We start from the raw sequence: 55,809 nt of genomic DNA on the forward strand, positions 1-55,809 counted from the left end.
CCTGGTGCAGGGCGGTGCGGCGACCGCGCAGGCCTTGCTGGCCTGTCCGTTCGACCATGTGTTCTTCACCGGCTCGGCGGCGGTGGGCCGACAGGTGATGGCCGCGGCGGCGCGGCAGCTGACGCCGGTGACGCTGGAACTGGGGGGCAAGTCGCCGGTGATCGTCGACCGCAGCGCCGACCTGCGTCTTGCCGCCGAGGTGATCGTCTGGGCCAAGCTGGTCAATGCCGGACAGACCTGCATCGCGCCGGATACCTTGTTCGTGCATCGTGACGTCAGCGCGCGCCTGCTCGCGCACTGCCGCGCCCTGCTGGCGCAGCGCTACGGTGCCGACGCGCAGGCGGTCGCCGCCAGCCCGCACCTAGCGCGCATGATCCACCCGGCGCATGCCGCGCGGGTGGCCGCGCTGATCGACGAAGCACGCGCCGGCGGCGCGCAGTTGCTGGCCGGTGGCGAGCACGACGCGGAGAGCTGCTACGTGGCGCCGACGCTGCTGGCGCAGGTGCCGGCGCAGGCGCGGATCGCGCAGGAAGAGATCTTCGGTCCGGTACTGCCGGTGGTCGAGTTCGCGCGCCTCGACGAGGTGCTCGACCGGCTCGACGCCGCGCCCAAGCCGCTGGCGCTGTACCTGTGGAGCCAAGACCGTGCCGGCGTCGCCCAGGTGCTGGCGCGCACCAGTTCCGGCAGCGCGGTGGTCAACCACTGCCTGCAGCAGTTCGTGCACAGCGGTTTGCCGTTCGGCGGGGTGGGCGCCTCGGGATTCGGCAGCGCGCACGGCGTGCACGGCTTCCGCACCTTCTCGCACGAACGCGCGCTGCTGCGCGGCGGCCGACTGCCGATCGTCAAGGCGTTCTTTCCTCCGTACACCACGTTGCAGCGGCGCTTGGCGGCCGGCCTCAGCGGTTGGCTGGCACGGCGCTGAGCGACGTTGCCGGTGTGCCAGCGGCGGGCGCGGTAAGATGCGATGTCGGCGCGTGCCGCGACGTCGCGGCGCAGCCCGCGCACCCATTGCCGCGGCGATGCGTGCCGTCAGGCTGGCGACGTGCCGCCACCGCGGCGCCTGCTGCTTTACCACCATCGAGATCCCATGCCCGCCGACACGCCGCGTCCCTCCGCACCGCACCGCCCGCGCCTGACCGGGAACAAGGTGCCGGCCCAGCATCGCGCCACCGAGACCTACGAACAGATCCTCTCGGTCACCGCGCAACTGCTCGGCGACGTCGGCGTGGAGCGGCTGTCCACCAACCTGGTGTGCGCGCGTGCCGGGCTGACGCCGCCGGCGCTGTACCGCTATTTCCCCAACAAGTACGCGCTGCTGTCGGAACTGGGCCGGCGGCTGATGGAGCGGCAGAACCAGCTCATCCCCAAGTGGATCACCCTGCAGGCGATGAGCGGCACGCGCGAGGAGTTGCAGCGTGCGCTGGCCGGACTGGTGCTGGATACCTACCGCGTCACCAAGGCGACCGAGGGCGGTGTCTGGGTGCTGCGCGCATTGCGCGCGGTGCCGGCGCTGCAGCAGGTGCGCCTGGAGTCGCATGCGCAGGTGACCAAGGGCCAGGTGCGCTTCCTCAGCGAGGCCTTCCCCGACGCCGACCCGCGCCAGTTGCGCCTGGTCAGCCGCATCGTGGTCGACCTGATCTATGCCACGGTGGAACTGTTGTTCGACACCCGTCTGAGCGCGCGCGCGGTGGCCGATACGGTGGCGGCGATGATCGCCAGCCATATCGAGCAGTTGCGCGATGCGGCCTAGCGAGAATATCCCCGCACTCGAGAACGGGCGCGCAGACCATTGTGCTTCTTATCGCCGGAGCGGCCGGCGCTAGCCGCGACACGCTGAGGTGTCGCGGCTGAAGGCGCTCCTACGATAGGAGTGGATCCACTTCGGTATCCCCGTAAGTTCCGATCCCGCGGATGTCTCACCAGGAAGCGACGACGCTGCCCTTCTTGACCACTTCCACCTTGTCGCTCGTACTGTTGTAGCGCAGATACACGCTGCCGTACTTCTCGAGGATGATGCGCTGATTGGCATTCATTCTCAGGCTGTTGTCGCCAAGGTCGATGCCCATGTTGTAGTTGGACTGGTCGAAGTTGATGCCGATGTTGCCGAGCGCGCCGCTGTCGAAATGGATGCCGTTCTGCCAGCCACGCGTGCCCGGCTGGATCTGGATGGCATGCGTGCCGGCGGTGCTGGAACCCGGGGTGTTGAGCAGATTGAGGCCGATCGTCGACCCGCCGTTGGTGTAGGAGGTCAATTCGCCGTTGAACAGGATGCTGGTGCCGTGCGTTGCGACGTTTTGCCCCGCGATACCGTCGTAGCCGTGGAACAGTTCGCTGTGGAAACCCGCCAGCCACGGCGACCCGGTGCTGCGCTGGAACGCGCGGACGGTGGCGCCCACGCTCTGCGAACTGTCCTGGGTCGCGTTGGGATGTTTGGTCGCATTGAGCTGGATGTACAGCGGCCAACTGAAGGAGTTCTGCTGGTCGGACTCGGAGATCAGCGACAGGATCTCGTTGGTGTAGCCGGGGCCGACATTGGACGCATCGCGCCGGCCCCAGCGCACGGAGGTGTCCAGCGCCGGCGCGGACACCGGCGTGCTGGAGAACTCCATGAACTGGCTCAGTTGTTCCCCGACGCTGGTGATGGCGCCGGCGCTGGCGACCACCAGGGCGGCGACGCCGAACAGCAGCACCCGGTTGACCGTCACGGCACGGCGCAGGCGTTGGTCCTTGGCCTGGAGTTGTTGCTCCAGCCGCTCCACCCTGGCAATCAAGGAAGCGTCATTGCCGGCATTGCTCACGTTCTCGTTCATCGTTGCGTTCCTTCGTTGAGAGGACTGACAAGCCGGGGCTGGACGGATGTCCAGTGAGGCGCGCTTACTCCACCGCCAGATCGTCGACCTTCTGCCACCCGCGCGGCAGCAGCCCGCCGCGGCTGGCGCGGGCGCCGAGGTAGGCGTCCAGGTCCTTGAACGACAGCGACATGGTGCGTTGGCCGCTCTTCACCAGCAGCGTGTTGCCCGGCGCCACCGCGGCGATCGCCACCACCCGCTCGGTGCTGAGCTTGGCCTTGGGGATGTCGATGATCTTGTTGCCCTTGCCCTTGTCCAGCTCGGGCAGGTCGGCGACCGGGAACGCCAGCAGGTGGCCGGCGCTGGTGACCGCGACGATGCGGTCGCTGCCGGCGCCGCTCACCGGCGCGGGCGGCAGCACCTTGGCGTTCGGGGTCAGGTTGAGCATGGCCTTGCCGGCCTTGTTGCGGCTGGTCAGGTTCTCGAAGCGGGTGACGAAGCCGTAGCCGTGCGAGGACGCCAACACCAGGCGGCTGTCGTTCTCGCCGCTGGCGATGGCCTGGAACGACGCACCGGCCGCGGGCGAGAAGCGTCCGGTCAGCGGCTCGCCGTTGCCGCGCGCCGAGGGTAGGGTATGCACCAGGGTCGAATAGGCACGGCCTTCCGAATCCAGGAACGCCACCTGCTGCGTGCTGCGCCCGCGCACCGCCGCCAGCAGGCCGTCGCCGTCGCGGTAGGACAGCGCCGCCGGGTCCACGTCGTGGCCCTTGGCCGCACGGATCCAGCCCTTCTCCGACATCACCACGGTCATCGGCTCGCTCGGCACCAGCTCGGTCTCGTCGATGGCCTGGGCCGCGCCGCGCTGCACCAGCGGCGAACGCCGCGCATCGCCGAACTTCTTGGCGTCGGCCGTCAGCTCGTCCTTGATCAGCTTCTTCAGCTTGGTCTTGCTGGCCAGCAGCGCCTGCAGCTGCTCGCGTTCCTTGGCCAGCGCGTCCTGCTCGCCGCGGATCTTCATCTCTTCCAGCCGCGCGAGCTGGCGCAGGCGCGTCTCCAGGATGTAGTCGGCCTGTTCCTCGCTGAGTCCGAAGCGCGCGATCAGCGCCGGCTTCGGCTCGTCCTCGGTGCGGATGATGCGGATCACCTCATCCAGGTTGAGGAACGCGGTCAGCAGGCCTTCCAACAGGTGCAGACGGCGCTCGACCTTCTCCAACCGATGGTTGAGGCGGCGCACCACGGTGTCGCTGCGGAAGCGCAGCCACTCCTCCAGCAGGGTCTTGAGGTTCTTGACCTGCGGGCGGCCGTCCAGGCCGATCACGTTGAGGTTGACCCGGTAGCTGCGCTCCAGGTCGGTGGTGGCGAACAGGTGGCCCATCAACTGCTCGGCGTCGACCCGGTTGGAACGCGGCACCAGCACCACCCGCACCGGGTTGGCGTGGTCGGACTCGTCGCGGATGTCTTCCAGCCAGGGCAGCTTCTTGGCGCGCATCTGCTGCGCGATCTGCTCGATCACCTTGGACGGCGACACCTGGTACGGCAGCGCCGTGACCACGATGTTGGCGTTTTCCTTCTGGTAGGTGGCGCGGGCGCGCACGCTGCCATGGCCGGTCTCGTAGATCGCGCGCAGGTCGGCGGCCGGGGTGATGATCTCGGCGGTGGTCGGGTAGTCCGGGCCGCGCACGTGCTCGCACAGGTCGGCGACGCTCGCGTCGGGGTCGTCGAGCAGGCGGATCAGCGCGCTGACGATCTCGTTGAGGTTGTGCGGCGGCACGTCGGTGGCCATGCCCACGGCGATGCCGGTGGTGCCGTTGAGCAGCAGGTGCGGCAGCCGCGCCGGCATCCAGGTCGGCTCGTCCAGGGTGCCGTCGAAGTTCGGCGACCAGTCCACCGTGCCCTGGCCCAGTTCGCCCAGCAGCACTTCGGCGATCGGGGTCAGCTTGGACTCGGTGTAGCGCATCGCCGCGAACGACTTCGGGTCGTCGGTGGAGCCGAAGTTGCCCTGGCCTTCGATCAGCGGGTAGCGGTAGGAGAACGGCTGCGCCATCAGCACCAGCGCTTCGTAGCAGGCGCTGTCGCCGTGCGGGTGGTATTTGCCGATCACGTCGCCGACGGTGCGCGCGGACTTCTTCGGCTTGGCCGTCGCGTTCAGGCCCAGCTCGCTCATCGCATAGATGATGCGCCGCTGCACCGGCTTGAGCCCGTCGCCGAGGAAGGGCAGGGCGCGGTCCAGCACCACGTACATGGAGTAGTCGAGGTAGGCGCGTTCGGCGTATTCGCGCAGCGGCAGCTGTTCGAAGCCATGGAAGGCGGGGCGGGCGAGATCGGTCATGCGCAGGAAATACCTATAGGGGAACGCGGCGCCAGGCGCCGCAGGTCAGCCGGTCGATTATCCGGATGCGGCCGGCGATGCCAAGCTGCGCGTGCCGCCGGCGCTGGCCAGGTAACGGGCCGGAGGATGGCCGAAGCGGCCGCGAAAGGCGGTGACGAAGGCGCTGGGGCTGCTGTAGCCCAGCCGGAAGGCGGTGTCGGCGACGCTGGCGCCGTCGCTGAGCCGGCGCAGCGCCTCGGCCAGCCGCGCCTGCTGGCGCCAGCCGGCAAAGCCGAAGCCGGTCTCGTCGCGGAAGTGGCGGCTCAGGCTGCGCGCCGACAGCCCGGCCCAGTGCGCCCATTGCGCCAGCGAGCGGTCGTCGGCGGGGGTTTCCAGCAACTGGGTGGCGATGCGCAGCAGCCGGCGATCGCGCGGCATCGGCAGGTGCAGATGCTCGACCGGGGCGTTGCGCACCTCGTCCAGCAGCACCGCGCACAGGCGCTGCTGCTCGGCCGCCAGCACCGGTGGCACCCCCCACTGGCTCATCCGCCGCAGCACCTCCCGGAACAGGCCGTTCATGCCGATCACGCAGGTCCGCGGCGGCAGGTCGGCGCAGACGTCGGGGCGGATCAGCACCAGGTAGCTGCGCACCCGCCCGGACACCTGCACCGTGTGCAGCTCCTGCGGCGGCATCCAGCCGGCACAGCCCGGCGGTAGCGACCACTGGCCGTGCGCGGTGCGGGTGCTCAGCACGCCGTCCTCCACATAGATCAATTGCCCGCGCACGTGGCGGTGCCAGTCCACCTCGCGCCGCAGCGACACCGGCGAATGCGCGATGAAGGCCAGCGCGGGCGGGCCATCGGCGCGCTCGAACCACTCCATGGCGCGCGGGTCCAGCGCGCTGTCGGAGCCGACGGTGGCCGGAGCGTCGGCCGGCTGGGTTGGCGCGATTTCGATATCCATTGTCCAGATTGTAATACCGAGCCATGGCCGCGCGCCGCTACAGTGCGCTCGCCGTCAGTGTTCCTCCGCTGCAACGCAGCATCTAGTTTCCTTGGGGATATTTTCTTGACATATATTTCTAAATGAAAATAATAGGCGCCCATGAACTGCGCTCCCTCCTTTCCTGGCCAGCCCTCGTTCGGCCTGTTGCTGCGCCAGGTGCGTGACGGCCTGATGCGCCGCCTCGACCGCGCCATGGCCGGGCTGGAGCCGGACCTGGGCTTCAGCCACTACATCGGCATGAAGGCCCTGGCCCACATGGCGCCGTGCACCGCCAACGAACTGGCCCAGGCCATCGACCAGAACCCCAGCGCGGTGACGCGCCTGCTGGACAAGCTGGAAGACCTGGGCTGGGTGCGCCGCGAGGCGCACGCGCAGGACCGCCGCGCGTTGCGCCTGGTGCTGACCGACGAAGGCCAGGCGCTGTGGCAGCAGCTCAAGCAGCGCGGCGACGACGTCATCGCCGATGCCTTGCGCGATCTGTCCGCCGACGAGCGCGAGCATTTGTTTTCGCTGTTGGTCCGCGTCCGCGATTCCCTCAATTCGCCCTGAACCCGCCCACATGACTCTGTCTTCTTCTCCCTCCCGCCTGCGCCCGTTCGCGGTCGCGGCCCTCACCCTGGCACTGGCGGCCTGCGCCAGCAGCCGTGGCCTGGAACCGCAGGGGCGCCGGCTCGATGCCGACCGCCAACTGCACATCGGCAAGACCCTGGCCGCCGACGCGCTGGCGCCGGCGCCGTGGCCGCAGCAGGACTGGTGGAAGGCGCTGGGCGATCCGCAGCTCGACGCGCTGATCGCCGAGGCCCTGCAGGGCACGCCCAGTCTGGACGCCGCCGATGCGCGACTGCGCCTGGCGCAGGCGCAGGCCGGCGCGGCCGATGCCGACCGCGGCGCCAAGCTGTCGCTGTCGGCCGGCTACACCGGCCTGCAACTGCCCAAGGGCCTGGCCGGCGACGAGATCGGCGGCAAGTACATCCACAACGAGCAGGCGCTGCTGAACTTCAGCTACGGCTTCGACCTGTGGGGCGGCAAGCGCGCCTCGTGGGAGGCGGCAGTGGACCAGGCGCATGCGGCCGAGGTCGACGCGCAGGCCGCGCGCCTGGACCTGTCGGCCGGCGTCGCCCGCGCCTACGCGCAACTGGGCTACGCCTGGCATCTGTACGACCTGGCCGGCGCCGAACTGGCCCGCTCGGAGAACAGCCTGAAGCTGGTGCGGCAGCGCCGCGATGCCGGCATCGACAACAACCTGCAATTGCGCCAGGCCGAGGCGCGGGTGCCGGCGGCGCGCCAGCAGCAGGCGGCGGCGCAGCAGCAGATCGACGAAGCGCGCACCGCCCTGGCGGCCTTGCTCGGCCGCGGCCCGGACCGCGGGCTGCAGATCGAGCGCCCGCGCCTGCTCGACCCGCAGGCCGCGCGGGTGCCGTCGGTGCTGCCCAGCGACCTGCTCGGCCGCCGGCCCGACGTGGTCGCCGCACGCTGGCGCGTGGAAGCCGCCTCGCAGGGCATCCATGCGGCCAAGGCGCAGTTCTATCCCAGCATCAATCTGACCCTGCTGGGTGGCGTCGCCGCCACCAATCCGGGCGACCTGTTCAAGAGTTCGTCGGTGCTGGGTCTGCTCAGCCCGGGCGTGAGCCTGCCGCTGTTCGACAGCGGGCGGCTGCGCAGTCAGCTGGCCGAGCGCGATGCGCAGTACGACCTGGCGGTGGCCAACTACAACCAGACCCTGGTGGCGGCGTTGCGCGAGGTGGCCGATCAGGTCAACGCCGCGCGTTCGCTGGCCGAGCAGGCGCAGCAGCAGGCGCAGGCGCTGCAGACGGCACAGGCCGCCTTCGACCTGTCGCAGCAGCGCTACCGCGCCGGCATCGGCAACTACCTGGACGTGCTCAGCGCGCAACAGCAGTTGCTGGACGCGCAGCAGCGCCTGGCGTCGCTGCAATCCAATCAGATCCTGGTCTCGGTGCGCCTGAATCAGGCGCTGGGCGGCGGCTACGACGCCACCTCCGCCGCCGATGCGCCGAGCTCTTCTTCTTCCGCACCTTCGCATTCCTGAGATCGCTGCAATGAATCAGACAACGACCCCCGCTTCCTCCGCTCCCGCCCCCAGCCGGCGCGGCAAGCTGCTGCGCGGCCTGGCCGTGGTAGTGGTGCTGGTGCTGATCGCGCTGGCGATCTGGTATTTCCTGGTCGGCCGCTGGCACGAGGACACCGACGACGCCTACGTGCAGGGCAACCTGGTGCAGATCACCCCGATGGTGGCCGGCACCGTGGTGCGCATCGACGCCGACGACGGCATGCGCGTGGAACGCGGCCAGCCGCTGGTCAAGCTCGACCCGGCCGACACCGAGGTCGCCCTGCAGCAGGCCGAGGCCAATCTGGCGCGCACCGTGCGCCAGGTGCGCGGTCTGTACCGCTCGGTCGAGGGCGCCCAGGCCGAACTGTCCGCGCAGCAGGTGACCCTGCAGCGCGCCCGCGCCGACGTCGCCCGCCGCGCCAGCCTGGTCGCCACCGGTGCGATTTCCGCCGAAGAGCTGGCGCATGCCCGCGATCAGCTGGCCGCCGCCGAGGCCGCGGTCAGCGGCTCGCGCGAGACCCTGGCGCGCAACCGCGCGTTGATCGACGAGAACGGCGTGGCCGACCAGCCCGACGTGCAGGGCGCCGCCGCGCAGGTGCGCCAGGCCTTCCTCAACAACGCCCGCAGCGCCATCGTCGCGCCGGTGGCCGGCTATGTGGCGCGGCGCTCGGTGCAGGTCGGCCAGCGCGTGCAGCCCGGCACCGCGCTGATGGCGGTGGTGCCGCTGAACCAGGTGTGGGTGGACGCCAACTTCAAGGAAACCCAGCTCAAGCACATGCGCCTGGGCCAGCCGGTGGAACTGGAGTCGGACGTGTACGGCAGCGCGGTGACCTACCACGGCACCGTGCAGAGCCTGGGCATCGGCACCGGCAGTGCGTTCTCGCTGCTGCCTGCGCAGAACGCCAGCGGCAACTGGATCAAGATCGTGCAGCGCGTGCCGGTGCGCATCGCCATCGACGCCAAGCAGTTGGAGCAGCATCCGCTGCGCATCGGCCTGTCGATGAAGGCCGACGTCAACCTGCATGACCAGAACGGCGCGGTGCTGCCGACCAAGCCGGCCAGCGGCACGCTGCTGGATACCGATGTGTATGCGCAGCAGCTGCAGCAGGCCGATGCGGCCGTGAAGCAGATCATCCACGCCAACCTGCCCGACGCCGCCAAGGCGAACTGAGCCCGGTCATGTCCAACCAAGCTGCCGCTCCCGCCGCGCCCGGGGTTCCGGGCGCACCGGCCGCCGGGTTCCGCCCGGCCAGTGTGGCGTTGTGCACGGTGGGCCTGGCGATGGCCTCGTTCATGCAGGTGCTCGACACCACCATCGCCAACGTCTCGCTGCCCACCATCGCCGGCAACCTCGGCGCCAGTTCGCAGCAGGCGACCTGGGTCATCACCTCGTTCGCGGTCAGCAATGCCATCGCGCTGCCGCTGACCGGCTTCCTCAGCCGCCGTTTCGGCGAGACCAAGCTGTTCGTGTGGGCCACGCTGGCCTTCACCGCGGCCTCGCTGCTGTGCGGCCTGGCCCAGAGCATGGGCATGCTGGTGGTATCGCGCGCGCTGCAGGGTTTCGTCTGCGGCCCGATGTACCCGATCACCCAGAGCCTGCTGGTGTCGATCTACCCGCGCGAAAAACGCGGCCAGGCGCTGGCCTTGCTGGCGATGATCACCGTGGTCGCGCCCATCGCCGGGCCGATCCTCGGCGGCTGGATCACCGACAACTACAGCTGGGAATGGATCTTCCTGATCAACGTGCCGCTGGGCATCATCGCCGCGACCGTGGTCGGCTCGCAGCTGCGCGACCGTCCCGAGCCGATCGAGCGTCCGCGCATGGACTACGTCGGCCTGATCACCCTGATCATCGGCGTCGGCTGCCTGCAGGTGGTGCTGGACCTGGGCAACGACGAGGACTGGTTCAGTTCGACCAAGATCGTCGTGCTGGCCGCGATCTCGGCGGTGGCGCTGGCGGTGTTCCTGATCTGGGAGCTGACCGACAAGGATCCGATCGTCGACCTGCGGCTGTTCCGCCACCGCAACTTCCGCGCCGGCACCATGGCGCTGATCGTGGCCTATGCGGCGTTCTTCAGCGTGTCGCTGCTGATCCCGCAGTGGCTGCAGCGCGACATGGGCTACACCGCGATCTGGGCCGGCCTGGCCACCGCGCCGATCGGCATCCTGCCGGTGATCATGACCCCGTTCGTCGGCAAGTACGCCTCGCGCTTCGATCTGCGGCTGCTGGCCAGCATCGCCTTCATCTTCATGGCCACCACCAGCTTCATGCGCTCGGACTTCAACCTGCAGGTGGATTTCCCGCACGTGGCCGGGGTGCAGTTGCTGATGGGCGTGGGCGTGGCGCTGTTCTTCATGCCGGTGCTGCAGATCCTGCTGTCGGACCTGGACGGGCGCGAGATCGCCGCCGGTTCCGGCCTGGCCACGTTCCTGCGCACGCTGGGCGGCAGCTTCGCCGCCTCGCTGACCACCTATCTGTGGGCCAAGCGCACGCAGCTGCACCATGCGCACCTGACCGAGCAAATCTCCACCTACACGCCGGGCATGCAGGAACAGGTGCAGATGATGGGCAACGGCAGCCTGCAGAACGGCGCGGCGCTGCTCAACAACACCATCAACCACCAGGCCTCGCAGATGGGCTTCAACGACATCTTCTACCTGCTGGGCTGGACCTTCCTCGGGATCATCTTCTTTCTGTGGCTGGCCAAGCCGCCGTTCGGCGGTGGTGGTGGCGCGGCGGCGGCTGGCGGCCACTGAGCGTCGACGGCGGCACGTCGGCACGGACGGCACCACGACCCGTGCCGTTCCGTGCCGCTGCAATGGTGGTGCGATCGCGGCGCATGCACGCCATTGCCTGATGGCGTGCCGTCCGGCGCGCCGCACCCGGGCATGCCAAGTGACATGCATGCCCGGCGTCGCGCTCCGGCGCGGGGACACTTGCCGCTGCCGCGGCCTGCGCACCAGAATGCGGCTCTTCGCAGGCTCGGCAGCCCCGCACATGCAGCGCTTTCTTCGCGCCTTCGGCGCCCGCTTCGCCGCATCGCTTCCGCGCGCGGCCGTCCTCGTACTGCTATGTCTTGGTGCGCACCCGGACCATGCGCAGGCCGCGCCGCCGCCGGCGGCCTCGCCGGTGCCGGTGACCCCGGCCGACCGCCTGCATGAGGCCTGGTGGGCCGAGCGCCACCAGCAGGTGCTGGCGCAGGGACGCGCGCACCCGGATGCGCCGCTGCTGCTGATCGGCGATTCGATCACCCAGAACTACGAGAAGGCGCAGGCACCGGACGAAGACTTCCAGTCGACCTGGCAGACCTTCTACGGCAGCCGCGGCGCGCTCAACCTCGGCTTCAGCGGCGACGCCACCGAACACGTGCTGTGGCGCCTGCAGCACGGCGAGGTCGACGGCCTGCGGCCCAAGGTTGCGGTCCTGCTGATCGGCACCAACAACACCGGCCACCAAGGGCACAGCGCGGCGGACACGGTGCGCGGGATCGATGCGGTGGTCGCCACGCTGGAGCAGCGCCTGCCGCGCACGCGCATCCTGTTGCTCGGCCTGCTGCCCAGCGCACTGTCGGCGCAGAAGAGTGCGCGCGACGCCGAGGTCAACCGCGCGCTGGCGGTGCGCTACGGCGACAATCCGCGTGTGGCCTACCTGGACATCGGCACCGTGTTCCAGCGCGTCGACGGCACGCTGGACCCGAGCCTGTTCTACGATCCGCGGCAGCGTCCCGGCAGTGGCGCGCTGCATCCGGACACGCGTGGGCAGCGGCGCATGGCCGAGGCCATCGAGCCGACCCTGGCGCGGCTGCTCGACGAGGCGCCGCGGGTGCCGCTGGACGCGATGACCGACGTCGACACCGCGCGCATCGCGGTGCCCTGGCTGGAGCAGGATTCCTACGACTGGTACGGCCGCCACCATGCCGCGCTGGACGCCGCGCGGCAGTTGCAGCCGCAGGTGGTGATGCTCGGCGACTCGATCACCCATTTCTGGGCAGGCGCGCCGCAGGCGATCCGGGTGAACGGCGCGCAGGCCTGGCAGCGCGCCTTCGGCGACGCGCGGGTGCTGAACCTGGGCTTCGGCTGGGACCGCACCCAGAACGTGCTGTGGCGGCTGCGCCAGGGCGAGGTCGACGGTCTGGCGCCGCGCTGGGTGGTGATCAACCTCGGCACCAACAACCTCGCCGGCACCGAGCATGCGCGCACCAACACGCCGCAGGAGACCGCCGACGGCGTGGCGGCGGTGGTCGCCGAGATCCGGCGGCGCCTGCCGCGCAGCCGGATCGTGCTGATGGGCATCTTCCCGCGCGGCTTCGCCGCCGATGCGCCGCAGCGTGCGCCGATCCTGGAGACCAACCGCCTGCTGGCCGCGCGCTTCGCCCACGACCCGCAGGTGCGCTGGCTCGACATCGGCGCGCGCTTCCTGCAGCCGGACGGCACGCTGCCGGTGGCGCTGATGCCCGATGGCACCCATCCCAGCGAAGCGGGCTACGCGATCTGGGGCGAGGCGCTGCGCACGCTCGGCGTCGGCGGCTGAAGAGCGTCTCGAACATCACGCGTGCCGCGCCTCAGCGAGAAGCGTGGTCGTCCTCGTAAGAGCGGCTTCAGCCGCGACGGGCATGCCGGCAGGGTTTGGTCGCGGCTGAAGCCGCTTCTGCGAACGACATCCCGTCGTTACTGGCGATGCCCGAACGCCACACGCGCCGCCAGTGTGACTCAGCCGTTGTCCGGCTTGAGCAATTCCAGCACGGCTTCGCGGCGCCGCACCGAGGCGTTGCGATAGCGCGCGAGCAGGGCGCGCTCCTGCGCGTCCTGCGCCAGCAACGGATAGTCGGCGGGCAGGTCCTGCACACGCTTGCCGGGACCGACGCCGCACACCAGTTCGTCGAGCGAGCGGTTCAGCACGCTGCGCAGCGTCGGCAGCAGGCGGAAGCTCGGCGTTTCGCGGTCGTTCTCCCAGGCCGACACCGAGGACTTGGTGACGTCCAGCGCGAAGCCCAACTGCTCCTGGGTGAGCCCGGCGGCTTTTCTGGCTTCGCGCAAACGCTCGCCGAAGCTATTCATCGCGGTGGGCCTTGGGGGACGGCGGGCCTACCAAGATATGGAGCATCCGCCGGCTTGTCGTACAGTCACGCTTGACTCCAATTGTTCGGAGATTCAATACTCGTGCGGTGCGGAATGCACGGACGCGCGAGGATGCGCATGCAGGACATGGATGTTGTGGACACGAGGGTGTCGGCGCCGCGGTGCGCCGCCGCCATGCATTGGCCGATCGCGGCACGACGCGGCGCCTGCCGGTACATGGGGGAGGGCGCATGGCCACCTACGAAGTGAGACTCCGGCGCGTCGCGCAACTGGAGCCGTCCTTGCAGGTGCTGGTGCATGCCGCCAATGCCTACCTGGCCGCGCGTGCGGCCGAACGCCACAACCCGGGCTACCGTGCCTACAAGGTGGCGGTGTGGGTGAAGGGCGTGCGCGTGGACATCGGTCCGTTGCGTCCGCCGCAGCGCTGAGCGCCGCGGCCTGCGCGCAGCCAACAAAAAACCCGCCGAAGCGGGTTTTGAGATCTTGCTCGACCTGTCGGTCGTGGTGCCCAGGAGAGGACTCGAACCTCCACGGTTTTACCCGCTAGTACCTGAAACTAGTGCGTCTACCAATTCCGCCACCTGGGCAACTCAGAACGAGAATTCTGCGCGTGGCAGCAGACCCTGTCAAGCGCTTTGCGACGGCGGCAGTGCAGCGCCGTCGCGGACGCGTCGGTGGCGACCTCAGTAGGCGACGTTGAAGCGCAGGCCCTGGTTGATCGCGCAGCGGTAGCCGAGGGTGCTGCCGGTCTGCTGGTAGCTGGGCAGGGCGAACACGAACATGGTGAAGTCGATGCTGTTGTCCGGATGCACCTGGTAGCGCAGGAACTGCTGGATCGGCTTGCCGTCGCGGCCGACGGTCACGTGCTCGTCGGCGAAGGACAGGGTGCCGTCGGCGGTGACGCGGTAGGCGCCGATGCGCAGGCCGCCGCGGGTCTGGCTCGGGGTGGCGCCGCCGGAGGTGGGCGTGCACTGGCTCAGGTCGATCGCCACGGCGACCGAGGCGCCGCTGTCCAGGGCGCGCTGGATCTCGGTGAGGGAATTGAGCGTGGCGTCGTCGGCACCGGCCGTGGTGGCGGAGGCGCTGGTGGCGCTGGCGAACAGGGCGGCGGCAAGCAGGGAGGCGGACAGGCTGTGCATGGGGATGCTCCGGAGCGTGGGGGAGGGCGACGGATTGCCGGATGCAAGCTAGCGGGGCGCCGATCCGGGTCAACCGACAAAATCGCGAACTTCCGCCGCCGTCACGCCGGATCTTCGAAGCGGGTCCGCTTGTGACAGCGCCGTGTCGGAATCCGCATTGCACTGCGGTTTTGCGCCGAATGCGTGCGCCGCCGACGCGCGCGGTGCGGCTGCTTGGCCCGACGGGGTCGTGGCATCGGTACAGGCGATCGCGAGCGAATGCGAAATAGGCGTTGACAAGGTCGCGCGGGCACCGCAGAATTCGCGGCCTTCAGCGCCCAGGTGGCGGAATTGGTAGACGCACTAGTTTCAGGTACTAGCGGGTAAAACCGTGGAGGTTCGAGTCCTCTCCTGGGCACCACATGCAAGATCGCGAGAGCGCTGAACTCTCGCACCGACCGGCCCGCTGACGCGGGCTTCGTCGTTTCTGGGGCGCACGTTCGCCGCAGCGCGCCGCCCGGTTCGGGTGACGCCACCTGCATGGGAGTACCATGCGCGGATGACAACTCGCAAAAGCAAGTCCGGCAAGCCCGGCAAATCCGCGTCCGGCGACGCGCCCACCTCCGATACGCCGAAGAAATCGCGTCTGCCCGCCTGGATGCCCAGCTTCCTGCGCCGTGGCCCCAAGCCGCCGCTGCAACCGCTGCACCCTCCGTCGCCGCCGCCGGCGGCCGCGCCCGACACTGCCGCGCCGATCCACGACCCCTATGCCGCACGCGAGGCCGAGCGCTATGCGCAGCCGATCGCCAGCCGCGAGGCGATCCTGCAACTGCTCGAACGCTGCGACGGCCCGCAGACCCTGGACGAACTGGCCGAACAGCTCGGCCTGACCGAGCCGACGCGCAAGGAAGCGCTGAGCAAGCGCCTGGGTGCGATGCTGCGCGAAGCCCAGGTCGTGCAGAACCGCCGCGGCGGCTACGCGCCGCTGCAGCAGACCAACCTGATCCCCGGCGTGGTGATCGCCAATCCGGACGGCTTCGGCTTCCTGCGCCCGGACGAGGGCGGCGACGACCTGTTCCTGCCGCCGTACGAAATGCGCAAGGTGCTGCATGGCGACCGCGCGCTGGCCAACGTCACCGGCATCGACCGCCGCGGTCGCCGCGAGGGCAGCATCGCGCGCGTGCTCGAGCGCGGCCTGACCCGGATGATCGGCCGCTTCAGCCTGGAAGCCGGCATCGCCTTCGTGGTGCCCGACGACAAGCGCATCCAGCGTAATGTGCAGATCCCCGCCGACGCCGTCGGCGAGGCCCGCGACGGGCAACTGGTGGTGTGCGAACTCACCTCCGCGCCGGATGCGCGGCGCCCGCCGATCGGCAAGATCATCGCCGTGCTGGGCGACAAGCTGACCCCGTCGCTGCTGGTGGAAGCGGCGATCCACGGCCACGAGCTGCCCTACGAGTTCCCGCAAGAGGTGCTGGACGAAGCCGCGGCGGTGCCGCTGACGGTGGAGCCGGCGGCGATCAAGGGCCGCGTGGACCTGCGGCAGACGCCGCTGGTGACCATCGACGGCGCCGACGCCAAGGACTTCGACGACGCGGTGTTCTGCGAGTCCAACGCCGACGGGTTCCGCCTGGTGGTGGCGATCGCCGACGTGTCGCACTACGTGCGTCCGGGCACGCAGCTGGACACCGAGGCGGTCAAGCGCGCGACCTCGGTGTATTTCCCCGGTTTCGTGGTGCCGATGCTGCCGGAGACGCTGTCCAACGGCATCTGCTCGCTCAACCCCAAGGTCGACCGCATGTGCTTCGTCTGCGACATGCAGATCGACCGCCAGGGCGAGGTGGCCGGTGCGCGCTTCTACGAGGCGGTGATGAACTCGCACGCGCGGCTCACCTACGAACAGGTGTGGCAGGCGGTCGGCGAAAAAGACGAGCAGGTGCGCAAGGACGTGGCGGCGGTGCTGCCGCAGCTGGAGCGGCTGCATCAGCTGTACCAGATCCTGGCCAAGGCGCGCGCGCGCCGCGGCGCGATCGAGTTCGAGACCGCGGAAGTGCGTTTCGTGCTCGACAACACCGGCGAGGTGACCCAGGCCGGCATGCTGGTGCGCAACGACGCGCACAAGCTGATCGAGGAATGCATGATCGCCGCCAACGTGGCCGCGGCGCGCTACCTGCTGGAAACGCACATTCCGGCGCCGTTCCGCGTGCACGAGCGCCCGCCGGAATCCAAGTACGCCGACCTGCTGGAGTTCCTCAAGGAATTCAAGCTGAGCCTGCCGGCGTGGAGCAAGGTGGTGCCGGGCGACTACACCAAGCTGCTGAAGAAGGTGCGCGAGCGTCCGGACGCGGCGCTGCTGGAATCGGTGCTGCTGCGCAGCCAGAGCATGGCGGTGTACTCGCCCGACAACGCCGGCCACTTCGGCCTGGCGCTGGAGGCGTACGCGCACTTCACCTCGCCGATCCGCCGCTATCCGGACCTGCTGGTGCACCGCGCGATCAAGTACGCGCTGACCCGCGGCGCGCCGGACAAGTACCTGTACGCGCCGCGCGCGATGGCGGCGCTGGCGCTGCAGTGCTCCGAGCGCGAGCGCCGCGCCGACGAGGCCGAGCGCGAGGTCGACGAGCGCTACCGCGCCGCGTGGATGGAGAAGCACGTCGGCGGGCAGTTCGACGGCGTGGTCAGCGGCGTCACCAGCTTCGGCCTGTTCGTCGAACTGGACAAGTCCAAGGTCAACGGCCTGATCCACGTGACCCAGTTGCCGCAGGACTATTACCAGTTCGACGCCACCCGCAAGACCCTGACCGGCGAGCGCCGCGGGCGCGAGTTCCGCCTTGGCGACCGCGTACGCATCCTGGTGCTGAAGGCGAGCATGGAAGAGCGCAAGATCGACTTCCGCCTGGTCGAAGAAGGCGAATCGGTACACGACGAGTTGCCGCCGCCGCCGCCGCGTGGGCAGCCGGCCAAGCGCAAGAAAAAGAAGTACTGACGGCGCAGCGTCGCGGCGACCGAACGGCGGCCGCCGCGATCGCGCTTCCCGTGCGTCGTGCGGGAGCCACCTGCGCGATGCGGTTCGCAGCGGAGAGCGGATATGGAGCAGGAGTACAGCGGCGGTTGCCAGTGCGGTGCGGTGCGTTTCCGCGTGCGCGGGCGGCTGCACGACGCCTCGATCTGCCATTGCCGGATGTGCCAGAAGGCGTTCGGCGCCTACTACGCGCCGCTGGTCTCCACCCGCGGCGCGGACCTGACCTGGACCCGCGGCGCGCCCAGGCGCTTCGCCTCGTCCAACCTGGTGCAGCGTGGCTTCTGCGCCGACTGCGGCACGCCGCTGACCTACGAGGCCCCGGATGGCGTCGCCATCGCGGCCGGCGCCTTCGACCATCCGGAGGCCTTGCCGCCGACCATCCAGTACGGCATCGAGGCGAAGCTGCCATTCGTCGACGCCCTGCATCGCCTGGCGGCGATCCGCACCGAAGGCGATCTGGCCGCCGCGCCGTTCCTGGCCGATATCGTCTCGCGCCAGCATCCGGACCACGACACCGAGCGCTGGCCGGCTTGAGCTGCGATGGGCAGTGCCGACGGCGAGCGGAGCGTGTCGGGGCCGGGAACCTCGGGTCATCGGCGCGCCAGGCAGCAGGCCGGGGTTCCCCAGTTCACCGCGTCGGGACTGAAGTCCCTCCCACAAGGCTGCGCCGCGCCCTGACTGGATGGCGCTGCGTCGTTGGTCTTGCCGCCGCGGCACGCATGCCCCGGGCATCGCAGGAAAGTGTGACGTCACGGCCAAGCCGCTTCTACCAATCCCCAATCCCGAATCCCCAATCCCGGCCCCCAAGGCATGACGCCAGCGGCCACAACCCCTACCATGCCCGCTTTCCTTACGCGTAGTCCCGTCTCATGAGCAAGCAGAACCAGTGGATCGTCGGCGTCAATGCCGTGGCCTCGTCGATCGAGAACGACGCGGACAACGTGCGCGAGGTGCTGGTGGAAGCGGGCAGCAAGAATCCGCGCCTGCAGGAGATCGAGGAGAACGCGCGGCGCAAGGGCATCGACGTGCGGCGGGTGAACACGCAGGCGCTGGACGGCGTCGGCGGCTCGGTGCGGCACCAGGGCGTGGCCGCGCGTTATGCCGCGGCGCGAACCTGGGCCGAGAGCGAACTGGAAGGCCTGGTCAGCGCCGCCGAGGGCCGCGCGCTGCTGCTGGTGCTGGACGGTGTGCAGGATCCGCACAACCTCGGCGCCTGCCTGCGCAGTGCCGCCGCGGCCGGGGTGACCGCGGTGGTGATTCCCAAGGACAAATCGGCGCCGGTCAACGCCACCGTGCGCAAGACCTCGGCCGGCGCCGCCGACCGCCTGCCGATCGTGGCGGTGACCAACCTGGCGCGCTGCCTGCGCGAGCTGCAGAAGCAGGGCGTGTGGATCTACGGCCTGGCCGGCGAGGCCGAGACCTCGCTGTACGCGCAGGACCTGCGCGGCAACGTGGCGCTGGTGCTGGGCGGCGAGTCCGACGGCCTGCGCCGGCTGACCCGCGAGCATTGCGACGGCCTGGTGCGGATCCCCATGCCGGGCGAGATCGAGAGCCTCAACGTCTCGGTCGCCGCCGGTGTGACCCTGTTCGAAGCGGTACGGCAGCGCCTGGGCTGAGCGCGCGGTGCATTGATGCCGCGGTTGTGAAGCCGTCAGCGCATCTTCATGCCTGGAGCAAGCAAAGCCCCTCTCCCCCCGGGAGAGGGGTTGGGGTGAGGGTACGGGGCGAAGCCTTCGCGCATCAGAACGACACCAGGCTTCGCTCGCCCCCTTGTCGCCGCCGCGATCGATGTCTTCCCAGGCTTCGCCCTTACCCTCATCCGCCCCTTCGGGGCACCTTCTCCCGGCGGGAGAAGGGGAGCGCGTGGGGCCTGGAGCCCCTCTCCCCGCGGGAGAGGGGTTGGGGTGAGGGTGCGGGGCGGAGCCATCGCGCATCAGGAAGACACCAGGCTTCGCCCGCGCGCTTGTCGCCGCTGCGATCGATGTCTTCCCAGGCTGCGCCCGTAACCTCATCCGCCCCTTCGGGGCACCTTCTCCCGGCGGGAGAAGGGGAGCGCGCAGCGCCTGGAGCCCCTCTCCCCCCGGGAGAGGGGTTGGGGTGAGGGTGCGGGGCGAAGCCTTCGCGCATCAGAACGACACCAGGCTTCGCTCGCCCCCTTGTCGCCGCCGCGATCGATGTCTTCCCAGGCTTCGCCCTTACCCTCATCCGCCCCTTCGGGGCACCTTCTCCCGGCGGGAGAAGGGGAGCGCGTGGGGCCTGGAGCCCCTCTCCCCGCGGGAGAGGGGTTGGGGTGAGGGTGCGGGGCGGAGCCATCGCGAATCAGGAAGACACCAGGCTTCGCCCGCGCGCTTGTCGCCGCTGCGATCGATGTTTTCCCAGGCTTCGCCCGTCCCCTCATCCGCCCCTGCGGGGCACCTTCTCCCGGTGGGAGAAGGGAGCGTGCTGCGATGGAATGTTGTTGCTGCTGCGCTCTGCGAAGGCCGCTCCGGCTTAACCGCCGCGCAATCTTCACGCGTCCTTTTCCCGCAGCCTGTTACCGCCTCCACCCGCAGCGACGCTTTTTTGCCTACCATGGGCGCTCGTCCCGTGTTCCGCTCCGGTAATGAGTCTGTGTCGCCCCCGTCCCCTTGACGCTGGACCCCCGCGCCAGGGTCCTGTCGCGCCCCGCCTGCGTCGGATCGGGTCGGGACAGTGAGCGTCGCCAGGGGGAGGGGGGAGACAGCACGCGACCGCGGGCGCGCGTGGCCGGTGCTGCTGTTCTTGCTGCTGGCATTGGGCGTGGCGTGGCGCGCCGTGGCCGCCGATGGTGGCGCAGACGGGGTGCCGCCGCTACGCGACTACGCGATCGATTCCTGGACCTCGCGCAACGGCCTGCCGCACAACTCCCTGCGCGATCTTGCGCAGACCCCGGACGGCCGCCTGTGGTTCGCCACCTGGGAAGGGCTGGTGCGCTACAACGGCCTGGACTTCGCCGTCATCGACCGCAGCACCCGCCCGGGCCTGCCCGACAACGGCGTGGGCTCGCTGTACGTGGACCGCGCCGGCGCGCTGTGGCTGAGCGATTCGCGCGGCAATCTCGGCCGCCACGATGCGGCCGGCAACTGGCGCTTCTGGCGGCAGCCGCCGGGCTGGCCGCATGCGCTGATCCACGCCATGACCCAGGACCGCGACGGCCGCATGTGGCTGCTGTTCGAAGGCAACGGCCTGGGCTGCCTGTGGCCGGACGGTCGCTTCGATTACCAGCCGGCGCCGCGCGACCTGCCGTTGGCGGCGAGCTTCCCGCACATGGCCGCCGACGACCAGGGGCGGATCTGGATCGGCAGTCTCGATGGCCTGCTGTATCGCGACCCGCAGGGCGTGCTGCGGCGCGCGCCGGCCGCGTTCGGCCTGCCGCCGGGGCTGGCCTGGCCGTATCGGGCACCGGACGGCTCGCTGTGGCTGGTGGCCGGCGAGAACCTGTACCGACTGCAGGGCGAGCAGGCGGTGCTGGTGCAGCACCTGCCGGGCTACGGCCATTTCACCTCGATGCTGCGCGACCGCGATGGCGCGATCTGGCTGGGCACCGAGAACCAGGGACTGCTGCGGATCAGTGTGCACGGCATCGAGCGCATGCTGCCGGGCGACGTGCTGCCCAACGGGCGCATCGTCAGCCTGTTGCAGGACGCCGAGGGCAGCATCTGGATCGGCGCCAACGGCGGCCTGTTCCGCCTGCGCGAGACCTTGTTCGCCGGCTACACCCGCCGCGACGGACTCAGTGGCGACTACGTGCGCGCGCTGCTGGAGACGCCGGACGGCGCGCTGTGGATCGGCAGCGCCGCCGGGCTGGACCGGATGGCGCCGGATGGCCGCATCGCCCCGGTTGCGCTGCGCGACGCGCCATCGGTCCTGAGCCTGGCGCGCGGCCGCGACGGCGACCTGTGGATGGGCACCTACGCCGACGGCGTGTTCCGCCTGCGCGACGGCCGCGTCGTGCGCCACTACGGAACCAACGAGGGCTTGCCCAGCGGGCAGGTGCGTGCGCTCAGCGTCGATGCCGCCGGCACCGTCTGGATCGGCACGCGCAGCGGGGTGATGCGCATCGACGGCGATCGGCTGTCGGTGCCGGACGTGCCTGGCTTGCCGCACGGCCTGATCACCGCCCTGGCCAGCGTCGACGGCGCACTGTGGATCGGCTCGGTCGAAGGCGCGGCGGTGCTGCGTGACGGCCGGGTGCGGAAGCTGGCGCTGGAACCGCTGGGCGGCGCGCGCACCGTGTTCGGATTCCAGGCGCTGGGCCGCGACGTGTGGATTTCCACCGACCGCGGCTTGCACCGCGACCGCGACGGCCAGCTGGCGCGGGTGGGGCTGGAGCAGGGCATGCCGGTGGACACGGTGTTCCAACTGGTCCGCGACCACCTCGGCAACGTCTGGATCAGCAGCAACCGCGGCGTGCTGCGGACCACCGCGGCGGCGCTGGACGCGGTCGCCGACGGCCGCCAGGCGCGGTTGCAGGTGAGCCGTTACGACGAGATCGACGGCATGTCCAACGCCCAGGGCAATGGCAGCTCCGGGCCGTCGATGATCCTGCGCCACGACGGCACGGTGTGGCTGGTCACCGCCGGTGGCGTCAGCATGGTCGATCCGCGGCGCCTGGCGCGCTTCCGCGATCGCCTGCCGCCGCCGGCGGCGATCGAGAGCGTGTTGCTGGATGGCCAGCCCTTCCCGTGGCAGAACACGTCGCAACTGCCCGGCGCCAAGCGCATCACCGTGTCCTATGTCGGCCTCAGCTATCTGCTGCCCGAGCGCATCCGCTACCGCACCCGGCTCGACGGCCTGGACACCGGTTGGATCGATCGTGGCAACCAGCGCAGCGTGGAGTTCATCGGGCTGCCGCCGGGCGACTACACCCTGCACGTGGCCGCGGCGCATCCGGACGGCGCCTGGAGCACCCGCGAAGCCGTGTGGCGCTTCAGCGTGGCGCCGCTGTGGTGGCAGCGGCACAGCGTCCATGCAGCGGCCGCGGTGGCGCTGCTGCTGGCGCTGGTGCTGCTGTACCGTTACCTGATCGCGCGCTACAAGCGTCGTGCCCTGCGCCTGGAGCGGCTGGTGGCGCGGCGCACCAGCGCGCTGCGGCTGCAGACCGAGCGCCTGCTGCAGGCCGATGCCGAGAAGAGCCAGTTGCTGGCGGAACTGCAGCGCCAGGCCACCGCGTTCGAGCGCCTGGCGCACGAGGATGCGCTGACCGCGTTGCCCAACCGGCGTCACTTCGACGAGGTGCTGGTGCACAGCATGCAACGCGCGCAGCGCAGTGGCGCGCCGCTGTGCCTATTGGTGATGGACATCGACCGCTTCAAGCAGATCAACGACGGCTACTCGCATGCCACCGGCGATGCGGTGCTGCGCGAAGTCGGGCAACTGCTGCTGAGCGCCTGCCGCGCCTCCGACCTGCCGGCGCGCCTGGGTGGCGAAGAGTTCGCGGTGCTGCTCGGCGACACGCCGCTGGCCGACGCCGAGCGCCTGGCCACGCGCCTGCGCGACCTGTTCCATGCACGCCTGCAGTGGGCGCCCGAGGCGCCGGCGCTGCGCGTCACCTTCAGCGCCGGCCTGGTCGCGCTGCGCCCGGACGACACGCCGAGCCAGTGGCTGGAGCGCGCCGATGGCGCGCTGTACCGGGCCAAGGGCATGGGGCGCGATCGGGTGTGCGTGGGCTGAGAAACGCGGGCGGCCTGTCGTTGGGCGCAGCCCTTGGCGGCGGCGTGCAGCGTTGACGCGAGCGTTTCAGTGCGCGTCCTGGTCGTCCACTCTCTCCAGTGCCACCTGCGCCGCCTCGCGGGTATCCGCAGATTCCGAGCGCAACGACAGGGCCAGCCCGGTGCGCATGGTCGGATCCGCGAAGGCGGCGGCCAGCTGGGTGACCCAGTAGCGGCTGCCGTCGGACAGCAGGGGATCTTCCAGCGCCTCCCGGATTGCGACGATGGCCTCGCCGCGGCTGCAGGCATGGAACAGGTCTTCGACCAGCGGATAGACGCCCCAGCCGTCGCCCTTGCCGAAGGAGCGCAGGAACAGCGGCAGCGCGGCGTGGTCCGGAGCGGCGAGGAATAGGCGTCGCGCCGCGTCATAGGCGTCGATCAGGTCCTGGGTGAGCTGGTCGTCGTCGGGCAGCGGTTGCTGCGCGCGCAGGAAGGTCAGGGCGTCGGTCTTGTTCACTAGGAGGGTGATCGTTTGTGGGGTCATGTTCGTCATGATGCGCGTCGTCGTGTGCAGGCGAGAGGCCTTGTACACGTGCGGAGTGCCAATGCCCGCGCGCTGGATGCGGCGGGCGAGCGCAGGATCAGCGCGCAGCCAGGTGCCGCGACACCTTCGCGGTCAGCAGCTGCACCAGCGCAGGATCCATGTAGCCGTAGTCGTCGGGGATGTCGAGGCAGACGATGCGTGCGCGGCCGAGATGGCGCTTGAACCGCCGCGACAGCTTGTTGCGATGCGCCGGTTCCATGACGAAGACGATGTCCGCCCACTCCAGCAGTTCCGGGGTGATTGGGGTGTCCGCGTCGTGGTCGACGCCGGCCGAGGCGGTTTCCACGCCGGGCCAGGTGGCGAACACCTGTTCGGCGGTGGGGCTGCGCAGCCGGTTGCGGCTGCAGACGAACAGCAGGTGGCGGGTCATGCGAGCGGCTGGCGGCGCGCGCGTGCCTTGCAATCCATGCCGCGGCTATGGCGCCGCGCCGACCGGTGGGGCCGGCCAGGCGTTGGCGATCTTGCAGAACAGGCGCGCGGTCTGCTCGGTGTCGTAGACCGCGCTGTGCGCGTCGGCGGCGTTCCAGTCGAAGCCGGCGGCCTGCACCGCGCGCGCCAGCACGGTCTGGCCGTAGGCGATGCCGGCGAGGGTGACGGTGTCGAACACGCTGAAGGGATGGAACGGGTTGCGCTTGTGGCCGCAGCGGGCGACCGTGGCGTTGAGGAAGTTGAGATCGAAATGGGCGTTGTGGCCGACCAGGATGGCGCGCTGGCACCCGTACTTCTTCACCGCCGCGCGCACCGGCGCGAACACATGGTCCAGCGCCTCGCGTTCGGGCTTGGCGAAGCGGAACGGATGGTCCAGGACGATGCCGGTGACCTCCAGCGACTTCGGATCGATCAGGGTGCCGGGCGCCGGCACCACGTGCGCGCTGGCGGTGACGCCGGGATAGAGCTGGCCGAAATCGTCCATCTCGATCGGCACCACCGCGATCTCCAGCAGCGCATGCTTGTTCCAGTCGAAACCGCCGGTTTCCACGTCCACCACCACGGGCAGGTAGCCGCGGAAACGCCGCGACATCGGGGTGATGACCAGGGGTTGCGAGGGACTGTCGACCGAATCGTTCATCCGCCAAGGTTAGCAGAGCGCGGCCGCCGGCCGCCGCGGCGTCACTCGGGTAAACGCGTGCCGAGCACGCTGCCCTGCGCGCGCAGCCGTTCCAGCAGGGCCGCGCCCTCGTCCAGCAGGGCGCCAGGCGCAAGGCCGTGCGCGGCGGCCAGATCCAGCAGCAGTGCGCGTCCGCTGCGCGTGCCGGACTGCAGCGCCGCCAGCACGGCATAGGCCAGCGGCGCCAGTTCGGCGAAGCGCACCTGGCCGTCGGCCTCGCGCCGCGCCAGCAGACAGGTCGGCTGCGCTGGCGCCGTGTCCGGCTGCCAGGCCGGGCCGATGCGCTGCACCGGCCAGCGGTAGCGCAACAGGCGCAGCCATGGCGACAGCAGCGGGATGCCATCGAGCAGGTCGCCGCGCGGATCGTGCGGCGGCAGCGCCGCATCGTCGATCTGCACCTGCAGTTCCACGGTTTCGTAGTGCGCCAGTTCGGCCAGCCAGGGATGCTGCGGATCGGGTGCGCGCTGCGCCAGGAACGCCACCAGTTCCTCGCCCAGGCGCGGGAACAGCGGCGTGCGGGCGCGGTGTTCGGCGCAGAATGCACGCAGCAGCGCCCCCCAGTCGGCCTCGCCGAGGGTGGCGCGCAGCACCGGGAACTGGCCGCTCAGCAGCTGCGCCAGATTGTCGAAGAACAGGGCGCGGTACACCGCCAGGCGCTGCGGCGGGATATCGGCCGGCGGCGGGTATCGCTGCGGATCGCGCAGATGCCGGGTCAGGGCGAATTGCTGCGCGCGCAGGGTCTCGCTCATGCGGGCGAAGACGGCGCGTGTGCCTGCGCGATGCGGATGCGTTGCACCTCGTCCAGCAGTTCGCCCAGCGGCGGGAACTGGCCGTCGCGCTCGAGCACGGTGGGACGCACGCCGTGCAGGCGGTAGGCGGCGGCGAGCAGGGTCCACACCGGGTCGGCCACCGGCGCGGCGTGGGTGTCGATCTTCAGCCCGCTGGCTTGGTCGTCGCGGTGGCCGGCGACGTGGTACGAGGCGATGCGTGCGCTGGGCAGAGCGGCGAGGAAGGCCAGCGCGTCGTCGCCGTGGTTGCTGGCGTTGACGTGCACGTTGTTGACGTCCAGCAGCAGGTCGCAGTCGGCCTCGGCCAGCACCGCGGTCACGAAGGCGGCTTCGCTCATCGTCTGGCTAGGTGCGGCGTAGTAGGAGACGTTTTCCACCGCGATGCGCCGGCCCAGCGCGTCCTGCACCTGGGCGATGCGCGCGCCGACTTGGCGCACCGCTTCGTCGGTAAACGGCAGCGGCAGCAGTTCGTAGAGGTGGCCGTCGTCGGCGCTGTAGCTGAGGTGCTCGCTGTACAGCGCGACCCGGTGCCGGTCGAGGAACTGTCGGGTCTGCTGCAGCAGGGTGGTGTCCAGCGCCGCCACGCCGCCCAGCGACAGCGACAGGCCGTGGCAGCTGAGCGGATGCCGCGCGCTCAGCGTCTGCAGCAGTTCCCCGGGGCGGCCACCGACGCCGATCCAGTTGTCCGGTGCGCATTCGAGGAAGTCGAACGCGTCCGCCGGCGCCTGCAGCAGGTCCTGCAGCAGGCCGCGGCGCAGCCCGAGGCCGGCGCTGGCCGCGGCCAGCGGCCGGGCGTCGTACCGGGGTGGTTCAGAGGCTGCCACCGCATTTGCCCTCGCCGCACTTGCCTTCGGCCATGGCCTTGTCGTCGTGCTTGGCCTGGGGCGTGGCGGCGCCACCGGCCGCCGCGGGCTTGGCCGGCGCCGCCGCCGGGGCGTGCGCGCCGCAACTGCCGTCGCCGGCCTTGGCGCCGCAGCCGCCTTCGCTGGCCTTGGCCGGATCGGCGGCCTGCCTGGCCTGCGCCGGCGGCGCGGGCGTCGGCGTTGCTGGCGCGCTCGCCTCGGTGCTTTGCGGCGGGGTGACGGCAGCCTGCGCGCCCAGCGCATAGCCCTGGGCGAGGTCGGTCATCGCCAGCGCGGAGGCGGACAGGCCGATCCCGCCAAGCAGGACCGCACCGGCGAGGGCAGAGGACGGACGGGACGACGTGGACATGCGCAGGCTCCTGGCGATGGACGGGGGCCGGTCGGGGTGGCCGGCAGTGCGCCAAGCCTACCCGCTGCCGCACCGCGCTGCATGCGGCGGTGCGTGGCGACAAAAAAGGCTCCGTTGCGCACGGAGCCTTGGGACGCCAGCGGCGGCGGAACGGCGCATGGCCGGTCCGCACGCCGGGGATCAGATGCCGCTGGTGGAGCTGGTCTCGTCGCGCTTGTCGCGCGGCGGCAGCGGCTCGTCGCCGTGCACCAGGAACCACACGTTCTCGGCGATGTTGGTGGCGTGGTCGCCGATCCGCTCCAGGTTCTTGGCCATGAACAGCAGATGCGTGCACGGGGTGATGTTGCGCGGGTCTTCCATCATGTAGGTCAGCAGCTCGCGGAACAGCGCGGTGTACTGCGCATCGAGCTGCGCGTCGCCCTGGCGCACCAGCAGCGCGGCGTCGGCGTCGTTGTTCTGGTAGGCGGCCAGCGCCGCGCGCACCTGTTCGGCGGCGAGCTTGCCGAGCTGGCGCAGGCCCAGTGTCTGCGGCATCGGCGGCGACATGTTCAGCGCGATCGAGCGCTTGGCGACGTTGGCGGCGTAGTCGCCGATGCGTTCGACGTCGGCGGGAATGCGCAGGCCGGCCAGAATCTCGCGCAGGTCGCGCGCCATCGGTCCGCGCAGCGCCAGGCGCATGACGTCGTGGCTGATGGAGTGCTCGAGCGCGTCGATCGCTTCGTCGTTGACGACGATGCGCAGCGCGGCGTTGTCGTCGCGGCGTTCGACCACGTCCAGCGCCGCTTCCAACTGCGCCACCGCGGTTTCGCCCATGCGCACGATCTCGGCGGCGAGGCGATGCTGTTCTTCGTCGTAGCTCTTCACGATGTGCTCGTTGGGCTGAGTGTTCATGTCGTAGGTCCAATAGGTGCGTTGGTGTCGCCGCGGCCATGCCTGGCGGTGCGGTGCTGGCGTCGCCGGGCGCCCGCCCGTGGGGCGGCGGGCGCGGCCGCTGCGTCGAGGCAGCGGCGGCCGCAGCGGCTCAGCCGAAACGGCCGGTGATGTAGTCTTCGGTCTGCTGCTTGTTCGGCTGCGAGAAGATGATTTCGGTGCGGTCGTGCTCGATCAGGTCGCCCAGGTACATGAAGGCGGTGTAGTCGGACACGCGCGCGGCCTGTTGCATGTTGTGGGTGACGATGACGATGGTGTAGTCGTTCTTCAGCTCTTCCACCAGCTGCTCGATGCGGCTGGTCGAGATCGGGTCCAGCGCCGAGGTCGGCTCGTCGAGCAGCAGCACGTCCGGACGCAACGCCACCGCGCGGGCGATGCACAGACGCTGCTGCTGGCCGCCGGACAGGCCCAGCGCGCTCTGCCCGAGCTTGTCCTTGACCTCGTCCCACAGCGCGCCCTGGCGCAGCGCCTGCTCGACGCGGTCGGCCATGTCGGCCTTGGACAGCTTCTCGTGGTGGCGGATGCCGTAGGCGACGTTCTCGAAGATGGTCATCGGGAACGGCACCGGCTTCTGGAACACCATGCCGACCTTGCTGCGCAGCCGGTTCATCGGGTACTTCGGCGAGAGGATGTTCTCGCCGTCCAGCAGCACCTCGCCACGCGCTTCCAGCTTCGGGTACAGCGCGTAGATCCGGTTGAAGATGCGCAGCAGGGTGGACTTGCCGCAGCCGGAGGGGCCGATCAGTGCGGTGACGCGCTTCTCCGGCACTTCCAGGTTGATGCCCTTCAGCGCGTGGTACTTGTCGTAGTAGAAGTCCAGGCCGCGCGCGGCGATCTTGACCGGCGACGGCGCCAGCGCGGTGTGCCCGTTGGGCATGGCGATGCGGTGCATCGGGGCGGCGTTGTGGTGATCGTTCATGGCCGGGTCCATAGGGGAATCAATCGTTGGAGATCTTGTTGCGCACCAGCAGGGCGCGCGCGCCGAGGCTGACCAGCAGGACGAAGACGGTGAGCACCAGCGCGCCGGACCAGGCCAGTTGCTGCCAGGTCGGGTAGGGGCTGCCGGCGAAGTTGTTCATCACCACCGGCACGCTGGCCATCGGCTTGAGGATGTTGTTGTTCCAGTACAGGTTGCCGAAGGAGGTGAACAGCAGCGGTGCGGTCTCGCCGCTGATGCGCGCCAGCGCCAGCATCACGCCGGTGACGATGCCGGCCGAGGCGCTGCGGTACAGCACCTGGATGGTCACCTTCCATTGCGGGATGCCCAGCGACAGCGCGGCCTCGCGCATCTGCGCCGGCACCAGCCGCAGCATCTCGTCGGTGGTGCGGACCACCACCGGCAGCACGATGAAGGCCAGCGACAGCGCGCCGGCCAGCGCCGAGAAATTGCCTCCGGTCTGCATCACGTACAGGGTGTAGACGAACAGGCCGAGCACGATCGACGGCGCCGACAGCAGGATGTCGTTGACGAAGCGCACCACCTGGCCGGTCTTGCGCGCGTTGCCGTACTCGGCCAGCCAGGTGCCGGCGGCCACGCCCAGCGGCGTGCCGATCAGCAACGCCAGGCCGCACATCACCGCGCTGCCGAAGAACGCGTTGGCCAGGCCGCCGTCCTCGCCGGGCGGCGGGGTCATGCGCGTGAACAGGTCCAGGTTGATGCCGGAGATGCCCTTGGCCAGCAGGGTCCACAGGATCCAGGCCAGGAACACCAGCCCGAACAGCGCGGTCAGGCAGGACAGGGTGAGCGCCACGAAGTTGACCACGCGGCGGCGGTTGTACAGGCGGTGTGCGATGTCGGCGGCCATCTCAGTTGCCCTCCTTGCGCGACAGTTGCGCCAGCATCAGGCGGGCGATCGCCAGCACGACGAAGGTCACCAGGAACAGGACGAAGCCCAGCAGCAGCAGTGCCGAGCGGTAATCGCCGGTGGCTTCGCCGAAGTCGTTGGCGATCAGCGCGGCGATGGTGGTGCCCGGCTCCAGCAGCGAGGGCGACAGGCGCACCGTGTTGCCGACCACGAAGGCCACCGCCATGGTCTCGCCGAGCGCGCGGCCCAGGCCCAGGAAGATGCCGCCGATCACCGCCGAGCGGGTGTAGGGCAGCACGATGTCCCAGCTCACCTCCCAGCGCGTGGAGCCGAGCGCGTAGGCCGACTCCTTGAGTCGGGTGGGCACGGTCAGGAACACTTCGCGCATCACCGAAGAGATGAAGGGAATCACCATGATCGCCAGCACGAAGCCGGCGGTGAGCAGGCCGATGCCGATCGGGGGTCCCTGGAAGATCGGGCCGATCACCGGCAACGTGCCGAGGTGGTCGTTGAGCCAGGGCGTGACGTACTCGGACATGATCGGGATCAGCACGAATAGGCCCCACATGCCGTAGATGATCGACGGGATGCCGGCCAGCAGTTCGATCGCGGTCCCGACCGGGCCGCGCAGCCAGCGTGGCGCCACTTCGGTCAGGAAGAAGGCGATGCCGAAGCTCACCGGCACCGCGATCAGCATCGCGATCAAGGCGGTCACCAGGGTGCCGTAGATCGGCGCCAGTGCGCCGTACTTGTTCTCGACCGGGTTCCACTCGCTGGAGTAGAAGAAGCTCATGCCCTGCAGCTGCAGGGCATGACGGCCGCCCCACAGCATCGACAGCGCAGCGCTGCCGAGGGCGACGAGTACCAAAACGACGGTGGCGGTGAGGATCCAGCGGAACAATCGGTCGGCGCGGGCGTCACGCAGGTCGCGTCCGCGTGGCGCCGACATCGCTTCGGGAAGGACAGTGCTGTTCATGGGCTCGGTCGTCGCCGGAGCACGCGCCTGCGCGCTCCGATCGTGGCCGCGGCGGGGATGACCGCGCGCGGTGGGTGGTTGCATCGCTCCCGCACAGGCGGGAACCCGAAAGTCCGAATCACAAGTTGCCGAGACGGCGACCGGCGGCGCCTGGACTGCACCGCCGGTCGCCGGTTGCCGCCGCGGTGCGCGCAGTGCGCACCGCGGTGGCGCTTACTTGAATTCCTTGCTCCAGTAGGACTCGATCTGCTGCACCAGTTCCGGCGGCAGCGGCACGTAGTGCAGGGCGTCGGCCTGCGGCTGGCCCTTCTCGAAGGCCCACTTGAAGAAGTCCAGGGTCGCCTTGCTGCGCGCCGGGTCCTTGGCCTGCTTGTGCATCAGCATGAAGTTGGTGGCGGTGATCGGCCACGCCTGCGCGCCTGCGGCGTTGGTGATGACCAGGTTGAAGTCCTTGGCGTTGGCCCAGTCGGCCGACGCGGCGGCCGCGGCGAAGCTCTCGGCATTGGGCTGCACCCAGTTGCCGGCGGCGTTCTGCATCGACGCGTACGGCATCTTGTTCTGCAGCGCGTAGGCCAGTTCGACGTAGCCGATCGAGCCCTTGATCTGCTGCACGTACGAGGCCACGCCTTCGTTGCCCTTGCCGCCGACGCCGCCCGGCCACTGCACCGAGGTGCCTTCGCCGACCTTGCCCTTCCACTCCGGGCTGACCTTGGACAGGTAGTTGGTGAAGTTGAAGCTGGTGCCCGAGCCGTCGGAGCGGTGCACCAGGTTGATCTTGGTGTCGGGCAGGGTCACGCCCGGGTTCAGCGCGGTCAGCGCCGGGTCGTTCCACTTGCTGATCTTGCCCAGGAAGATGTCCGCCAGCACCGGGCCGGTCAGCCGCAGCTTGCCCGCGTCCATGCCGTCCAGGTTGACCACCGGCACCACCCCCCCAATCGCCGAGGGGAACTGGCCGAGGCCGGCCGCGGCCAGCTCGGCGCTGTCCAGCGGCTTGTCGGAAGAGCCGAAATCGACCGTGCCGGCCTTGATCTGGGCGATGCCGCCGCCGGAACCGATCGACTGGTAGTTGATCTTGTTGCCGGTGGCCGCGTTGTAGTCGGCCGACCACTTGGAGATCAGCGGGTAGATGAAGGAGGCACCGGCGCCGGAAATCTCCGCCGCGGTCTTGGCGCCGGCGGCCGGCGCGGCAGCGGGCGTCCCGCCTGCCGCATCGGCGGCACCCTGCTTGTCGCCGTTGCCGGGCTGGCAGGCGGTGACGGCGAAGGCCAGGGCGAGGGACAGGACGGCAATGCGCGCCGGCTGCAGTTTCATGGGGGGTCACTCCGTAGCGAAGAGCGCCGGGACATCCGGCGGATGCTCGCTATGAAATGATATTTTTGTTACAGCGAGATGACTTGCGGACTGGTTGGCGGACGCCCTCACCGGATGCGGCGCTCGCGCCGCCTTCCGGAACCGTGGCAGGGCAGGGCGGCGTGCCCCCCTGGGCCTGCGCACGGCTCCGCCAGCGGGGACAAAAAAAGACGCGGACCCTGCGGTCCGCGCCTTCGGGACATCGCCGTGCCGGCGCGCGAGCGCCGGACGGGCGAGACGCCGGCTTACTTCATGTTCTGCGCCCAGTAGGCTTCGATCTGCTTGACCAGCGGCTCCGGCAGCGGCACGTAGTCCAGCGCCTTGGCCTGCGGCTGGCCCTGCTCGAACGACCACTTGAAGAAGTCCAGCGCGGCCTTCGACGACGCCGGCTTCTTGGCCTTCTTGTACATGATGGCCCAGGTGGTGGCGGTGATCGGCCACGCGTCCTGGCCCGACGCGTTGGTCATGATCAGGTTGAAGTCCTTGGCCGACTTCCAGTCCGCGGTGGCGGCGGCAGCGGAGAAGGTCTTGTCGTCCGGCATCACGAAACGGCCGGCGGCGTTCTTCATGCCGGCGTAGCTGAGCTTGTTCTGCAGCGCGTAGGCGTACTCGACGTAGCCGATGCCGCCGCGGATCTGCTTGACGTAGGCGGCCACGCCTTCGTTGCCCTTGCCGCCGATGCCGGCCGGCCACTGCACGGCGGTGCCTTCACCGACCTTGCTCTTCCACTCCGGGCTAACCTTGGACAGGTAGTTGGTGAAATTGAAGCTGGTGCCCGAACCGTCGGAGCGGTGCACGATGGTGATCTTCAGGTCGGGCAGGGTCAGGCCCGGGTTCAGCGCGGCGATCGCCGGGTCGTTCCACTTGGTGATCTTGCCGAGGAAGATGTTGGCCAGCACGGTGCCGTCGAGCTTCATCGCACCCGGGGCCACGCCCGCCACGTTGAACACCGGCACGATGCCGCCGATCACGACCGGGAACTGGCCCAGGCCGAACTTTTCCAGATCCGCGCCGCTCAGCGGCTTGTCGGAGGCGCCGAAATCGACCGTGGCCGCCTGGATCTGCGCGATGCCGCCGCCGGAACCGATCGACTGGTAGTTGACGCGGTTGCCGCTTTTCTCAGCATAGGCAGCCGACCACTTCGACAGCACCGGGTAGACGAAGCTGGAGCCTGCGCCAGTGACATCGGTGGCTTGCGCCGCGAGCGAAAACGTAGCGACCGCGGCGGCTGCCAGCAGTCGGAGCTTGAGGGAACGCATCGGGAGAACTCCTGAAATAGGTGGAATGCCGGCACCCCGGCCGGCATCGGCTGCATTCCAAGACTTTTTCATGAACGTCTGAAGAAAATCAGATGTCAGTCCGGTGACAGCCTTCCCGGACGGGGTTGCCTTCGTTTCGAAACGAAGCTGACTCAAAACCGTCATGTCTTTGACGGAATCTTTACAAATGGTCGGGCCATCGCACTGGGGCCGCACCGCACCCATACCACCCTGCCACCACCCATCGGAGAGATTCTAATGCGTTCCCATCTTCTCGCCACGGCGATCCTCGCCAGCCTCGGCCTCGCGTCGGCGCCGCAGGCGTTCGCGGCGAAGGCCAAGGCCAGCAGCAACCCGCCCGCCGTCAGCGCTGCCCAGCTGCAGCAGCTGCAGGCCCAGATCGAAGCGCTGCAGACCCAGGTCCAGCAGCTGCAGGCGCAGTCGGAAGCCCTGCAGGCGCAGTCCGACGCGCAGTCGGAAGTGAATGTCGTGCAGGCCCAGGCGACCGAAACGGCGCAGGCCAGCGCCGCCAAGGTCGACAAGCTCGCCAAGCTGGTCAACGACAACAAGATCGGCGGCCGCATGTTCTTCGATCTGACCAACATCGACCGCACCAGCGGCGGCGCCAAGACCGCCGCCAGCGGCACCGGTCTGGACGTCAAGCGCTTCTACCTGACCGTCGACCACAGCTTCAACGAGATCTGGTCGGCCAACCTGACCACCGACTTCCAGTACAGCTCGGCGCTGTCCAACACTCAGCTGTTCGTCAAGAAGGCCTACGTGCAGGGCAAGTTCGACGACGCCTTCGCCCTGCGCATCGGTGCCGCCGACATGCCGTGGGTGCCGTTCGTCGAGAAGTTCTACGGCTACCGCTACGTCGAGAACACCCTGACCGACCGCCTGAAGTACGCCAACTCCTCCGACTGGGGCCTGCACGCCTTCGGCGACCTGGGCTCGCAGGTCAACTACGCGATGTCGGTGGTCAACGGTGCCGGCTACAAGAACCCGACCCGCGGCAAGGGCATGGACGTGGAAGGCCGCGTCGCCTACATGCCGATGCAGAACCTGGCCATCGCCGTCGGCGCCTACTCGGGCAAGCTGGGCAAGGAAACCGACATCCTCGACGCGCAGCACGACTACACCCGCGCCGATGCGATGGTCGCCTACGCCGATTCCAACTTCCGTCTGGGCGGCGAGTACTTCCAGGCCAAGAACCTCAACAACGTGCTGACCCCGGCCACTGACAAGTCCAGTGGCTGGTCGGTGTGGGGCAGCGTGGCGCTGACCGACGGCGGCATCAACGCCTTCGCCCGCTACGACAAGACCGACCTGAGCAAGACCATCGACCCGACCCTGGCCGACAAGTACTGGAACGTCGGCGTCGAGTTCCCGGTGCTGAAGAACCTGAAGCTGGCCACCGTGTACAAGTACACGCACCAGGACAACGCCAGCAAGAAGACCGACGTGGAAACCAAGGAATTCGGCGTCTGGGGCGACCTGTCGTTCTGATTCGCGGAGATTCCCGCACGTGGAACGAAAGGCGGCGCATTGCGCCGCCTTTCTTTTTTACGGCGCGATCGCCGCGGCGCGCGATGGGGCGCGGGCCGGGGCGCCTTTCACGGTTCGCGTCGACGACCGTGGACGATAGTCGCTGCTACAGCGGCCAGGTGGCCTCTCGTGGAGAACTGTAGAAGCGGTTTCAACCGCGACGGGCGCAGCGGCGGACGACATGCGCCGCGCAAGTTGCCCAAGCCGACATCCCCGGTGCTGTACCGGCCGGCGCCGCGGCACGCCGCTCAACCCGGCGTCTTGTCCTTGTACCGGCACAGGTCGCGGATCGCGCACTGCGGACAGTCGGGCTTGCGTGCCTTGCACACGTAGCGGCCGTGCAGGATCAGCCAGTGGTGCGCGTCGTACAGGAACTGCGCCGGCACCCGCTTGAGCAGCGAATCTTCGACTGCGCGCACGTCCTTGCCCGGGGCCAGCCCGGTGCGGTTGGCGACGCGGAAGATGTGCGTGTCCACCGCCATGGTCGGTTCGCCGAAGGCGGTGTTGAGCACCACGTTGGCGGTCTTGCGGCCGACCCCGGGCAGCGCTTCCAGCGCGGCGCGCGAGCGCGGCACCTCGCCGCCGTGCTGCTCGACCAGGATGCGGCAGGTGGCGATGACGTTCTTGGCCTTGGCGTTGAACAGGCCGATGGTGGAGATGTAGCGCTTCAGGCCGTCCTCGCCCAGCGCCAGGATCGCGGCCGGCGTGTTCGCCACCGGATACAGGCGCCGCGTGGCCTTGTTGACGCCGACGTCGGTGGCCTGCGCCGAGAGGATCACCGCGATCAGCAGTTCGAACGGGCTGTCGTATTCCAGCTCGGTGGTCGGGCTGGGGTTGAGTTCGGACAGGCGCGAGAACAGCTCATGGATCTCGTCCTTGCTCAGCAGGCGCCCGCGCCGTGCAGGCGTGCTTGCGCCCGTGCTCGCGGTCGCGCTCATTGGCCGCCTCGCTGCGCGGCCTTGGCCTTGGCGCGGGCCAGGATCGCCGCAGCGGCCGCCGGCAGGGCCGGCGCGCTCGGTGTGGCCGTGGTCGACGTCGAGGCGATCGGTGTCGCTGCCGCACGTCGCGCCTGGCGCGCATGGGCACGTCGCTCCAGGCGCGCGCTGCGCGCCCGGTAGCGCGCACGCGCGTCCCACGCATCGCGCAGGCGCTGCTGCGCGGCCAGCACCTGCGCGCGCAACTGCGGATGCGCCGGGTCCAGGCGATCGTCCTCCGGATCGGTGCCGCGGTAGTCCATCAGGCCGCCGTCGATCGCGGCATCCAGATCGTCGTCCAGGATCCAGCGCAGCAACTGCAGCGGCGTGGCGAGAGCGGGGGCGTGCGACATCGTGTGCGGGCTCAGCGGTTGCGGAACTGCGGCGGGCGCCGCTCCAGGAAGGCGCGGGTGCCTTCGCGCATGTCCTCGCTGGAGAACAGCAGGCCGAACTGCGCGGTCTCGTATTCCAGCCCCTGTTCGATCGCGCTTTCGCCACCGATCTGGATCGCGTCGAGGATGCCGCGCAGCGCCAGCGGTGCGGCATCGGCCAGTTGCTGCGCCAATTTCAGCGTGGTCGCCTGCAGTTCGCCGGCGGCGACCACGCGGTTGACCAGGCCCAGTTGCAGTGCGCGCGCCGCGTCGATCGGCACGCCGAGCAGGCACAGTTCCAGCGCCGCGGCGCGGCCGACCAGCCGCAGCAGGCGCTGGGTGCCGCCGAAGCCGGGAATCAGCCCGAGATTGATCTCCGGCTGGCCCAGGCGCGCGCCTTCGGCGGCCACGCGCAGGTGGCAGGCCATCGCCAGTTCCAGCCCGCCGCCGAGGGCGAAACCGTTGACCATCGCCAGCACCGGCTTGGGCATGCGCTCGATCCGGCGCATCAGGCGCTGGCCCAGTTGCGAGAAATCGCGGCCCTGCACCGGTGTCAGTTCGTTCATCTCGGCGATGTCGGCGCCGGCCACGAAGGCTTTCTCGCCGGCGCCGGTCAGCACCACCACGCGGATCTGCGGGTCGTCCGCGGCCGCGGCGAAGGCCGCATCCAGCGCCTGCAAAACCTGGCGATTCAAGGCGTTGAGCTTGTCGGCTCGATTCACGGTGAGGATGCGGATCGCACCCTGGGTATCGGCGAGGACCGGCGTGCCGGACATGTGCATTCCTGGTTGTTAAAAAAAGGTAATGGGAACTCTGGGCGGGCCGCACCAGTCAGAGCAGCGTCGTCGGTAGCGGTTACGCGCCGCGGCGGCTATCCTAACGCGTCATCTCAGGCGGCACGGGCCGCCCTGTGCCACCACCCTGGAGAATTGTTTGATGAAGTTGCGTTCTATTGCGGTCGCTGTCGCGGCCCTCGCCCTGAGCGGCAATGCGTTCGCCCAGGACACCTCGTCCGAGAAGGGCAAGCTGAGCTATTACTTCGGCTACGACTACGGCAACAACCTTGCCGAACTCACCGGCCGCGGCGAGCAGCTCGATATCAATGCGGTGGTGAAGGGCTTGCAGGACGCCTACGCCAAGAAGCAGCCGGCGGTCAGCGCCGACCAGCTGAAGCCGGCGGTTGAAGCGTTCCAGAAGCGCGAGCAGGCCCGCGCCCAGCAGGCCAAGGCCGACTACGAGAAGGCCGCTGCCGAGAACAAGACCAAGAGCGACCAGTTCATGGCCCAGAACAAGGCCAAGCCTGGCGTGCAGGTGCTGCCCAGCGGCGTGCAGTACCGCGTGATCGAGGCCGGCAAGGGTGCCAAGCCGACCCAGGCCAGCACCGTGCAGCTGGAAGTGGCCGGTCCGTACCCGTTCGGCCAGCGTCCGGCGCAGGCGCGTCCGGCGCAGCAGATCCCGGCGATCAAGGTCAGCGAAGTCGAGATGCAGGCCATGCGCGACACGCTGCTGCAGATGCCGGCCGGCTCCAAGTGGGAAGTGACCCTGCCGCCGGACAAGGCCTACGGTGCCGACCCGCGTACGCCGTTCCCGCCGAACGTGGCGGTGCAGTTCGAGATCAAGCTGGTCAGCGTCAAGTAAGCACGCCGCTCCAGTGCACGACGATTGCGCCGGCAGCGATGCCGGCGCAATTTTTTTGGGCAGGCAACGACGGCGCCGACGAATCGCGCTAGGCTGGCAAGGTGTCGAATCCGATGGATCCCGTTCCGCATGCCCTGCTCACGCCCTGCATCGGTCTCTGCCGTCTCGATGCGCAGGGCTATTGCGCCGGCTGCCTGCGCAGCGGCGACGAGATCGCACGCTGGCGCGGCATGAGCGACGCCGAACGCCGCCGCTACATGGACGAGGTGCTGCCGGGCCGCGGCTGGTCGCCGTCGCCGGGGCAGCGCCTGGCCGAACGTGCGCATCTGCTGCGCGCACTGCACCCGCTGCAGCAGCCGCCGGCGGGGCCGGGCTGGAATCACCACGAGTTGCAGGATCTGTTGCCGGACGGCGCGCCGGTGGAAGCGGCGGTGCTGGCCGGCCTGGTGCCGCGTGCCGACGGCACCCATGTGCTGTTGACCCGGCGCACCGACAGCCTGCGTCACCACGGCGGCCAGGTCAGTTTTCCCGGCGGCCGCATCGAGGCCAGCGACGCCGATGCGGTGGCCGCGGCGCTGCGCGAGAGCGAGGAAGAGATCGCGCTTGCGGCGTCGCAGGCGGAGCCGCTGGGCTACCTGGATCCGTTCGTCACCATCAGCGGCTTCCGGGTGATGCCGGTGGTCGCGGCGATCGATCCGCGCTTCGTGCCGCAGCCGCATCCGGGCGAGGTGGCCGAGGTGTTCGAGGTGCCGCTGGCCTACCTGATGGCGCCGGACAACCTGCGCAGCATCGAGACCGATTACCGCGGACGCCCGCGCGTCGTGCTGGAGTACGGCTGGCCCGGCCAGCGGATCTGGGGCGCGACCGCGGCGATCCTGCTCAACCTGCGCCGCCGACTGGAGCAAGCCGCATGACCGCAACGTCCCCCGCATGGCACACCCTGGTCGAGGCGCCGGCGCTGGCCGCCGCGCTCGACGATCCCGCGCTGCGCCTGGTCGATGCGCGGTTCGTGCCGGCGGCGCTGCTCGATCCCGCCGCGGCGGCGGCCGCGCGCGCGGCCTATGCGCAATCGCACCTGCCCGGCGCGGTCTACGCCGATCTGAACGCGGATCTGTCCGATCTCGGCCGTCCCGGCCTGGGCCGGCATCCGTTGCCGGACGACGCGGCGTTCGCGCGCACCCTGGGGCAGTGGGGCATCGGCCCGCAGCACCAGGTGGTGGTGTACGACGCCGGCGACGGCAGCATGGCCGCTGCCCGCCTATGGTGGATGCTGGGCCTGCTCGGCCATTGCCGTGTCGCCGTGCTCGACGGCGGCCTTGCCGAATGGCGCCGGCTCGGCCTGCCGGAAACCGACGCGGCCTCCGCGCCGTCGCCGCTGCCGCCGTATCCGCAGGCGTTCGATGCGACGCGCATCGTCTCCGCCGAGGAGGTCGCCGCACGCCTGCACGAGGCGCCGGGCTGGTTGCTGGATGCGCGCCCCGGCGAACGCTTCCGTGGCGAGGTGGAGCCGATCGACCCGCTGCCCGGGCATGTGCCCGGCGCGCTCAACCGGCCGCTGGCGCAGAACCTGCGCGACGGCCGCCTGCGCCCGGCGCAGGAACTGCGCGCGGAACTGCAGCCGCTGCTGCAGGGACGCGATCCGCGCGAGGTGGTGTTGATGTGCGGATCGGGCGTCACCGCCTGCCATCTGCTGCTGGCGCTGGAGCATGCCGGCCTGCACGGTGCGCGCGTGTATGCCGGCTCCTGGAGCGGCTGGATCGCCGATCCGGCACGGCCGCGCGCCATCGGCTAGGGCCGGCGCCGGTCCACACGGAACGCATGCACGATGGCACGCGACAGGGGCGGCACCATGCGCTGGCGTGAGGCCTGCGGGCTGGCGATGCTGCTGGGCCTGGCCGCCTGCGGCGACCGCCGCGCGTCGGCCGATGGCGCCGACGCCTCGCCACGCGCGCAATCTGCCACGCATTATCGCGAGGCGGTGGAGCGCAATCGTGCGCAGCGCCTGGCGACATTGCGCGCGCCGTCGGGCTGGTTGAGTTTCACCGGCTCCGGGCGTCTGCACAGCGGCGTGCACCGGGTCGGCAGCGCACCCGACAACGACGTGCAGTTGCCGGCCGGCCCGGCGCATCTGGGCATGCTGCAGGTGGATCCGCAGGAGGGCGTGCAGTTCCAGCCCGCGGCGGACGCGGCGGTGCAGGTGAACGGCCAGCCGTTCGCCGGTGGCCGCCTGGAGACCGACGCGGCGCACGACACCCAGACCCGCCTTGCGCTGGGAGCGCAGGAGTTCTACGTGGTGCGCACCGGCAACCTGTTCGGCTGGCGCTTCCGCGATCCACAGGCGCCGGCGCGCGCGCGCTTCCGCCGCATCGATTACTTCCCGATCGATCCGCAGTGGCGGGTGGTGGCCGACTGGCATCCGGTGCCGGCGCCGCAGGCGATGGTGCTGCTCACCTCGATCGGCACGCCGCAGCCGCTGGCCCTGGTCGGCAGCGCCGAGTTCGTGCTGCGGGGGCGGCGCTACAAGCTGCAGATCCTGCGCGACGGCGCCAGCCAGCGCCTGTTCCTGCCGTTCTCCGACCGAACCAGCGGCCGCGAGAGCTATGGCGGCGCCCGTTATCTGTTCGTGCCGGCGCCGCAGGGCGGCCGTATCGTGCTGGATTTCAACCTGTCGCAGAACCCGCCATGCGCGTTCACCCCGCACGTGGTGTGCCCGCTGGCACCGGTCGGCAATCGCCTGGACGTGGCGGTGACCGCCGGCGAGAAGAACTACGTCGGCGCGCACTGAGCGCGCGTGGAAAATCGCGCAGGAGCGGCTTCGGCCGCGACCGGGCCGTTCCCGGTGAAGCCGGGGCGCGGCTGAAGCCGCTCCTGCGGGAGCGTGCGAATACGACCCTGTCTGGTACTCCATCGCGGCCCGAATCAGCCGTTCCAATCCATCGCCTCCAAGGCGGTCACACAGGCGGCGCATACGGCGCCAGCGCCACCGCCTCCAGCACCTGCGGCCAGGGAAAGCGCGGGCCCGGATCCAGCTTGCGCTGCACCTGCCGCGTCGGACAGTCGCTGGCCGGTTCCAGGCTGCGGTCCAGCGCCTCGTGTCCGGCGATGTGGCGCAGCTGCGGCAACTCCGCGCGCAACTGCTGCAGCAAGCGGATCAGCGCCTGGATCTGCGCCGGGGGGTAGTCTTCGCGCATCGCCTGGTGGCGCGAATCCAGCCACAGCGGATAGCGTCCGCGGTTGACCAGTTCGATGCCGAGCGACTGCGGGTTGTAGCCGCGCACGTGGTGCGCGATGCGCTCCGCGGGCACGTAGCGATGCACGCTGCCGTCGCGGTCGATGTAGAAGTGGCCGCTGTTGCCGGTGCCCGACGGATACAGCACACGCTCGCCGTACAGGCGCGCGCTGGCCAGGTCCGGCAACTCGGTGCAGTGGATCACCGCCAGCGTGATGCTGTCCGGCGCGCGCTCCTGCAGCAGGCCGACGTAGGGCAGGGGCGCATCGTGGATCGGCAACGGCGAGGTGGGCGGCATGCGCGGATGCTAGCATTCGCCGATGACCCTGAATTCCGAAAGCCCGCTGGCGACCCTGCTGGCCACACTGCCGCGCGCCGGACGCGTGGAATGGATCGGCCTGCGCCCGGCGCGCGACGTGCCGATGCACGAGGTCGACGCCGCTGAGGCACAGACCGATGGCGGCCTGCACGGCGACCGCTACGCCGGCCGCAACGGCAAGCGCGGCGTCACCCTGATCCAGGCCGAACACCTGCCGGCGATCGCCGCGCTGGCCGGGCATGCGGCGGTGGCGCCGGCGACCCTGCGGCGCAACGTGGTGGTGTCGGGCATTCCGCTGATCGCGCTGAAGGGGCGCCGTTTCCGCATCGGCGAGGTCGAGCTGGAAGGCATCGCGCCGTGCGACCCGTGCTCGCGCATGGAGCAGGCGTTGGGGCCCGGCGGCTACAACGCCATGCGTGGCCACGGCGGCCTGTGCGCACGCATCGTGCAGGGCGGCACGCTGCGGCTGGGCGATGCGGTGGTGGCGCTGTGAGCCGCGGCCACTGCATCCTCTCGCACGGCTTCGAGAGCGGGCCGGACGCGATCAAGGTGACCGCATTGGCCGAGGTGGCGGAGCGCCTGGGCTGGAGCCATTCGCGCCCGGACTACACCGACCTGGACGCGCGCCGCGACATCAGCCCGCTCGGCGACGTGCCGACCCGCCTGCAGCGCCTGCTGGAACAGGCGCAGGCGGCGGCGCAGCGCGGGCCGCTGGTGCTGGCCGGTTCCAGCCTCGGCGCCTACATCGCCGCGCAGGTGTCGCTGCACGTGCCGGTGCGCGGCCTGTTCCTGATGGTGCCGCCGACGCGGATGGGGCACATGCCGGCGCTGGATGCGGCACCGGTGCCGACCTCGGTGGTGCATGCCTGGCGCGACGAACTGATTCCCGCCAGTGAAGTGATCGCCTGGGCGCAGGCGCGTGCCGCGCGGCTGCTGCTGGTCGACGACACGCATCGCCTGGGCGAGCACGTGGCGACCTCGGCGCAGGCCTTCGCCGAGCTGCTGGAGCGCCTGTGAGCGCAGCCGACGACATGCTGTTGCGCGCCGAGCGGCCGGCCGACGCGGCGGCGATCGAGGCGCTGACCCTGGTCGCCTTCTTCCGCGTCGCGCACAGCCGCCACGACGAGCAGGACATCATCGAGCGGCTGCGCGCGGACGGCGCGCTGACCCTGTCGCTGGTGATCGAGCACGAGGGCTACATCGTCGGCCACGTCGCGGTGTCGCCAGTGAGCCTGTCCGACGGCAGCCGCGGCTGGTACGGGCTGGGACCGCTGTCGGTGGGGCCGGGCCACCAGCGCCAGGGCCTGGGCACGCGGCTGGTGCGCGAGGCGCTGGCGCAGTTGCAGGCGCTGGGTGCGGCCGGCTGCGTGGTGCTGGGCGACCCGGGCTACTACGCGCGCTTCGGCTTCCATCCGGAACCCGGGCTGACGCTGCCGGGTGCGCCGGTGGAGGCCTTCCAGGCGCTGGCCTTCGGCGAGCGCCTGCCGCCGATGGCCGAGGTGGTCTACCACCCGGCGTTCCTGTCCGCGGCCTGAGCCCGCACAGCGCGATCTCGCCCGGCGCGGGCCGGGTGCGCTAGCATTGTCCCGCACCTTCATCGAGGAACCACGCCGATGCGCCATTGATGCCGCCGTCTTCGCGACGGCCTTCGTCCCACCTGCCGAGCGATCGGCGGGCACGACCGGCATCCATGGAGGTTCCCATGACGCATCCGCTGCTTGCGCTGGACAGCGCGACCCATGTTCTGCCCGACGGCAGGATTCTGTTCTCCGATCTGCACTTCGCGCTCGATACGCGCCGCACCGGCCTGGTCGGCCGCAACGGCGTCGGCAAGAGCGTGTTCGCGCGCCTGCTCGCCGGCGAACTGAGACCCAGCGCCGGGCGCTGCGTGCGCCACGGCCGCCTGCATTACGTGCCACAGCAGATCGCGCCGGCGCCGCACGCCACCGTCGCCGACCTGGCCGGCGTGGGCACGGCGTTGCGGGCGCTGGCACGGATCGAGGCCGGCAGTGCCGACGTGGCGGATTTCGATGCGCTCGGCGAGCGCTGGGACATCGCCCAGCGCCTGCAGGCGCAACTGCACGCGCACGACCTCGGCGCGCTGGAGCCGCACCGCCTGGCGGCCACGCTCAGCGGCGGCGAGGCGATGCGGGTGGCGCTGATCGGCGCCTGGTTGGCCGAGGCCGATGCGCTGATCCTGGACGAGCCGACCCTGCACCTGGACGCGGCGCAGCGGCAGCGCCTGCGCGAGACGCTGCAGCGCTGGCCGGGCGGCCTGCTGGTGATCAGCCACGATGCGCTGCTGCTGCAGGACATGCAGCGCACGCTGGAACTGTCGCCAGGCGGGCTGCGCGACTACGGCGGCGACTACGCGTTCTACCTGCAGTGCCGGGCGCGCGAGCGCGAGGCCGCGCAGGCCGAACTGGCGCAGCACAAGCTGCAGCACGCGCGCGACAACGCTGCCTGGCAGGCACAGCACGATCGACAGCAGCGGCGCAGTGCGCGCGGGCGGCAGCAGGCCGGCACGGCCAACCAGGCGCCGATCCTGCTCGGCCGGCAGAAGCAGCGCAGCCAGGACAGTGCCGGCAAGCGGGTGCGCGATCATCAGGCCACGCAGGCGCGCAGCCTGGAGCGCATCGCCGAGGCCGCGCGCCAGGTGCAGCCCGACGCGCCGGTGGCGCTGTTCGCGCCGCCGCCGGCCGATGCGGCCACCCGGCGCCTGGTCGAGCTGCAGGCAGTGCGGCTGCCGTTCGCGCCGGCGACGCGGCAGCCGCTGGACCTGGTGGTGCAGGGCGGCGCACGCATCGGCGTGGTCGGGGCCAACGGCAGCGGCAAGTCGACCCTGCTGCGGGTGCTGGCCGGGCAGGTGGCGGCGTTGTCCGGCAGTTGCCGGGTGCGCGCCGCCAGTGCCTACCTGGACCAGTCGTTGGCGGCGCTGGACCCGGCTGCCACCGCGCTGGCGCAGGTGCAGGCCGCCGCGCCCGGCATCGCACTCGCCGACCTGCGCACGCGGCTGGCCTTGCTCGGCCTGGACGCGCAGCGCATCGGCGTGCCCTGCGGCCAGCTCAGCGGCGGCGAGCGGCTGAAGACTGCGCTGGCCTGCGCCTTCTACCGCACGCCGCCGGCCGAACTGCTGTTGCTGGACGAGCCGGACAACCACCTGGACCGCGAAGCCCGCGACGCGTTGCGCGCGGTGCTGCTGCAGTACCCCGGCGCGCTGCTGGTGGTCTCGCACGATGCGGAGTTCCTGGACACGCTGCGCCTGCAGCAGCGCTTGCAGGCGGATGCCGAAGCGTGGCGGCTGACGCCGTGGTGAGTGGCCTGCGCTGCCGTCGACGGGGTCTGCCGCCGGGCATGCCCGGCGCCGGATTCGTGGTCTCGCATTGCGCGATGCGTCGCGCACCAAGGCGTCAGGAGGGCGCGTCTGCAGCGCCAGCTTCATCTGCCACGGCGCGGGGTGGTCGCGAAGCGAACGCCGGCGGGCGACGTCGCTGTGCCCGTCACACGAGGCCAGTGACGGCCGCGGCGCACCCTGCGCCAGGGCACCGCGCAGCAGGCAGGGGCGCACGGACCCTGTGGTATTCTGCGCGCCGTTCCGGTGCGGTGCGTGCGCGTGCCCATCCCTCGATCCGCGGCCGCGGCCGCGGTAACGCCGGATCCGGCGCTGCGATGCGCCACGCGCGCGGCGTCCGCCGTGCCTCCCTCCCGTCCGTCCTGGTCCGCCTTCCGTGAAATTCTTCGTCTCCTGCGCCAAGGGCCTGGAATACCTGCTCGTCGATGAACTGCTCGCGCTCGGCGCGGCGCAGGCCACCGCCACCGTCGCCGGGGTCAATGCCGAAGGCAGCCTGCAGGACGCGCAGCGCGCGGTGCTGTGGTCGCGCCTGGCCAGCCGCGTGCTGTGGCCGTTGCAATCCTTCGACTGCCCCGACGAGGCGGCGCTGTACGCCGGCGTGGCGGCGCTGCCGTGGCGCAGCCATCTGGCGCCGCAGCACACCCTGGCGGTGGACGCGCATGTGTCCGGCACCGGCATCACCCATGCGCGCTTCGCCGCCCAGCGGGTCAAGGATGCGGTGGTGGACACGCTGCGCGGCGAGGGCCTGGAGCGGCCGTCGGTGGACGTGGAGCACCCGGACCTGCGCCTGAACCTGTCGCTGCGCAAGGGGCGCGCGACGCTGTCGGTGGACCTGGGCGGCGGCTCGCTGCACCGGCGCGGCTGGCGCCAGGCGCAGAACGAGGCGCCGCTGAAGGAGAACCTGGCCGCGGCGGTGCTGCTGCGCGGACAGTGGCCGGCGCTGTATGTGCAGGGTGGCGGGCTGCTGGATCCGATGTGCGGCAGCGGCACGCTGCTGATCGAAGGCGCGCTGATGGCCGCCGATGTCGCGCCGGGCCTGCTGCGCGGCGAACTGGCGGCGCAGCAGCGCGGCGACACCGATGCCGATGCCGCGCCGAGCCGCTGGCTGGGGTTCGACGTGGCGTCCTGGCGTTCGCTGCTGGCCGAGGCGCGGCAGCGCGCCCAGGTCGGTCGCGCCGCGTTGCGGCCGGTGCTGTACGGCAGCGACATCGACCCGCATGCGCTGCGCGCGGCGCGCGAGAACGCGCTGGCGGCCGGCGTGGTCGAGGCGATCGCCTTCGCCGCGCACGACGTCGCGGCGTTGCCCGCGCCGGCGCAGGCGCTGGGCACGGTGGTGTGCAATCCCCCCTACGACGAGCGCCTGGCCGCCGACGCGGCGCTGTACCGGCGCCTGGGCGATGCGCTCAAGCGCGCGGTGCCGCAGTGGCGCGCCAGCCTGCTGTGCGGCAGCGACGAACTGGCCTATGCCACCGGCCTGCGCGCGGCCAAGAAGTACCAGATGTTCAACGGCGCGCTGGAGTGCCCGTTGATCGTCTGCGACCCGATCGCGGTCGCGCTGCGCGCGGGCGCCAGCGAGGAGCCGCGCGCGCTCAGCGACGGCGCGCAGATGGTCGCCAACCGCCTGCGCAAGAACCTGCGCAAGTTCAAGACCTGGCGCACACGCGAGCGGATCGGCTGCTACCGCGCCTACGACGCCGACCTGCCCGAGTACGCGGCGGCGATCGACGTGTACCAGGAGGACGGCGGCCAGGCGCGCACCTTCCTGCACGTGCAGGAGTACGCGGCGCCGGACAGCATTCCCGACGTGGACGTGCGCCGCCGCCGCAACGAACTGCTGGCGGCGGCGCGCGAGGTGTTCGCGGTGCCGGCCGAGCAGGTGGCGCTGAAGACCCGCGAACGCGGCAAGGGCGGCAGCAAGTACGGTCGCTTCGAGCAGCGCGGCGAGTTCCTGGTGGTGCGCGAGCACGACGCGCTGCTGCGGGTGAACCTGTTCGACTACTTGGATACCGGGCTGTTCCTCGACCACCGCCCGCTGCGCGGGGTGATGGCGCAGCAGGCGCGCGGCAAGCGTTTCCTCAACCTGTTCTGCTACACCGGCGTGGCCAGCGTGCAGGCGGCGGTGGCCGGCGCCGATTCCACCACCAGCGTGGACCTGTCCGGCACCTATCTGCAGTGGTGCGCCGACAACCTGGCCTTCAACGGCAAGGGCGGCGCCCAGCACCGGCTGGTGCAGGCCGACGCGCTGAGCTGGCTGGAGGCGGAGAAGAACCGCTACGACGTGATCTTCTGCGACCCGCCGACCTTCTCCAATTCCGCGCGCGCCGAGGATTTCGACATCCAGCGCGAGCACGTGCGGCTGTTGCGCGCGGCGGTGGCGCGGCTGATGCCCGAGGGCGTGCTGTACTTCTCCAACAACTTCCGCCGCTTCAAGCTGGACGAGAACGCGCTGGCCGAATTCGCGGTGTGCGAGGAGATCAGCGCGCAGACCATCGACGTGGATTTCGAGCGCAACCCGCGCATCCACCGCGCCTGGCGTCTGCAGCGGCGCTGAGAAGCGGTGCCTCGTGTGTCTTTCTGCAGGAGCGGCTTCAGCCGCGATGGGCGTGACCGGTAACGCCCGTCGCGGAGCGTAGTGCGCTGTTGCTTCTCCATCCGGGAGAAGGGGCCCAGAAGGGGCGGGTGAGGGGACGGGCGACGCCGCGTGTCCTCGATCTCTGCGCGTCGCTTCGCGCCGTCCCCTCACCCCAACCCCTGTCCCGGGGGGAGAGGGGCTTGTATCAATTGCCGTGATGCCCCAGCGCGGCCTGCGCCTTGCCGCGTGGCGGCGGGTCATCCTCGGTCTCGCGCTCGTTCCAGTACGCTTGGATCTGCAGGATCTGCGGCAGGATCGCCTCGAACAACTCGACCAGACGCGGCTCGAACTGGCTGCCGGCCTTGTCGCGGAACAGCGCCATCGCCTGTTCCAGCGGCCATGCGTCCTTGTACGGACGCGGTGAGGTGAGCGCATCGAACACGTCGGCCAGCGCCACGATCCGTGCCGATTCGGGAATCTGCGTGCCTGAAACGCCGGCCGGGTAACCGCCGCCGTCCCAGTGCTCGTGGTGGTACAGGGAGACCTCGGCGGCGAGCCGGAACAGCGGGGCGCTGCTGCGGCTGAGGATGTCGTAGCCGATCCGCGGGTGCCGCTTCATGACCTGCCACTCGTCGGCGTCCAGCGGCCCGGGCTTCTTCAGCACCGCATCGGGGATGCCGATCTTGCCGGTGTCGTGCATCGGCGCGGCCTGTTCCAGCAGGTCGGCGTCCTCGCACGACCAGCCGGCGGCCAGCGCGAGCGCGCGGGCGTAGGCGGCCATGCGCCAGATATGCGTGCCGGTGTCCGAGTCGCTGTAGTGGCCGGCCATGCCCAGCATCTGGATCGCGTCGCGATGGCTGTCGGCCAGGCTGGTGGCGCTGACCAGCGACAGGTGGGTGCGCACCCGCGCACGCAGAATGCTCGGCGAGTAGGGCTTGGTGATGTAGTCCACGCCGCCGGCGTCGAACCCGATGCTCTCGTCGGTGTCCTTGTCCTTGGCGGTGACGAAGATGATCGGGATCGCCGCGCTGCGCGCATCTTCCTTCAGGGTGCGGGCGAGGGTGTAACCGTCGATGTCGGGCAGGTCGACATCCAGCAGGATCAGCGCCGGGCGGTGCTTGGCCACCCCGCGCAGGGCTTCGGCGCCGTTCTTGGCGAACACCAGCGCGTAGTCCTCGCGCAGGAGCTGGCGGATCAGCGCCAGGTTGCTGGGTTCGTCATCGACACAGAGGATGCAAGGCTGGGTCATGGCGTGTTCCCGTCTGATACGCGCTGCTGCGCGGGCGGCGCACTCTTATGACTTTGATCATCGGCCAGCCATCGCCTGACTTTAGCCTCGGCTTCGCGGAAGGAAAAATTCTCCAGCAACAGTTGCAGTTCGGCGGCCTGTGCCGCCGGCAGGACCGGCGCCAGTTGCCGCAGCGTGCGGTCGATGCGGTCCGGATCGTCGCTGTCCAGCACCTGCAGCACCTGATACCAGGACGCCTGCAGCGTCGCCGGATCGACCGCGGCGAGGTTCGCTGCCGCGGGTGGCGCCGCACCTTGGGTGGCGTCGGCGAAGCGCAGCACTTCGGCCGCGGTGTCGGCCATCGCCGCGGCCAGCGCGGCGATCTCGGCATCGGCCTGCGTCGGCGCCGTGCTCAAGCGTTCTTCCAAGGCGGCGCTGGCGATGCTCAACGCCGGCAAGGCCAGCGATCCGGCCGAGCCGCGCAACTTGTGCACCAGCGAGACGGCCTCGGCGGGCCGTTGCGCTTCCAGCAGGGTGCGGACGCTGGCCGCCGGGTCGGGATGTTCCTGCAACAGCTTCAGCAGATAGCGCCGATACGGCTCGCGTTCGCCCCAGAGCCGCTGCGCCTGGACGGTATCGAGCAGCGCGGGGTCGCTGGCCGGCCAGTCGTCCGCCGGCAGCACCGACGGTGGCGCCGCCAGCGGCAGCAGCGGCAGCGCGGTCAGGTTCGGCGGCAGGAACCGCCGGATGATCGCGATCAGGTCCTCGACCTGGAACGGTTTGGCGATGAAGTCGTTCATGCCGCTGGACAGCGCCATCTCCTGCTGCTGGCGATAGGCGCCGGCGGTGAGGGCGATCACCGGCACGGCGGCCAGGTCCGGATCGGCACGCAGTTGACGGGTGGCTTCGTAGCCGTCCATGGTCGGCATCTGCACGTCCATCAGCACGACGTGGAAGCGGCCGGGATCGCGGCGTAGCCGCTGCAGCGCCTGGGCGCCGTCCTGCGCCAGCTCGACCAGCGCGCCTTCGCCTTCGAGGATGCGCTGCGCGACCTCGCGGTTGATGTCGCTGTCGTCGACCACCAGCAAGCGGGCCCCGGCCAGGCGTGCGACGCCGTCGCCGGGCGCTGCCGCGGGCAGCTCGCCGTTGCGACGCGCCAGCAGCATGGCGATGGTGCGCTGCAGGGCCGAGGCGGTGACCGGCTTGGTCATCACCGCATCCACGTCGGCGACGCCAGGCTGCTGCTCCTGGATCATGCGCCGCTCGTAGGCGGTGACCATGACGATGATGGGCTGCCGGTCCGGTGCCGATTGCGCGCGGATGCGCTGGGCCACGCTCAACCCGTCCAGGTCGGGCATGCGCCAGTCCAGCAGGATCACGTCGAACTCGGCCCGTTCCGGCGCGGCCGCGGCCAAGGCGGCAGTGCCGCTGGACACCGCTTCCACCTGCCAGCCGAAGCCGTTGGCGATGTCGGTCAGGCTGCGCCGCACCAGGTCGTGGTCGTCGGCGATCAGCACCCGCCGCGCCTGCGCCGGTTCGGCGTCGTCGGCCGGTGCCGGCGCCACCGTGAACGGAATGACGAAGTAGAAATCGCTGCCCTGACCGGGGGCGCTCTGCACTTCCAGTTGCCCGCCCATCAGCTCCACCAGGCGCCGGCTGATGGTCAGGCCCAGGCCGCTGCCGCCGTAGCGGCGGCTGGTGGAGGTGTCGGCCTGCAGGAACGGCGAGAAGATCAGGCTCTGCTTCTCGCGCGGGATGCCGATGCCGGTGTCGCGCACCGAGAACAGCAGCTTGAGCTTGCCGGGTTCGGCGCCGGGGAAGGCGCGCACCGACAGCGCCACCTCGCCCTGTTCGGTGAACTTGATGGCGTTGCCCACCAGGTTGATCAGCACCTGGTTCAAGCGCAGCGCGTCGCCGCGCAACCAGCGGCAGCCCGGCGGCAGCGGCTCGACGATCATCTCCACCGGCTTGGCGCTGTTCGCCGAGGTCATCAGCGCGGCGATGTTCTCCAGCAACTCGTTGAGATCGAACGGCGCCGATTCCAGGTCGATGCGTCCGGACTCGATCTTGGAGAAGTCGAGGATGTCGTTGATGATCTCCAGCAGGTTGCGTGCGGACAGCTCGATCTTCTGGATCATGTCCTGCGCCGCCTGCGACAGCGCGCTGTGCCGCAGCAGGTACAGCATGCCCAGGATCGCGTTCATCGGCGTGCGGATCTCGTGGCTCATGTTGGCCAGGAAATCGCTCTTGGACTGGTTGGCGCTTTCGGCCGCGTCGATCGCCAGGCGCAGCTCGCGCTCGCGCCGCTTCTGCTCGGTCAGATCGACCGCGATGCCGAGGTAGCCGATCACCCGGTCGTCGTCGTCGCGCAGCGTGCTCAGGGTGAGCAAGACGGGGAAGGCGTGGCCATCCTTGCTCAGGTAGGTCCACTCGCGGGTGTCGCTGCGTCCCAGCGTGGACAGTGCGGCCACCGACTCGAACGAGGGCTGCACCGGCATGCCCGACTGCGTGGCCATGCGCTCGGCGCGTGCGGCCAGTTGCTCCGGATCCAGGAACAGGCCGGTGGCCTTGCGTCCGATCAGTTCGTGCGCGGCGTAGCCGAGCAGGGTCTCGGCGGCCGGGTTGAACAGGGTGATGACGCCGTCCGGGTCGGTGGCGACGATCGCGTAGCCGGCATTGGCCAGGATCGCGCGCTGCAGCGCCGAATAGGTCACCAGTTCGCTGGTGCGCTCGGCCACCTGCTGCTCCAGCGTGGCGTTGAGCTCCAGCACCCGCGCCTGCGCGCGCACCTGTTCGGTGACGTCGTGCAGCAGGTGCGAATGGCCGATGGTGCCGCCGCGGGTGCCGGCGATCGGCGAGACGCTGGCCAGGACGCTGACGGTGTGACCATCGCGGTGGCGCAGCTCGCGGACGCCGTCGCCGCTGTCGATGGGATCGCGGACGTGCGCGCCCAGCAACCGCTGCAGCGGCTGGCCGATGGCCTGCTCCGGGGTGTAGCCGAAGATGCGCGTGGCCGCGGGATTCCAGTGGGTCACGCGGCCGTTCAGGTCTTCGGCGACGATCGCTTCGCTGGTGCCGGCGACCAGGGCGGCCAGTTGGCTCTGCTCGCTGAGGATCAGGTCGCGGCGGCGCAGGCTGGTCAGGAACACGTACAGCAGGGTGGCGAGCAGCAGCGCGATACCGGCGGCCAGCGCGCCGGCGAACAGCGGCGAGGTCTGGTCGAGCGAGCGCACGAAGCCCGGCGTGGCGTGTGCACCGATGCGCCACTGGCGTCCATAGACCGCCAGGGTGCGTTCGGCGGTGGGGCCTCCGGCCAGGATCGGTGTGGCGTCGTCGCGATAGAACGGCTGCCCAGGGTTCAGGCTGTCGGCCAGGCTCAGCTGCAGCGCGTTGCGGTGGTCGTCGGAGGAGGCCAGTACCTCGGCGATGCTCAATGGGGCGTATGCCCAGCCGCTGGTGGCCTGCCAGCGCTGTTCCGGGGTCTGCAGCGGCAGGCCTTCGCGATACACCGGCAACAACAGCAGAAAGCCGCTCTTGCCCAGCCCCGGCCGCTGCACCAGGCGGATCGGCGCGGTGATGGTGGGCTTGCCCGAGTGTGCGGCGGCGATCGCCGCGTCGCGTCGCGCCGGTTCGGAGGCGATGTCGAACCCCTGCGCCGGCGTGTTGGACTGCACCGGCTGGATATAGACGATGACGAAGCGATCGCCGTCGTGCGGGGCCAGTTCGCGGATCTGCAGCGACGGTGCGCCGTCGGCGCGGGCCTGCTGCAGGAACGCCGCCTCCTCGGCGCGCGGCACCCGCTGGATGTAGCCGAAGCCGCGCACCCCCGGAAACTCGCGCAGATAGTCGCGCGAGGCGCTGTAGCGGGAGAAGCGCTCGCGCGAGATGCGGTCGCCGCCGGCCGCGATCACCGCACCGCGCGCGCCGCGCAGGCCATGCTCGTACATGTCCAGGCGCTGCCGCAGATCGCCGGCCACGTGCGAGACCAGTTGCTGGAAGCGCGCCTGCGCCTGCGCGCGGTTGCGCTGCTGCACGCCATGCGCGATCAGCAGCGCGGCGAGCAGCCCGACGGCCAGCACGGCCAGGGCGGCGAGCCGCGCAAGCCGCGCAGGGCCGGCGATGGGTGTCCGGCGTTTCTTCGACATGCTCCCCTTTCCTCTGGCGAACGCGCGTTCGGCACGCGCATCGGCTTCCCCCCGACCGGTTGCGGGATGGCGTTCACAGCGGCGACGCAGGCCCCGCAGGTCGTCCCCCAACGCTAGCGCGGGCGTGGCTGTCGCGCCAGCCCTTCGGTCCAAAGAGTCGAGGCGTGTCTACACCTTGCTGCGTGGATGGCACCGGGTGCCGCGGGTCGGCGGTCCGTCGTGGGGTGCGTGCGTCGCATCGTGCGTCGGCAGCGGGCCGGCCGCTCCGGCGGCGCAGTGCATCCTTGTCATGCACGCTCAGCCAAGCAGCGTGACGGCAGCGTGCAGCGCCAGCCCGATCAATCCGCCGACCAGGGTGCCGTTGAAGCGGATGTACTGCAGGTCGCGGCCCACGCTCAGTTCCAGTTGCTCGACCAGGTGGCGTTCGTCCCAGCCCTTCACGGTCTGCGCGATGTGCTCGGTGACGCCGCTGCGCAGGCGCTGGGTCAGCCGCTCGGCGCCGCCGAGCAGGTGCTGGTTGAGCGCCTCGCGCAGGGCGGGATCCTGCGCCAGCGACTGGCCGAGCGCGCCGAGGGCGCGCTGCAGGTGCTGCACCAGCGCGCCGTCCTGGCGCGACAGGTCCTCGCGCAGCGCAGCATGGATCTGATCCCACAGGCCCTGCACGTACGCCTGTACGCCGGGGTGGTCGATCAGCCGCTGCTTCAGCGCCTGCACTTTCTCGGCGGTGGCGGGATCGGCGCGCAGCCGCTGCACGTAGCCGCCGAGCCAGCGCTCGTAGTCCTGGCGCAGCGGATGCTGCGGCTGCGACAGCACCTCCTGCAGTTCCTCCAGCAGCGCGTGCGCTAAGCGCTCGGCGAGGGTGTCGGCGATGCCTTCCACCGGCTTCACCCATTCCACGGTGCCGACCAGCTTGGGCCATTCGCGCCGCGCGTACTTGACGATCATCGCCGACACCCGCTGCTTGACCGCGGCATCGTCCAGCTGCCGGCCGAGCCGGGTCAGCGCTTCGTCGAGCAGTGCGTGGTGGCGGCCGTCGGCGGTGAGCAGGCCGAGCAGTTCGCCGGCGGTGGCGGCGGCGTCCCAGTCGCGCAGCCGCGCCACCACGAAACCATGGATGCGGCGCCGTACCGCCGCTTCGTCCAGCAGGTCCAGCGCCTGCAACGCCCAGCCGCGGGCCAGATCGGCCAGCCGTGCGGACTGCGCCGGTTCGGCCAGCCACTGGCCCAGCCGCGCCGCCGGATCGAACGCGCTGAGCTTGGCCAGCAGCGCGCCCGGTTCCAGGAACTGATCGCGTACGAACACCGCCAGGCTGTCGGCGATGCGCGCCTTGCCGTGCGGGATGATCGCGGTGTGCGGAATCGGCAGGCCCAGCGGGTGCCGGAACAGCGCCACCACCGCGAACCAGTCCGCCAGCGCGCCGACCGTGGCCGCTTCGCAGAACGCGCCGACCCAGGCCCACACCCCCTGCAGGCCCATGGCATGGCTGAGCAGGAAGCCGCACAGCATCGCCAGCAGCAACAGCGCCGCCAGCAGCTTCATGCGCCGCAGCTGCGCGCGGCGCGGATCGGGGGGCAGGGCAGGGGCGGAAGACACGCTCATGCGGCCGAGTCTACGCAGTGCGCGGTGAGCGCGGTTGCACGCGCGGCGGCGAGGTCATCCGGCCGCGGCACGGATGGCCGGTGCGCGTGGATCAGCCCGGCAACTGCGCGCGCAGCGCCGCCACTTCCTCGCGCAGCGCCTGGTTCTCGGCCTCGAGTTCGGCCACGCGCTGGCGCAGCGTGGCCGCCGTGTCGCCCTCGGCATCCGCCGCCGGGGCCGCGTCCTCGGCGGCGTCCGCAGGCGCCGGTTTGGGCTTGCGCTTGGACTCGCGGGCGCGCTTGGCGGCCTGCTTCAGCTCGTCCTTGCCGGCCATCGCCGCGGCGCGCTGTTCCTCCTCGGGCAGGCTGGCCACTGCCGCGGCGGCATTGATCGAGATCGCACCGGACTTGACCGCTTCCACCACCTCGGCCGCGGCCTGCTTCTGGATCTTCTCGATCTGCACCACCTGGCTGTTGCTGAGCCGCGCCACGCGCGCCAGTTCGGCGCGGCTGAGCGGTGCCGGTGCGTCGGCCCAGGGTGGCGTGTCGGTGTCGGTGTCGTTGGCGGTCTCGCCAGCCGCGTCCGGGTCAGTGGCGTCGGCTGCGGGCGCCTCTGCGGCAGCCGCGCTGGCGCGCCGCTCGGCGAGGATCTCGCGCTTGCGCAGCGCCAGCACGCCGCGCTGGAAGTCGGAGACGCTGCGCCGGCCCAGGTGCTGGTCGATCATCCACAGGTGCACGTCCTGCAGCGACTGGAAGCGGGTGTTCTGCACGGTCTGGAACGGCAACCCATGCTTCTGGCAGATGCCGTAGCGGTTGTGCCCGTCGACCAGGATGTCGCCCCACAGCACCAGCGCGTCGCGGCAGCCCTCGGCCAGCAGGCTGCGTTCCAGGGCAGCGTATTCGTCGGCGGTCAGCGGATCGATATAGGCCTTGAGGTCTTCTTTGACAACGATGTTCATCAACGGGCGGTGCGGCGTGGCGACGGGGGCGGCATTGTAGAGGCCGGGAATCGGGAACGGGGAATCGGGAATGGCAACAGCGCGTGTCGCGGCCGCATGGCCTGAGTCGTTCGCGCATGCGGCGCTTTCCGATTCCCTACTCCCGATTGCCCATTCCCGGCTTCACCCCACCACCACCTCACTGATCTGCATCACCGGCGTCAGGTCGGTGTAGTTCTTGATGTCGCCGAGGATCTCCTCCGCATGCGGGCCGAAGCCGGCCTGGAAGGCCTCCACCGACTCGCTGAAGATGTGGCACATGCCGACGTAGGTCGGGTCGCTGCCGGGGGTGCCGCCGGACAGGCCCTTGTCCACGGTGTAGCGCAGGCAGGCGGCGCCCATGCGCGCCTGCAGCAGCGGCATGTGCGTATCGCGATAGTAGGCATGGTCGAAACGGGCGCCTGGCGTGTACGGGTACATCACGCTGACCTTGATCATGGAGCGGCTCCTGTGGCGGCGGTGGGTCCCGGCCGGGCGCCGGGTGGCGCAAGGCTACACCCGGGTACGGCCGGCGCGTGTTGCGCTGCGGCGAGCCAAGCGCTTGGCGCTTGGCGCTTGGCCGGGAATGGGGAGTCGGGAATGGGGAATGGCAACAGCAACAGCAACAGCAACAGCAACAGCAACAGCAAGGGATGCGCCTGCCCGTTGACCGGTGCGCGCCGCGATGCTTTTGCGATTCCCTATTCCCGATTCTCCATTCCCCTCTACCGCATCGTCGGCATCGCGAACTCGGCGCCGGCCGCGGCCTCGGGCCAGCGCGCGGTGACG

The 55,809-nt window shown here is 70.2% G+C and carries 49 protein-coding genes and 2 tRNA genes (2 of these 51 running past the window's edge); 23 read left to right on the forward strand and 28 right to left on the reverse strand.

Features of this window, described 5'->3' with window-relative positions; genetic code table 11:
• Together SLW55_RS17850 and SLW55_RS17855 are read left to right on the forward strand one after the other, a co-directional pair.
• Positions 1 to 922: the 3' portion of an aldehyde dehydrogenase family protein gene (locus SLW55_RS17850; RefSeq protein ID WP_267099313.1), read on the forward strand. 521 nt of this gene lie to the left of the window's left edge; only the last 922 of its 1,443 coding nucleotides appear in the window; its start codon lies off the left edge, out of view; the stop codon is at positions 920 to 922.
• A gap of 165 nt (positions 923 to 1,087) precedes the next feature.
• Positions 1,088 to 1,750 (forward strand): TetR/AcrR family transcriptional regulator, encoded by a 663-nt coding sequence (locus tag SLW55_RS17855; protein ID WP_153752875.1) that lies wholly within the window; start codon positions 1,088 to 1,090, stop codon positions 1,748 to 1,750.
• Positions 1,751 to 1,916: 166 nt separating this feature from the next.
• Here SLW55_RS17855 and SLW55_RS17860 read toward each other — a convergent pair whose 3' ends face one another.
• The 3 genes from SLW55_RS17860 to SLW55_RS17870 all read right to left on the reverse strand — a co-directional run bounded on the left by SLW55_RS17860 (position 1,917) and on the right by SLW55_RS17870 (position 5,979).
• The gene (locus SLW55_RS17860) at positions 1,917 to 2,810 is read right to left on the reverse strand and encodes a hypothetical protein (protein WP_017914916.1); all 894 of its coding nucleotides are present in this window, start codon (positions 2,808 to 2,810) and stop codon (positions 1,917 to 1,919) included.
• 64 nt (positions 2,811 to 2,874) lie between these two features.
• Positions 2,875 to 5,118, reverse strand: coding sequence for a DNA topoisomerase IV subunit A (parC, locus tag SLW55_RS17865; RefSeq protein ID WP_043092448.1), 2,244 nt, complete (start codon positions 5,116 to 5,118; stop codon positions 2,875 to 2,877).
• 57 nt (positions 5,119 to 5,175) lie between these two features.
• Positions 5,176 to 5,979 (reverse strand): helix-turn-helix transcriptional regulator, encoded by an 804-nt coding sequence (locus SLW55_RS17870; RefSeq protein WP_295963672.1) that lies wholly within the window; start codon positions 5,977 to 5,979, stop codon positions 5,176 to 5,178.
• 222 nt (positions 5,980 to 6,201) lie between these two features.
• On the opposite strand from SLW55_RS17870, the gene SLW55_RS17875 reads away from it, so the two are divergent.
• The 5 genes from SLW55_RS17875 (at position 6,202) to SLW55_RS17895 (ending at position 12,701) form a co-directional block, all read left to right on the forward strand.
• Complete coding sequence (locus SLW55_RS17875) at positions 6,202 to 6,651, forward strand: MarR family transcriptional regulator (protein WP_026144760.1); 450 nt, start codon at positions 6,202 to 6,204, stop codon at positions 6,649 to 6,651.
• A gap of 10 nt (positions 6,652 to 6,661) precedes the next feature.
• The gene (locus SLW55_RS17880; RefSeq protein ID WP_152245916.1) at positions 6,662 to 8,149 is read left to right on the forward strand and encodes an efflux transporter outer membrane subunit; all 1,488 of its coding nucleotides are present in this window, start codon (positions 6,662 to 6,664) and stop codon (positions 8,147 to 8,149) included.
• Between the two features lie 10 nt (positions 8,150 to 8,159).
• Positions 8,160 to 9,341 (forward strand): efflux RND transporter periplasmic adaptor subunit, encoded by a 1,182-nt coding sequence (locus SLW55_RS17885; RefSeq protein ID WP_017913465.1) that lies wholly within the window; start codon positions 8,160 to 8,162, stop codon positions 9,339 to 9,341.
• Positions 9,342 to 9,349: 8 nt separating this feature from the next.
• Complete coding sequence (locus SLW55_RS17890; protein WP_267099310.1) at positions 9,350 to 10,927, forward strand: DHA2 family efflux MFS transporter permease subunit; 1,578 nt, start codon at positions 9,350 to 9,352, stop codon at positions 10,925 to 10,927.
• A 241-nt stretch (positions 10,928 to 11,168) separates the two neighbouring features.
• On the forward strand, positions 11,169 to 12,701 hold the full coding sequence (locus SLW55_RS17895; protein WP_267099309.1) for a GDSL-type esterase/lipase family protein: 1,533 nt from the start codon (positions 11,169 to 11,171) through the stop codon (positions 12,699 to 12,701).
• A gap of 179 nt (positions 12,702 to 12,880) precedes the next feature.
• Here the strand turns inward: SLW55_RS17895 and SLW55_RS17900 are convergent, their stop codons facing one another.
• A complete protein-coding gene (locus SLW55_RS17900; RefSeq protein ID WP_017910998.1) occupies positions 12,881 to 13,228 on the reverse strand; it encodes a helix-turn-helix transcriptional regulator in 348 nt (115 codons plus the stop codon).
• A 251-nt stretch (positions 13,229 to 13,479) separates the two neighbouring features.
• Between SLW55_RS17900 and SLW55_RS17905 the strand changes: the two genes are divergently transcribed.
• A complete protein-coding gene (locus tag SLW55_RS17905) occupies positions 13,480 to 13,677 on the forward strand; it encodes a hypothetical protein (RefSeq protein WP_010343993.1) in 198 nt (65 codons plus the stop codon).
• Between the two features lie 74 nt (positions 13,678 to 13,751).
• Here the strand turns inward: SLW55_RS17905 and SLW55_RS17910 are convergent.
• Positions 13,752 to 13,836, reverse strand: a tRNA-Leu gene (locus SLW55_RS17910).
• Between the two features lie 96 nt (positions 13,837 to 13,932).
• Positions 13,933 to 14,388 (reverse strand): VirK family protein, encoded by a 456-nt coding sequence (locus SLW55_RS17915; RefSeq protein ID WP_267099308.1) that lies wholly within the window; start codon positions 14,386 to 14,388, stop codon positions 13,933 to 13,935.
• Positions 14,389 to 14,703: 315 nt separating this feature from the next.
• Here SLW55_RS17915 and SLW55_RS17920 point away from each other — a divergent pair.
• The 5 genes from SLW55_RS17920 to SLW55_RS17940 all read left to right on the forward strand — a co-directional run bounded on the left by SLW55_RS17920 (position 14,704) and on the right by SLW55_RS17940 (position 23,080).
• A tRNA-Leu gene (locus SLW55_RS17920) sits at positions 14,704 to 14,788 on the forward strand.
• Positions 14,789 to 14,926: 138 nt separating this feature from the next.
• Entirely contained in the window at positions 14,927 to 17,353 is a 2,427-nt protein-coding gene (rnr, locus tag SLW55_RS17925) for a ribonuclease R (RefSeq protein ID WP_320745503.1), read from the forward strand.
• 102 nt (positions 17,354 to 17,455) lie between these two features.
• Entirely contained in the window at positions 17,456 to 17,923 is a 468-nt protein-coding gene (locus SLW55_RS17930) for a GFA family protein (RefSeq protein ID WP_295933498.1), read from the forward strand.
• Positions 17,924 to 18,258: 335 nt separating this feature from the next.
• Positions 18,259 to 19,005 (forward strand): 23S rRNA (guanosine(2251)-2'-O)-methyltransferase RlmB, encoded by a 747-nt coding sequence (gene rlmB / locus SLW55_RS17935; protein ID WP_017913459.1) that lies wholly within the window; start codon positions 18,259 to 18,261, stop codon positions 19,003 to 19,005.
• A 1,162-nt stretch (positions 19,006 to 20,167) separates the two neighbouring features.
• Positions 20,168 to 23,080, forward strand: a complete 2,913-nt coding sequence (locus tag SLW55_RS17940; RefSeq protein ID WP_226978527.1) for a ligand-binding sensor domain-containing diguanylate cyclase — start codon at positions 20,168 to 20,170, stop codon at positions 23,078 to 23,080.
• A 66-nt stretch (positions 23,081 to 23,146) separates the two neighbouring features.
• On the opposite strand, the gene SLW55_RS17945 is transcribed toward SLW55_RS17940, so the two are convergent.
• The 12 genes from SLW55_RS17945 to pstS (SLW55_RS18000) form a co-directional block, all read right to left on the reverse strand.
• A complete protein-coding gene (locus SLW55_RS17945; RefSeq protein WP_295910503.1) occupies positions 23,147 to 23,602 on the reverse strand; it encodes a hypothetical protein in 456 nt (151 codons plus the stop codon).
• 97 nt (positions 23,603 to 23,699) lie between these two features.
• Entirely contained in the window at positions 23,700 to 24,032 is a 333-nt protein-coding gene (locus tag SLW55_RS17950) for a low molecular weight protein tyrosine phosphatase family protein (RefSeq protein ID WP_267123863.1), read from the reverse strand.
• Between the two features lie 45 nt (positions 24,033 to 24,077).
• On the reverse strand, positions 24,078 to 24,731 hold the full coding sequence (gene rnt / locus SLW55_RS17955) for a ribonuclease T (RefSeq protein WP_017911007.1): 654 nt from the start codon (positions 24,729 to 24,731) through the stop codon (positions 24,078 to 24,080).
• A gap of 41 nt (positions 24,732 to 24,772) precedes the next feature.
• A complete protein-coding gene (locus SLW55_RS17960) occupies positions 24,773 to 25,519 on the reverse strand; it encodes a putative DNA-binding domain-containing protein (RefSeq protein ID WP_267099303.1) in 747 nt (248 codons plus the stop codon).
• Positions 25,516 to 26,382, reverse strand: a complete 867-nt coding sequence (locus tag SLW55_RS17965) for a DUF692 domain-containing protein (protein WP_267099302.1) — start codon at positions 26,380 to 26,382, stop codon at positions 25,516 to 25,518. Before SLW55_RS17965 ends, SLW55_RS17960 begins: the two co-directional genes overlap by 4 nt.
• The gene (locus SLW55_RS17970; RefSeq protein ID WP_267099301.1) at positions 26,369 to 26,770 is read right to left on the reverse strand and encodes a hypothetical protein; all 402 of its coding nucleotides are present in this window, start codon (positions 26,768 to 26,770) and stop codon (positions 26,369 to 26,371) included. Before SLW55_RS17970 ends, SLW55_RS17965 begins: the two co-directional genes overlap by 14 nt.
• Positions 26,771 to 26,950: 180 nt before the next feature.
• The gene (gene phoU, locus SLW55_RS17975; RefSeq protein ID WP_017914020.1) at positions 26,951 to 27,661 is read right to left on the reverse strand and encodes a phosphate signaling complex protein PhoU; all 711 of its coding nucleotides are present in this window, start codon (positions 27,659 to 27,661) and stop codon (positions 26,951 to 26,953) included.
• Between the two features lie 130 nt (positions 27,662 to 27,791).
• Positions 27,792 to 28,619, reverse strand: coding sequence for a phosphate ABC transporter ATP-binding protein PstB (gene pstB, locus SLW55_RS17980; RefSeq protein WP_010343978.1), 828 nt, complete (start codon positions 28,617 to 28,619; stop codon positions 27,792 to 27,794).
• Positions 28,620 to 28,638: 19 nt separating this feature from the next.
• The gene (gene pstA, locus SLW55_RS17985; RefSeq protein ID WP_017910162.1) at positions 28,639 to 29,505 is read right to left on the reverse strand and encodes a phosphate ABC transporter permease PstA; all 867 of its coding nucleotides are present in this window, start codon (positions 29,503 to 29,505) and stop codon (positions 28,639 to 28,641) included.
• Position 29,506: 1 nt separating this feature from the next.
• Positions 29,507 to 30,481, reverse strand: coding sequence for a phosphate ABC transporter permease subunit PstC (pstC, locus tag SLW55_RS17990; protein ID WP_026143658.1), 975 nt, complete (start codon positions 30,479 to 30,481; stop codon positions 29,507 to 29,509).
• Between the two features lie 213 nt (positions 30,482 to 30,694).
• Positions 30,695 to 31,792: a phosphate ABC transporter substrate-binding protein PstS gene (pstS, locus tag SLW55_RS17995; RefSeq protein ID WP_043092425.1), complete on the reverse strand. Its 1,098-nt coding sequence runs from the start codon at positions 31,790 to 31,792 to the stop codon at positions 30,695 to 30,697.
• Between the two features lie 284 nt (positions 31,793 to 32,076).
• The gene (gene pstS / locus SLW55_RS18000; protein WP_267099300.1) at positions 32,077 to 33,090 is read right to left on the reverse strand and encodes a phosphate ABC transporter substrate-binding protein PstS; all 1,014 of its coding nucleotides are present in this window, start codon (positions 33,088 to 33,090) and stop codon (positions 32,077 to 32,079) included.
• A 258-nt stretch (positions 33,091 to 33,348) separates the two neighbouring features.
• Between pstS (SLW55_RS18000) and SLW55_RS18005 the strand changes: the two genes are divergently transcribed.
• Positions 33,349 to 34,599 (forward strand): porin, encoded by a 1,251-nt coding sequence (locus SLW55_RS18005; protein WP_017910158.1) that lies wholly within the window; start codon positions 33,349 to 33,351, stop codon positions 34,597 to 34,599.
• 287 nt (positions 34,600 to 34,886) lie between these two features.
• Here the strand turns inward: SLW55_RS18005 and nth are convergent, their stop codons facing one another.
• From nth to SLW55_RS18020, 3 genes are read right to left on the reverse strand one after another with little or no spacing between them, the layout of a single operon-like run.
• On the reverse strand, positions 34,887 to 35,576 hold the full coding sequence (nth, locus tag SLW55_RS18010; protein ID WP_017910157.1) for an endonuclease III: 690 nt from the start codon (positions 35,574 to 35,576) through the stop codon (positions 34,887 to 34,889).
• Positions 35,573 to 35,965 (reverse strand): hypothetical protein, encoded by a 393-nt coding sequence (locus tag SLW55_RS18015; RefSeq protein ID WP_320745504.1) that lies wholly within the window; start codon positions 35,963 to 35,965, stop codon positions 35,573 to 35,575. The genes nth and SLW55_RS18015 overlap by 4 nt, the downstream gene beginning before the upstream one ends.
• A gap of 11 nt (positions 35,966 to 35,976) precedes the next feature.
• Entirely contained in the window at positions 35,977 to 36,759 is a 783-nt protein-coding gene (locus tag SLW55_RS18020) for an enoyl-CoA hydratase-related protein (protein ID WP_043095165.1), read from the reverse strand.
• 160 nt (positions 36,760 to 36,919) lie between these two features.
• Here SLW55_RS18020 and SLW55_RS18025 point away from each other — a divergent pair, with 160 nt between their 5' ends.
• The 4 genes from SLW55_RS18025 to SLW55_RS18040 all read left to right on the forward strand — a co-directional run bounded on the left by SLW55_RS18025 (position 36,920) and on the right by SLW55_RS18040 (position 40,406).
• On the forward strand, positions 36,920 to 37,621 hold the full coding sequence (locus SLW55_RS18025) for an FKBP-type peptidyl-prolyl cis-trans isomerase (RefSeq protein WP_017908716.1): 702 nt from the start codon (positions 36,920 to 36,922) through the stop codon (positions 37,619 to 37,621).
• Between the two features lie 113 nt (positions 37,622 to 37,734).
• Positions 37,735 to 38,535: a DUF1289 domain-containing protein gene (locus SLW55_RS18030; protein ID WP_017913753.1), complete on the forward strand. Its 801-nt coding sequence runs from the start codon at positions 37,735 to 37,737 to the stop codon at positions 38,533 to 38,535.
• Positions 38,532 to 39,413, forward strand: coding sequence for a sulfurtransferase (locus SLW55_RS18035; RefSeq protein WP_267099298.1), 882 nt, complete (start codon positions 38,532 to 38,534; stop codon positions 39,411 to 39,413). The genes SLW55_RS18030 and SLW55_RS18035 overlap by 4 nt, the downstream gene beginning before the upstream one ends.
• 57 nt (positions 39,414 to 39,470) lie before the next feature.
• Positions 39,471 to 40,406 (forward strand): DUF1684 domain-containing protein, encoded by a 936-nt coding sequence (locus SLW55_RS18040; protein ID WP_267099375.1) that lies wholly within the window; start codon positions 39,471 to 39,473, stop codon positions 40,404 to 40,406.
• A gap of 166 nt (positions 40,407 to 40,572) precedes the next feature.
• Here the strand turns inward: SLW55_RS18040 and SLW55_RS18045 are convergent, their stop codons facing one another.
• The gene (locus SLW55_RS18045; RefSeq protein ID WP_267099297.1) at positions 40,573 to 41,148 is read right to left on the reverse strand and encodes an N-acetylmuramoyl-L-alanine amidase; all 576 of its coding nucleotides are present in this window, start codon (positions 41,146 to 41,148) and stop codon (positions 40,573 to 40,575) included.
• A 22-nt stretch (positions 41,149 to 41,170) separates the two neighbouring features.
• Between SLW55_RS18045 and SLW55_RS18050 the strand changes: the two genes are divergently transcribed.
• From SLW55_RS18050 to rlmKL, 5 genes are all read left to right on the forward strand, one after another.
• Complete coding sequence (locus tag SLW55_RS18050) at positions 41,171 to 41,662, forward strand: MOSC domain-containing protein (protein ID WP_043092417.1); 492 nt, start codon at positions 41,171 to 41,173, stop codon at positions 41,660 to 41,662.
• Complete coding sequence (locus tag SLW55_RS18055) at positions 41,659 to 42,186, forward strand: alpha/beta fold hydrolase (RefSeq protein WP_152236401.1); 528 nt, start codon at positions 41,659 to 41,661, stop codon at positions 42,184 to 42,186. The genes SLW55_RS18050 and SLW55_RS18055 overlap by 4 nt, the downstream gene beginning before the upstream one ends.
• Positions 42,187 to 42,200: 14 nt before the next feature.
• Positions 42,201 to 42,704, forward strand: a complete 504-nt coding sequence (locus SLW55_RS18060; protein ID WP_267083522.1) for an N-acetyltransferase — start codon at positions 42,201 to 42,203, stop codon at positions 42,702 to 42,704.
• Positions 42,705 to 42,871: 167 nt separating this feature from the next.
• Entirely contained in the window at positions 42,872 to 44,485 is a 1,614-nt protein-coding gene (locus SLW55_RS18065) for an ABC-F family ATP-binding cassette domain-containing protein (RefSeq protein ID WP_267099296.1), read from the forward strand.
• A gap of 412 nt (positions 44,486 to 44,897) precedes the next feature.
• Positions 44,898 to 47,072, forward strand: a complete 2,175-nt coding sequence (gene rlmKL / locus SLW55_RS18070) for a bifunctional 23S rRNA (guanine(2069)-N(7))-methyltransferase RlmK/23S rRNA (guanine(2445)-N(2))-methyltransferase RlmL (RefSeq protein WP_267099295.1) — start codon at positions 44,898 to 44,900, stop codon at positions 47,070 to 47,072.
• A gap of 226 nt (positions 47,073 to 47,298) precedes the next feature.
• Here the strand turns inward: rlmKL and SLW55_RS18075 are convergent, their stop codons facing one another.
• The 6 genes from SLW55_RS18075 to SLW55_RS18100 all read right to left on the reverse strand — a co-directional run.
• Positions 47,299 to 48,342 carry an HD domain-containing phosphohydrolase gene (locus SLW55_RS18075; RefSeq protein ID WP_043092412.1) on the reverse strand — a complete coding sequence of 348 codons (1,044 nt, stop codon included), beginning with the start codon at positions 48,340 to 48,342 and terminating at the stop codon, positions 47,299 to 47,301.
• Positions 48,339 to 52,466 (reverse strand): CHASE domain-containing protein, encoded by a 4,128-nt coding sequence (locus SLW55_RS18080; RefSeq protein WP_267099294.1) that lies wholly within the window; start codon positions 52,464 to 52,466, stop codon positions 48,339 to 48,341. The genes SLW55_RS18075 and SLW55_RS18080 overlap by 4 nt, the downstream gene beginning before the upstream one ends.
• A 297-nt stretch (positions 52,467 to 52,763) precedes the next feature.
• Positions 52,764 to 54,005, reverse strand: a complete 1,242-nt coding sequence (locus SLW55_RS18085; RefSeq protein WP_320745513.1) for a DUF445 family protein — start codon at positions 54,003 to 54,005, stop codon at positions 52,764 to 52,766.
• 151 nt (positions 54,006 to 54,156) lie between these two features.
• Entirely contained in the window at positions 54,157 to 55,002 is an 846-nt protein-coding gene (locus tag SLW55_RS18090) for a plasmid replication/partition related protein (protein ID WP_152236404.1), read from the reverse strand.
• Positions 55,003 to 55,164: 162 nt separating this feature from the next.
• Entirely contained in the window at positions 55,165 to 55,479 is a 315-nt protein-coding gene (locus SLW55_RS18095; RefSeq protein ID WP_017908811.1) for an EthD family reductase, read from the reverse strand.
• Positions 55,480 to 55,745: 266 nt separating this feature from the next.
• On the reverse strand, positions 55,746 to 55,809 hold the end of the coding sequence (locus tag SLW55_RS18100) for a CoA-acylating methylmalonate-semialdehyde dehydrogenase (protein ID WP_320745505.1). The gene runs 1,445 nt beyond the window's last position; 64 of the gene's 1,509 nt are visible here — the last part of the coding sequence; the start codon falls outside the window, past its right edge; the stop codon is at positions 55,746 to 55,748.

It is taken from the genome of Xanthomonas sp. LF06-19, from assembly GCF_034105425.1.
GTDB lineage: Bacteria > Pseudomonadota > Gammaproteobacteria > Xanthomonadales > Xanthomonadaceae > Xanthomonas_A > Xanthomonas_A sontii.

What these genes read in the sequence shown, in the direction of transcription:
- pstC (WP_026143658.1), bottom strand. Translation starts at nt 30,481, where the DNA reads ATGAACAGCACTGTCCTTCCCGAAGCGATGTCGGCGCCACGCGGACGC.
- SLW55_RS18075 (WP_043092412.1), bottom strand. Translation starts at nt 48,342, where the DNA reads ATGACCCAGCCTTGCATCCTCTGTGTCGATGACGAACCCAGCAACCTG.
- pstA (WP_017910162.1), bottom strand. Translation starts at nt 29,505, where the DNA reads ATGGCCGCCGACATCGCACACCGCCTGTACAACCGCCGCCGCGTGGTC.
- SLW55_RS17945 (WP_295910503.1), bottom strand. Translation starts at nt 23,602, where the DNA reads ATGACCCCACAAACGATCACCCTCCTAGTGAACAAGACCGACGCCCTG.
- SLW55_RS17875 (WP_026144760.1), top strand. Translation starts at nt 6,202, where the DNA reads ATGAACTGCGCTCCCTCCTTTCCTGGCCAGCCCTCGTTCGGCCTGTTG.
- SLW55_RS18025 (WP_017908716.1), top strand. Translation starts at nt 36,920, where the DNA reads ATGAAGTTGCGTTCTATTGCGGTCGCTGTCGCGGCCCTCGCCCTGAGC.
- SLW55_RS17930 (WP_295933498.1), top strand. Translation starts at nt 17,456, where the DNA reads ATGGAGCAGGAGTACAGCGGCGGTTGCCAGTGCGGTGCGGTGCGTTTC.
- SLW55_RS18030 (WP_017913753.1), top strand. Translation starts at nt 37,735, where the DNA reads ATGGATCCCGTTCCGCATGCCCTGCTCACGCCCTGCATCGGTCTCTGC.
- SLW55_RS17870 (WP_295963672.1), bottom strand. Translation starts at nt 5,979, where the DNA reads ATGGAGTGGTTCGAGCGCGCCGATGGCCCGCCCGCGCTGGCCTTCATC.
- SLW55_RS17860 (WP_017914916.1), bottom strand. Translation starts at nt 2,810, where the DNA reads ATGAACGAGAACGTGAGCAATGCCGGCAATGACGCTTCCTTGATTGCC.
- SLW55_RS18050 (WP_043092417.1), top strand. Translation starts at nt 41,171, where the DNA reads ATGACCCTGAATTCCGAAAGCCCGCTGGCGACCCTGCTGGCCACACTG.
- SLW55_RS17885 (WP_017913465.1), top strand. Translation starts at nt 8,160, where the DNA reads ATGAATCAGACAACGACCCCCGCTTCCTCCGCTCCCGCCCCCAGCCGG.
- SLW55_RS18085 (WP_320745513.1), bottom strand. Translation starts at nt 54,005, where the DNA reads ATGAAGCTGCTGGCGGCGCTGTTGCTGCTGGCGATGCTGTGCGGCTTC.
- SLW55_RS17970 (WP_267099301.1), bottom strand. Translation starts at nt 26,770, where the DNA reads ATGTCCACGTCGTCCCGTCCGTCCTCTGCCCTCGCCGGTGCGGTCCTG.
- SLW55_RS18090 (WP_152236404.1), bottom strand. Translation starts at nt 55,002, where the DNA reads ATGAACATCGTTGTCAAAGAAGACCTCAAGGCCTATATCGATCCGCTG.
- rnt (WP_017911007.1), bottom strand. Translation starts at nt 24,731, where the DNA reads ATGAACGATTCGGTCGACAGTCCCTCGCAACCCCTGGTCATCACCCCG.
- SLW55_RS17950 (WP_267123863.1), bottom strand. Translation starts at nt 24,032, where the DNA reads ATGACCCGCCACCTGCTGTTCGTCTGCAGCCGCAACCGGCTGCGCAGC.
- SLW55_RS17855 (WP_153752875.1), top strand. Translation starts at nt 1,088, where the DNA reads ATGCCCGCCGACACGCCGCGTCCCTCCGCACCGCACCGCCCGCGCCTG.
- SLW55_RS18095 (WP_017908811.1), bottom strand. Translation starts at nt 55,479, where the DNA reads ATGATCAAGGTCAGCGTGATGTACCCGTACACGCCAGGCGCCCGTTTC.
- SLW55_RS17880 (WP_152245916.1), top strand. Translation starts at nt 6,662, where the DNA reads ATGACTCTGTCTTCTTCTCCCTCCCGCCTGCGCCCGTTCGCGGTCGCG.
- SLW55_RS17900 (WP_017910998.1), bottom strand. Translation starts at nt 13,228, where the DNA reads ATGAATAGCTTCGGCGAGCGTTTGCGCGAAGCCAGAAAAGCCGCCGGG.
- rlmB (WP_017913459.1), top strand. Translation starts at nt 18,259, where the DNA reads ATGAGCAAGCAGAACCAGTGGATCGTCGGCGTCAATGCCGTGGCCTCG.
- SLW55_RS18020 (WP_043095165.1), bottom strand. Translation starts at nt 36,759, where the DNA reads ATGTCCGGCACGCCGGTCCTCGCCGATACCCAGGGTGCGATCCGCATC.
- SLW55_RS18015 (WP_320745504.1), bottom strand. Translation starts at nt 35,965, where the DNA reads ATGTCGCACGCCCCCGCTCTCGCCACGCCGCTGCAGTTGCTGCGCTGG.
- pstS (WP_267099300.1), bottom strand. Translation starts at nt 33,090, where the DNA reads ATGCGTTCCCTCAAGCTCCGACTGCTGGCAGCCGCCGCGGTCGCTACG.
- SLW55_RS18045 (WP_267099297.1), bottom strand. Translation starts at nt 41,148, where the DNA reads ATGCCGCCCACCTCGCCGTTGCCGATCCACGATGCGCCCCTGCCCTAC.
- phoU (WP_017914020.1), bottom strand. Translation starts at nt 27,661, where the DNA reads ATGAACACTCAGCCCAACGAGCACATCGTGAAGAGCTACGACGAAGAA.
- SLW55_RS18060 (WP_267083522.1), top strand. Translation starts at nt 42,201, where the DNA reads ATGCTGTTGCGCGCCGAGCGGCCGGCCGACGCGGCGGCGATCGAGGCG.
- pstS (WP_043092425.1), bottom strand. Translation starts at nt 31,792, where the DNA reads ATGAAACTGCAGCCGGCGCGCATTGCCGTCCTGTCCCTCGCCCTGGCC.
- rnr (WP_320745503.1), top strand. Translation starts at nt 14,927, where the DNA reads ATGACAACTCGCAAAAGCAAGTCCGGCAAGCCCGGCAAATCCGCGTCC.
- SLW55_RS18040 (WP_267099375.1), top strand. Translation starts at nt 39,471, where the DNA reads ATGCGCTGGCGTGAGGCCTGCGGGCTGGCGATGCTGCTGGGCCTGGCC.
- SLW55_RS17895 (WP_267099309.1), top strand. Translation starts at nt 11,169, where the DNA reads ATGCAGCGCTTTCTTCGCGCCTTCGGCGCCCGCTTCGCCGCATCGCTT.
- SLW55_RS17915 (WP_267099308.1), bottom strand. Translation starts at nt 14,388, where the DNA reads ATGCACAGCCTGTCCGCCTCCCTGCTTGCCGCCGCCCTGTTCGCCAGC.
- SLW55_RS17890 (WP_267099310.1), top strand. Translation starts at nt 9,350, where the DNA reads ATGTCCAACCAAGCTGCCGCTCCCGCCGCGCCCGGGGTTCCGGGCGCA.
- SLW55_RS18035 (WP_267099298.1), top strand. Translation starts at nt 38,532, where the DNA reads ATGACCGCAACGTCCCCCGCATGGCACACCCTGGTCGAGGCGCCGGCG.
- nth (WP_017910157.1), bottom strand. Translation starts at nt 35,576, where the DNA reads ATGAGCGCGACCGCGAGCACGGGCGCAAGCACGCCTGCACGGCGCGGG.
- SLW55_RS17905 (WP_010343993.1), top strand. Translation starts at nt 13,480, where the DNA reads ATGGCCACCTACGAAGTGAGACTCCGGCGCGTCGCGCAACTGGAGCCG.
- SLW55_RS17960 (WP_267099303.1), bottom strand. Translation starts at nt 25,519, where the DNA reads ATGAGCGAGACCCTGCGCGCGCAGCAATTCGCCCTGACCCGGCATCTG.
- SLW55_RS18005 (WP_017910158.1), top strand. Translation starts at nt 33,349, where the DNA reads ATGCGTTCCCATCTTCTCGCCACGGCGATCCTCGCCAGCCTCGGCCTC.
- parC (WP_043092448.1), bottom strand. Translation starts at nt 5,118, where the DNA reads ATGACCGATCTCGCCCGCCCCGCCTTCCATGGCTTCGAACAGCTGCCG.
- SLW55_RS18080 (WP_267099294.1), bottom strand. Translation starts at nt 52,466, where the DNA reads ATGTCGAAGAAACGCCGGACACCCATCGCCGGCCCTGCGCGGCTTGCG.
- pstB (WP_010343978.1), bottom strand. Translation starts at nt 28,619, where the DNA reads ATGAACGATCACCACAACGCCGCCCCGATGCACCGCATCGCCATGCCC.
- SLW55_RS18065 (WP_267099296.1), top strand. Translation starts at nt 42,872, where the DNA reads ATGACGCATCCGCTGCTTGCGCTGGACAGCGCGACCCATGTTCTGCCC.